Here is a 56,766-nt window from a genome sequence, read left to right as displayed (position 1 = left end):
TTGCTATCGGCGCCGATGCGGCGCATCGGCTGCCGGATGAGGTGCGGACTGTCGATCACGGCGAGCTGCTCTACGACGAGAACGGGCTGCCCCGGTGATCATCGACACCTCCGCACTGATCGCTATCCTGCGCGGCGAGCCCGACGCCGCCGAGTTCGCGGACGCGATCGAGGCTGCGACCTCACGCCGGATGTCGGCGGCGAGCTTTCTCGAGGCGGCGGTCGTGATGGACAGCGCGCGCGATCCGGTGGTCAGTCGCCGGTTCGACGAGCTGGTGGCGGCTGCGGAGATCAGCATCGAGCCCGTGACCGAGGCGCAGGCGAGGATCGCGCGCGCGGCGTACCGCGATTTCGGCAAGGGGAGTGGCCACCCGGCCGCGCTGAACCTCGGTGACTGCTTCGCCTACGCGCTCGCCCATGAAGCCGACGAACCCCTGCTCTTCAAGGGCAAGGACTTCATCCACACCGATCTCAGGTCGGTGCTGCCGGGCTGAGCTCAGCCGGTGGAGGGGAGGGTGGTGGGGTCGAGGCCTAGTTCTTCGTAGGCGACGATCTCGATTTCGCGGGCCATGGCTTCGCGGAAGGCGGCGACGAGGGCCTGGCCGGCCAGCGGGATGATGTTTTCCAGGGTGCGCTGGATTTCGGGCCAGCCGTCGGCGGGGAGGCCGGCGTCGGCGAACTGGCGCCAGACGGTGGAGCGGAAGAGCTCTACGTAGGTCTTGGCGACGGCGTCGGCCTGGGCGAAGAGTTTGGGGAGCATCGCGAAGATGGCGTCCAGGGGGACGCCGAGTTTGATCACTTCGAGGCCGGTGCGGAGCAGGTCGGGGTTGGGGATCCGCAGCCGGTCGTTGTCGAGGCGCTCGGCGATGCCGAGTTCGACCAGCTTCGCGATGATGGCCGGGTCGTGCGGGATGCCGGCGCGCTCGGCGAGCTGGAGTTCGTCGAGCTCTTCGGGTTCGGACGGCGTCCAGGGGTTGACGAGGGTCTCGAAGACGCCGAGCGCCATCGCGCCGTCCGGCAGCTCGCTCATCATCCGCTCGACGGCGGCCAGCGTGTAGCCCTTGCCGAGCAGCTCCTGGACGAGCGTGAGCCGGGCCACATGGTCCTGGCCGTAGTACCCGGTGCGACCGGCCAGCCGCGGCGGCGGGATCAATCCACGCCCGGCATAGGCCCGCACATTACGCACCGTCATGCCCACCTTGGCGGCGAGCTGGTCGACGGTGAGCTCCTCGTCTGGTTCCACCCTTGACAGTCTTCCAGATGACACGTTACATAGGGTATGTAACATCTGCCATGGCGCATACTTAATGTCCCGAAGGAGCGGCAAATGGCGATCCCGCTAGCCACCACTGGTACGGCGTCGTTCGATCAGATCGCGATCGTCACCGGGGTGGTGGGGTTGCTGTACGTCGCGCTGGCCGTCTTCCTCTGGCGAGAGCGGACGGGGCGCGTCACACTCGTCGGCAGGCTCGCGGACACCATCGGGCGACTGGACGGAGTCCCCCGATGGGCCGCGCTGTCGCCCTACCTGCACGTCGTCTCGCTGCTGTCTTGCGCGTTCGGCGTCTGGTGGGACATCGCCGTCCACATCGACAAGGGCCGCGACACCGGCCCGTTCGGGACGCCGGCCCACTACCCGATCTTCTTCGGCATCCTCGGCGTGATCGTGACCGGCGTGCTGCCGATCGCGCTCGCGGGCAAGCCGCTGCCGGCCCGCACGATCAAGCTGACCAAGAGCTGGCGGATCCCGTGCAGCGCGGCGCTGATCCTGGTCTGCGGCACGTTCGCGCTGGTCGGCTTCCCGCTCGACGACACCTGGCACCGGCTCTTCGGTGAGGACGTCACGCTCTGGGGCCCGACCCACCTGCTGATGATCGGCGGCGTGGTCTTCTCGATCTTCGCCCGCCTGCTCGCCGTCGCCGAGGTCGAGCAGTTGCTCGGGACGAACAAGCGCCGCCTGTTCCAGGAGATCGCGTCGGTCGGCGCCCTGCTGATCGCGTGGGACCTGTTCAGCACCGAGTTCAACTACGGCGTTCCGCAGTTCCCGCTGATCCTGCACCCGCTGCTGATCGCGTTCGGCGCGGCGATGGCGTTCACGATCCTCCGCGCCCGCCGTGGGCCCGGTGTCACGTTCGGCGCGCTCGCGATCTACCTCGCCGTCCGCGGCGGGATCGCCTGGGCGGTCGACCAGCCGCTCGGCGAGATCCTCGGCCACTTCCCGCTGCTGATCGTCGAGGCGATCCTGGTCGAGGCCGTCGCCCTTGCCCTCGGCAACAAGAACCGCTTCCGGCTCGGTCTGGTCGCCGGCGCCCTGATCGGGACCGTCGGCGTCACCGCGGAGTACGCCTGGAGCCAGGTCTGGATGCCGATCGCCTGGCCGTCGTCGATCCTGCCGTCCGCGCTCGGCTTCGGCCTGTTCGTCGGCGCCGGCGCCGGGCTCGTCGGGGCCTGGCTGGCCACCCGGTACGCCGAGGTCGCGGGCGAGCCGCGATCGACCGACGTCCGCAGTACGCGGCCCCTGGCGATCCGGCGGACTCATCAGTACGGCGCGATCGGGCTGGTCGCCGTCGTCGGGATCATCTTCTTCTGCGTGCCGCGATCGGCCGAGCCGGGCGTGACCGCGACGGTCTCCCTCGAGCGGGTCGCCACCGGCGCCGAGCCGACGGCGTACGTGACCGTCAAGCTGGACCCGGCGACCGCCGCGGACGACGCGCGCTGGTTCGAGGCGCTCGCCTGGCAGGGCGGCGGCCGGATCCTGCACCCGATGGAGAAGCTTGCCGACGGCACCTACCGGTCCACCGGCGCGCTGCCGATGTACGGCAAGTGGAAGTCGATGATCCGGCTGCACACCGGGCAGCGCGACATGGTCGCGATGTGGGTGTACGCGCCGGAGGACGCCGCGATCGAGAAGCCCGCGATCCAGGTCTCGGACGGGCAGACCGTCGAGTTCGTCAACGAACAGCAGACGTTGCGGCGCGAAGAGCGCACCGACGTGCCACGATGGATGTGGAACGGCGGCTATGCCCTGCTGGGTGTGGTCGGTCTGCTGGAGATCGCCGGCATCGCCTGGCTGGTCGGCCGCGGCGCCCGGGGTGGGCGCCTCCGCGCCGCCCATCTGGCCGCCGGCGAACGGGAACGGGAGACTGCGTGACAATTCAGGCTGAGCGGTCGGGGGTCACCACCACCGACGGCATCCATCTGAACGTCGAGACCACCGGACCGGCCACCGCACCGGTCACGGTCCTCCTCGTCCACGGCTGGACCTGCTCCACCGACTCCTGGCACAACCAGGTCGCGGAGCTACCCCGCATCCTCGGGGCGACCGCCGTCCGCGTCGTGACGTACGACCACCGCGGGCACGGTCGCTCGGACGCCGCCCCCGTCGGCTCACTGCGAATCGAGCAGCTCGCCGACGACCTGGTCACCGTGCTGGACGACGCCGTCGGCGACGGGCCGGTCGTGTACGCCGGCCACTCCATGGGCGGGATGACGCTGATGGAGCTGGCCGACAAGCGGCCGGACCTGTTCGGCTCGCGGATCAAAGCGGCCGTGCTCGTCAGCACCTCGTCCGGTCAGGCCGCGCGCGGCGCCTTCGGCATCCCGCCGCGCTTCGAGCCGGCCGCCGTCCGCGTCGCCCCCCGAATCGCGCGGGTCGTAGGCACCCGGGTGGACCGGAGAGTGGAACGCCTCGCAGCCAAGGCCGCAGCCACAACCACGGCAGTTGCCGCGAGGCGGCGGGCTCAGGCCGCCGCTCTGCTCCAGCGGCCTGCTTTGCGGCAGGTGGTGTTCGGGAAGAAGGCCGACCCCGCCGAGATCGACGTCTTCCTGCGGGGGCTCGCGTTGTTGCCGGGGCTTTCGTACAGCGGGTTCTTCGAGGCGATCCTGCAACACGACCGGGCGCACGCCCTGAAGGTGCTGGATCAGATCCCGGTGGAGATCATGCACGGGACGCGGGACCGGCTGCTGCCGCCGCGGCATGCGAACCGGATCGCCGCCGAACTGCCGAGTGCCAGGCTGTGGATGTACCCCGGCGCCGGGCACATGCTGCCGCAGGAGCGGCCGCGGGACGTGACGCATCGGCTGGCGTCGCTGGCGCGCAAGGTGGCTTGAGGGATCAGTCTCATTTCGCTCCGCGGGGTGAGCTGACCGCATAACCTCACAGGCATGCAGCTGCTCTCAGACGTCGTCGTGGTGGACCTGACCCGGGCTCTGGCCGGGCCGCACGCGGGCATGATGCTCGGGGATCTGGGCGCCCGGGTGATCAAGGTCGAGACCCCGGACGGCGGCGACGACAGCCGCGGCTGGGGGCCGCCGTTCGTCGAGGGGGAGTCGACGTACTTCCTGTCCGCGAACCGGAACAAGGAGTCCGTCACCGCGGACCTGAAATCCGCCGAGGGCAAGGAGTTCCTGACCGAACTCGTGCAGCGGGCCGACATCCTGCTGGAGAACTTCCGCCCCGGCGTGCTGGACCGGCTGGGCTTCTCGGTCGAGCGGCTGCACGAGCTGAACCCGGGGCTGATCGTCGTCTCGATCACCGGGTTCGGGCACGACGGGCCGGAGGGCGGCCGGGCCGGGTACGACCAGATCGCGCAGGGCGAGGGTGGTCTGATGAGCGTCACCGGGGAGAGCGAGCCGACGAAGGTCGGTGTCCCGATCGCGGATCTGCTGGCCGGGATGTACGCCGCGTACGGCGCGCTGGCCGCGTTGCACGAGCGGTCGGTGACCGGCAAGGGCCGGGTGGTGCGGACGAGTCTGCTGGCCGCGATGGTCGGCGTCCACGCGTTCCACGGGACGAAGTGGACGGTCGCCGGGCAGGTGCCCGGGCGGATCGGCAACCACCACGCGCAGATCGCGCCCTACGGGATGTTCGCGACGGCGGACGACAGCGTGCAGGTCGCGGTCGGCAGCGAAGGGCAGTGGCGGACGTTCGCGCCGATCGTCGGGCTCGACCCGGCGGACCCGCGGTTCGCGACCAACGCGGATCGGGTCGGCAACCGCGCTGAGCTGATCGCCGCGATCGAGGCCGCGTTCGCGCAGGCCCCGGCCGACAAGTGGCTGGAAACCCTGGCCGGGCAAGGGATTCCGGCCGGTAAGGTGCGCGATCTCCAGCAGGTCTACGAATGGGAGCAGACCCGCTCCCAAGGTCTGCTGATCGATGTCGAGCACCCGGCCCTGGGCTCGATCCAGCTCCCCGGCCCGCCGCTGCGGTTCGACGACCTCCCGTACGCCGGCGCCCGCGAGACCAACGTCCCGCCACCGCGGCTGGGTGAGCACAACGACGCGGTCCGGGAGTGGCTGGCCGAGTAGGCGGTCCGCCCCCTTGACGACGTGCCCGGACCGGTCTAGCGTCCGGGAAATCGATTGCTCGCGGGAGGTGCAATGGGCGGCGCCCTGGTCCGGATGGTCGGGATCGGCAAGCGGTACGGCGGTGTCCAGGCGTGCCGGGCGATCGACTTCACGCTCGGCGCGGGGGAGGTGCACGCGCTGCTCGGCGAGAACGGCGCCGGTAAGTCGACCCTGATGCGGATCCTGTCCGGTGACGTCACCGACTACGACGGGCAGATCGAGATCGACGGGACGCCGGTCGGGTTCAGCGGCCCGCCCGACGCGCAGGCGGCCGGGATTGCGATGATCCACCAGGAGCTCGATCTCGTCCCGGGCCTGTCGGTCGCGGACAACATCTTCCTCGGCCGCGAGCTGCGGACGCCGTTGCGGACGGTCGATCGCCGCCGGATGGAGGGCTCGGCGCGCGCACTGCTCGCGCGCAGCGGTGTGCGGCTCGACCCGCGGCGTCCGGTCGGCGAGCTGCGGGTCGGGGAGCAGCAGCTCGTCACGATCGCGAAGGCGATCTCGCTCGACGCCCGCGTGCTGATCATGGACGAGCCGACCTCGGCGCTCACCACGGCCGAGGTCGAGCGCCTCTTCGACGTCATCCGCGAGCTCCGCCGGGCCGGCGTCGGCATCGTCTACATCTCGCACCGGATGGAGGAGATCGCCCAGATCGCCGACCGGGCGACCGTGCTGCGCAACGGCGAGGTCGTGACCAGCTTCGATCCGCGCGCCCTCAGCACGGCGGAGGTCGTCGAGGCGATGGTCGGCCGCCCGGTGCAGACGATGTTCACGACGGCCGAGACCGACACCGGCGCCGAGGTGCTGCGCGTGGAGAGCCTCAAGCTGACGGCGCGCCGGCCGCGGCCCGGGCGCCGCGACCCGGACGGGATCTCGCTGACCGTTCGCGCCGGGGAGATCGTCGGCCTGGCCGGCCTGCTCGGCGCGGGCCGGACGGAACTGCTCGAGACCTTGTACGGCGTGGCGCCGCGCGGAGCTGTAGAGGGACGGATCTTCCTGCAGGGTAAGGAGATCCGGCCGCGCAGCCCGCGCCAAGCACTTGCCCACGGCATCGGATTGGTGCCGGAGGATCGGCGGACGTCGGGGCTCGTGCTGTTCCATTCGATCCTGGCTAACACGGTGGTTTCGAGTCTCCCGGCGTACGGGCGGCTGGGCGTGATCGCGCGGCGGCAGGAGCGGGCGGCGTCCGTCGGGATGGCGGAACGGATGCGGCTCAAGTTCGGCCGGCTGCAGGACGAGGTCGGCACGTTGTCCGGTGGGAATCAGCAGAAGGTCGTCTTCGGCCGGATGCTGCTGACCGAGCCGCGGTTGTTGCTGCTGGACGAACCGACGCGGGGTGTCGACGTCGGGGCGAAGGCGGAGATCTACCGGTTACTGGGCGAGCTCGCCGGGCAGGGGCTCGGCGTCCTGCTCGCATCGTCGGAGTTGCCGGAACTGGTCGGGGTGTGCGACCGCGTCGTCGTACTGCGGGACGGGCGGGACGTGGCGTCGTTCAGTACGGCGAACTCCGGCGAAGGTGAGCTGTTGGCCGCGGCGATGGGAGAACTGCAGTGACCAAGAACTCCGTCGTCGCGACGCTGTTCCGGTTCCAGAGTGTGTTCGGGCTGCTGGCGGTGGTCGTCGCGGCGATCATCTTCTCGCCGCGGAAGAACGGCGCCATCCTGTTCGTCAGCGCGGACAACCTGGCCAATGTCGTCCGCGCGGTCTCCGAGATCGGGATCATCGCGGTCGGGATGACGTTCGTGATCCTGATCGGCGGGATCGACCTGTCGGTCGGCGCGATGCTCGGCCTGGCGGCGGTCGGGTCGGCGGTGCTGATGGTGGAAAGCGATTGGGGGTTCCTGCCGTCGGTCCTGCTGGTGCTCGTGATCGGGCTGGTCTTCGGCGCGCTGCAGGGGGCCGCGACGGCGATGATCGGCATCCAGTCGTTCATCGTGACGCTGGCCGGGTTGCAGATCGCCCGCGGCCTGGCCCGGATCTGGTCCGACGGCCAGGGCGTCGCGATCGCGTACGGCGACGGGCCGAACGAGGCGCCGGCGTCGTTCGCGCTGCTCGGCGAGCGGACGTTCGGCGGGCTGGTGCCGATCCCGGTGCTGATCTTCGCGGTGGTCGCGGTCGCGGCGATCGTGTTCCTGCGGGTCAGCGCGTTCTCCCGGCATCTGTACGCGGTCGGCGGGAACGAGAAGGCGGCGCGGCTGTCCGGCGTGCCGGTGGTCCGGGTGAAGGTCGCGGTGTTCGCGATCTGCGGGCTGCTCGCGGCGCTGGCCGGCATCGTGCACGCCGTCCAGCTCAACCAGGGCAGCCCGAACGACGGCATCGGCTACGAGCTGGACGCGATCGCCGCGGTGGTGATCGGCGGGACCAGCCTGGCCGGCGGGCGCGGCTCGGTCGCCGGGACGGTGGCCGGCGCGCTGCTGCTCGGCGTCCTGAACAACATCCTTGCCCTGAACAACATCGACTCGAACATCCAGCTCCTGATCAAGGGGCTGGTGATCGTTGCGGCGGCCGCGCTGCAACGGCTCCGCCCCGCTTCGTGAGGAAGGGTTTCCCATGCGCTCTGTGAAGATCCCGCTGGCTTGTGCCGCGGTCGCCGCGGTGGTTCTCGCGGGTTGCGGCACCACCAGTGAGCGGACCGGCGGCAGCCCGTCGGACGGCGCCGCCAAGTCCTGCAAAGGGGCCGACGGCAAGTACACGATCGGGATGAGTCAGGCGAACGTCGCCGAGCCGTACCGGCAGCGGATGGACGACGACATTCGCGCGGCGGCCAAGGAGGTGCCGCAGTTCGACGTGAAGTTCGCGGACGCCGCGCAGGACAACGCCAAACAGGTCGCGGACGTCGAGAACTACATCACCCAGCAGATCGACCTGCTGATCATCAGCCCGAACGAGGCCAAACCGCTGACCGCCGTCGTCAAGAAGGCCTTCGACAAGGGCATCCCGGTGATCGTCCTGGACCGCAAGGTCGAAGGGGACGCCTACACCGGGTTCATCGGCGGCGACAACGTCCAGATCGGCTCCGAGGCCGGTAAGTACGTCGCCGAGCAGCTCCTCCCGGACGGCGGCAACATCGTCGAGCTCAAGGGGCTGGCCGGCGCCACTCCGCAGGCCGAACGCCACCAGGGTTTCGCCGACGCCATCAAGGCCAACCCCAAGCTCAAGATCATCGCCGCGGCCGACGGCGATTGGCTCCGCGAGAAGGGCCAGTCCCAGATGGACGCCCTGCTCAAGGCGAACCCCGCGATCGACGTCGTCTATGCCCACAACGACCCGATGGCCGAAGGCGCCTATCTGGCCGCCAAGGCCGCCGGCCGGGAGAAGTCGATCAAGTTCATCGGTATCGACGCCCTCCCGATCCCGTCCGGCGGGATCAAAGCCGTCGAACAGGGCCGGCTCAGCGCCACCTTCACCTACCCCACCAACGGCAAGGAAGCCGTCGCCGCCGCCCGGAAGCTGCTGATCGACTGCGCCGCCGTCCCCAAGTCCCAGGTCCTGCCCACCCGCCTGATCGACAAGTCCAACGCCGCGCAGACCTACGCCCGGGAAAACCCGGCCGGCTGACCCCTTTCATGCACTTTACGAACGGAACTCCGGCGGCTTACCAGTGACATGAGAGGATCACCCGCGTGACTGCCTTGCCGAGTGTTTCGTACTCCATCACCGTTCGCCTCGAGGTGCCCGCGGGCGGCTCGACGGTGAGCAAGCTGACGACCGCGGTCGAGCAGGCCGGCGGCCTCGTGACGGCGCTCGACGTGACCGCGTCCGGCCACGAGCGGCTGCGGATCGACGTCACCTGCGCCGCCGCCGACACCGAGCACGCGGGCCGCCTGGTCGAGGCGATGCGCGCCGTCCCGGGCGTCGAGATCGGCCGGGTCTCGGACCGGACCTTCCTGATGCACCTCGGCGGCAAGATCTCGATGGAGGCCAAGCACCCGATCCGCAACCGCGACGACCTGTCGATGATCTACACCCCGGGCGTGGCCCGGGTCTGCCTGGCGATCGCCGCCAACCCCGACGACGCGCGCCGGCTGACCATCAAGCGGAACACGGTCGCCGTGGTCACCGACGGCTCGGCCGTGCTCGGCCTGGGCAACATCGGGCCGAAGGCCGCCCTGCCGGTGATGGAGGGCAAGGCCGCGCTGTTCAAGCGGTTCGCCGGGATCGACGCCTGGCCGCTCTGCCTCGACACCCAGGACCCGGACGCCATCGTCGAGATCGTCAAGGCGATCGCGCCGGGCTTCGCCGGGATCAACCTGGAGGACATCTCCGCGCCGCGCTGTTTCGAGATCGAGGCCCGGCTGCGCGAGGAGCTCGACATCCCGGTCTTCCACGACGACCAGCACGGGACGGCGGTCGTCGTCCTCGGCGCGCTGTACAACGCGCTGCGCGTGGTCGGCAAGGACATCAGCGCGGTGAAGGTGGTGCTGTCCGGCGCGGGCGCGGCCGGGACGGCGATCCTCAAGCTGCTGATCGCGGCCGGGGTGAAGGACACCTGCGTCGCCGATATCGGCGGCGTCATCCACAGCGGGCGCGAGGGCCTGTCGCCGGAGCTGCGCTGGATCGCGGAGAACACCAACGCCGCGCAGTACAGCGGCGACCTGAAGGGCGCGCTGGCCGGGGCCGACGTGTTCATCGGCGTCTCCGCGCCGAACATCCTGACCGGCGCCGACATCGCCACCATGAACGAGAACTCGATCGTCTTCGCGCTGGCCAACCCGACGCCCGAGGTCGACCCGGCCGCGGCCGGTGAGCACGCCGCCGTCGTCGCGACCGGCCGCAGCGACTACCCGAACCAGATCAACAACGTGCTGGTCTTCCCGGGCGTCTTCCGCGGTCTGCTCGACGCGCAGTCCTCGAAGGTCTCGATCGAGATGGAGCTGGCCGCTGCGAAGGCGCTGGCCGGCGTCGTCACCGACGAGGAGCTGAACGCGACGTACATCGTGCCGAGCGTCTTCCACCCCGAGGTGCACACGCGCGTGGCGCACGCCGTCCGGGACGCCGCCGGCGGCAAGGCGCCCGCGAGCGAGGTCTTCCCGGACGACTCGCCTGCGCTCTGATGACCGCCACAGCCAGTTCGGTGTGGGTGTGGCGGGCCGCCTTCGCGGTGGCCTGCGCACTGCAGTTGTACGGCGTTTACTCACCGGGATCGCCGGGGCCGGAGGAGCTGTTCCCGGGGATCGACAAGATCGCGCACTTCGGGTTGTTCGCCGCGGTCGCGTTCACCGGGCTGAAGGTCGGCGTACCGGCGCGGTGGCTGCTGGTCGCGCTGGTGGCCAACACGGTCGCCAGTGAGCTGGTCCAGCACTACCTGCTGCCGCACCGCGACGGCGACGTCTTCGACGCGCTGGCCGACCTGATCGGGGTTGCTGTGGGGGCCTGGGCGGGGTGGGCCGTGGTGCGCCGGTCGGCGGGCACGACATGATGGGGGTATGACGGTCTCGACCCTCACCGGCTCGCTCCTGGTGGCGACCCCGTTGCTCGACGAGCCGCCCTTCCGCCGGTCGGTGATCCTGCTCCTCGATCACGACGACGACGGCGCGCTCGGCGTGGTGATCAACCGCGCGGCCGACCTCGCCGTCGACCGCGTCCTGCCGGACTGGTCGACCGCGGTCGACGAGCCGGGCGTGTTGTTCATGGGCGGCCCGGTCGGCACCGACAGCGCGCTCGCCGTCGCCGAGGTGATCGAATCCGCCGACCCGCCGGGCTGGCGGGAGTGCTTCGGCCGGATCGGGCTGGTCGACCTCGACGTCCCGCCCGCGCTGCTCGAAGGCGCGATCCAGCGGATGCGGATCTTCGCCGGGTACGCCGGCTGGTCGTCCGGCCAGCTGGAGGGCGAGATCACCGAGGGCGCCTGGTACGTCGTCGAGTCCGAACCCGAGGACGTCTTCGGTCACGACCCGGACACCCTCTGGCGCCGCGTCCTGCGCCGCCAGGGCGACCAGCTCGCCTACCTGGCCACCTACCCCGACGACCCCACCCACAACTGACGGCGGGGCCGCTCGGCGGCTACTGACCGTCGCCGTCCCCGTCACCCGGGTTCATCGACTCCCAGATCTCCTTGCACTCCGGGCAGACCGGGAACTTCTGCGGATCCCGGCTCGGCACCCACACCTTCCCGCACAGGGCCACCACCGGCGTCCCCATCACCATCGCCTCGGTCAGCTTGTCCTTCGGCACATAGTGCGAGAACCGCTCGTGGTCCCCGCCCTCCAAAGGCTGCGTCCGCTCGTCGACGACCGTATCGGCGCCCGGGCTCAACTGCGTGCTCATCCCCCGAGTGTATGTCGCCGCAGCGGTTCCCGGGGGCGGCGAATCTGTTCTGTCGGTGATGTCGGGTAACGTTCCTGCACGGCTTACTTGTCGTCGATCGGGGGAGTGCCGCCTGTGGAAATGCACGTGCCTGGCGGGTCGGGCGTGCTTCCTCCGGCCTATCCGGACCGGGCTGCGTGGGGTACCGCGAGCAAGCTGCGGGCCTGGCAGGCGGAGGCGCTGTCGCTGTACCTGGAGCGCAACCCGCGGGATTTTCTGGCCGTCGCGACACCTGGCGCCGGTAAGACGACGTTCGCGCTGACGGTGGCGGCGGAGCTGCTGCACCGGCGGCAGATCGAGCGGATCACGGTGGTCACCCCGACCGAGCACCTGAAGGTGCAGTGGGCGGAGGCGGCCGACCGGGCCGGGATCGCGATCGATCCGGCGTTCGCCGGGCGCCGGGGCAAGACGAACAAGGACTTCACCGGCGTCGCGGTGACGTACGCCGGGGTCGCGGTGAATCCGCTCGCGTTCCGGGTCCGGACGGAGCGGTTCAAGACGCTGGTGATCCTCGACGAGGTGCACCACGGCGGTGACGCGCTGAGCTGGGGTGACGGGGTGCGGGAGGCGTTCGAGCCGGCCGCGCGCCGATTGTGCCTGACCGGGACGCCGTTCCGCAGCGACGACAACCCGATCCCGTTCGTGACCTACGAGCACGGCGCGGACGGGCACGCCCGGAGCAAGGCCGACTACACGTACGGTTACGGGCACGCGCTGCGTGACCACGTCGTCCGGCCGGTCATCTTCATGTCGTACTCCGGTGAGATGCGCTGGCGGACGAAGGCCGGTGACGAGGTGGCCGCGCGGCTCGGCGAGCCGCTGACCAAGGACCTCACGGCCCAGGCGCTGCGGACGGCGCTGGATCCGACCGGCGAGTGGATGGGCGCCGTCCTGAACGCCGCCGACAAGCGCCTGACCGAGGTGCGCCGGCACATGCCGGACGCCGGTGGCCTGGTCATCTCCGGTGATCAGAACACGGCCCGCGCGTACGCGAAGACGCTGCGCGAGATCACCGGGCAGGCGCCGACCGTCGTCCTGTCGGACGAGAAGGCCGCGAGCAAGAAGATCGCGAAGTTCTCCGACGACGACTCGCGCTGGATGGTCGCCGTCCGGATGGTGTCCGAGGGCGTCGACGTCCCGCGGCTGGCGGTCGGGGTGTACGCGACGCCGACGTCCACGCCGCTGTTCTTCGCGCAGGCGGTCGGCCGGTTCGTCCGGGCCCGCAAACGTGGGGAGACGGCGTCGGTGTTCGTGCCGTCGGTGACGCGGCTGCTCGGGTTCGCCGCCGAGATGGAGGTCGAGCGCGACCACGTCCTCGGGCGGAAGAACAACAACGAGGACGGCGATATCTTCGCCCTCGAGGACGACCTGCTGAAGAAGGCGAACGAGGCCGAAGGCGCGAGTGACGAGCTGGACGCGAAGTTCGAGGCCCTCGGGTCGGATGCGAGTTTCGACCGGGTCGTGTTCGACGGCGGTGACTACGGCACCGGCGGTGACAACGCCTCCGAGGAGGAGCTCGACTTCCTCGGCCTGCCCGGTCTGCTCGAGCCCGACCAGGTCCGCGAGTTGCTCCGCGAGCGGCAGGCGAAGTCGATCGCCGCGCAGAAGCGCAATTCCAAACGCGCCGAAGGCCGCGAGGACCCGACCCCCACCGAGCTGGCCACACACGAGCAGATCGCCCTTCTGCGCCGCGAGCTGAACGGCCTGGTCGCCGCCTGGCACCACCGCACCGGCCAGCCGCACGGCGTCATCCACACCGACCTCCGCCGCAAACTCGGCGGCCCCGCCGCCGCCCAAGCCTCCTCCGTCCAGCTCAAGGAACGCATCGACCTGATCCGCGACTGGGCCACCCAACGCAAGGCGTAACAGGCGCCGCAGCCGGCAGGCCGAACACCCCATCCAGATTCTGGATGGGGTGTTTTTGCGTGCGGTGAGCTGTTGACGTGGCTGACCGGGTGTTGCAACATGCGAGGACCGTGTTGCAAGAAATTGGCAATGTCTTGAAAAAAGTAGAGTGCACGGTGCTGTCCGTCTGTCCGCCCTCTGACGGAGGAGCCCTTTATGCAAGGGAAAGCAAGGCCTGTCCGCCGGGTGCTGGTGGGGTTGCTGGTGGCGGCGGTGGTTGCGGTGGGGCTGGTGCCCGCGGCGACTGCGGCTGTTACGGCGAACCTCGCGAAGACCCTGTCCGCGAGTAGCTCGGTGGGGGGATACCCCGCCAACAACGCCGGTGACGGCAACCAGAACACGTACTGGGAGAGCAGCAACAACGCGTTCCCGCAGTGGATCCAGGCCGACCTTGGCGCCACCACGGACGTCAACCAGGTGACGCTGAAACTGCCGGCCGGATGGGGCGCGCGCACCCAGACGCTGACCGTTCAGGGCAGCGCGAACGGCACCTCGTTCAACACCGTCGTCAGCAGTACGGCGTACTCGTTCAGCGGGAGTAACGTCGTCACGATCGACTTCAGTGCCACCTCGGCGCGCTACGTGCGCCTGACGTTCACGGCCAACACGGGGTGGCCGGCCGCGCAACTGTCGGAGTTCGACCTGGCCGGGCCTGGTGGCGGGCCGGTCGAACCGCCGACCGGGACCGACCTCGCCTCCGGGAAGGCGATCGAGGCGTCGTCCTCGGTGCACTCGTTCGTCGCGACCAACGCGAACGACGGCAACACCGGCACCTACTGGGAGTCGAACGGCTTCCCAGCCACGCTGACCGTCAAACTCGGCTCGAACGCCGACCTCAGCTCGGTCGTGGTCAAACTGAACCCGGACCCGATCTGGGGTCCGCGGACGCAGAACATCGAGGTGCTCGCCCGCGAGCAGGCGTCGAGCGCGTTCACCTCGATCAAGGCCCGCGCCGACTACCAGTTCAACCCGAACAGCGGTCAGAACACCGTCACGATCCCGGTCACCGGCCGGTACGCCGACGTCCGGCTGCAGGTCTTCTCGAACACCGGCGCCCCTGGCGGCCAGGTCGCTGAGCTGCAGGTCTTCGGCCAAGCCGCCCCGAACCCCGACCTGGTCGTCACTGCGGTCGACTGGTCACCGGCGAGCCCGTCCGAGACCACGCCGATCACGCTCTCGGCGACGGTCAAGAACAACGGCACCGCCGCCGCCCCGGCCAGCAGCCTGAACTTCGTCGTCGGCGGCACGGTGGCCGGTACGGCGTCCGTCGGCGCGCTCGCCGCCGGCGCCTCGGCCACGGTCACTGCGAACGTCGGCACCCGGGCCCAAGGCAGCTACACGGTCGCGGCCGTCGCCGACTCCGGCAACACCGTCACCGAGCAGAACGAGAACAACAACACCCTCCAAGCGACCACTCAGCTCCAGGTCGCCCAGGCTCCCGGGCCGGACCTCCAGGTCACCGGCATCACGTCGAACCCGGCCAACCCGGCGCCCGGTCAGGCGGTCTCGTTCACGGTCACCGTCAACAACCGCGGTACCTCGGCCGCCGCGGCCAGCACCACCCGGCTGACCGTCGCAAGCACCACCCTGAACGGCGCCACCGGCACGATCGCCGCCGGCGCCTCCGCGACCGTCGCCATCTCCGGCACCTGGACCGCCACCAACGGCGGCGCCAACCTGGTCGCCACCGCGGACGCCGCGAACGCGGTGGCCGAGACCAACGAGAACAACAACACCTTCACCCGGGCGATCGTGGTCGGCCGCGGCGCCGCCGTGCCGTACACGTCGTACGAGGCGGAGGCCGCCGCGCACAACGGCACCGTGCTGACCACCGACGCCCTGCGCACCTTCGGTCACACGAACTTCGCCACCGAGTCCTCCGGCCGCTCGTCGGTCCGGCTGAACTCGACCGGCCAGTACGTCGAATTCACCTCGACCGTGCCGACCAACTCGATCGTCGTCCGCAACTCGATCCCGGACTCCGCGAACGGGCAGGGGCTCGAGGCGACGATCAGCCTGTACGTCAACGGAACCTTCAAGCAGAAACTCAACCTCAGCTCGCGATTCAGCTGGCTGTACGGCAACAGCGACGGTCCAGAGTCGCTGACGAATACCCCGGGCGGTGACGCGCGCCGGCTCTTCGACGAGTCGAACGCGCTGCTCAACCAGTCCTACCCAGCCGGCACCAAGTTCAAGTTGCAGCGCGACGCCGGCGACAGCGCGTCGTTCTACATCATCGACTCGATCGACCTCGAGCAGGTCGCCCCGGCGCTCAGCCAGCCGGCCGGTTGTACGTCGATCACCCAGTACGGCGCGATCGCGGGTGACGGGATCGACGACGCCGACGCCATCCAGCGCGCGGTCACCGACGACCAGAACGGCGTCATCAGCTGCGTCTGGATCCCGGCCGGCCAGTGGCGGCAGGAGAAGAAGATCCTCACCGACGACCCGCTGAACCGGGGTCAGTTCAACCAGGTCGGGATCAGCAACACCACGATCCGCGGCGCGGGGATGTGGTACTCGCAGCTGTACTCGACGATCGAGCCGCAGAACGCCGGCGGGATCAACCACCCGCACGAAGGCAACTTCGGTTTCGACATCGACAAGAACGTGCAGCTGTCGGATATCGCGATCTTCGGCTCCGGCCGGATCCGCGGCGGCGACGGCAACGCCGAGGGCGGTGTCGCGCTGAACGGCCGGTTCGGCACCGGCACCAAGATCAGCAACGTCTGGATCGAGCACGCGAACGTCGGGGCCTGGGTCGGTCGCGACTACGACAACATCCCCGAGCTGTGGGGCCCGGCCGACGGGCTGGAGTTCTCCGGGATGCGGATCCGCAACACCTATGCCGACGGCATCAACTTCGCCAACGGCAGCCGCAACTCCAAGGTGTTCAACTCGTCGTTCCGGACCACCGGCGACGACGCGCTGGCGGTCTGGGCGAGCAAGTACGTCAAGGACCAGTCGGTCGACATCGGCCACGACAACCAGTTCACCAACAACACCGTGCAACTGCCCTGGCGCGCCAACGGCATCGCGATCTACGGTGGCTACGGCAACAAGATCGAGAACAACCTGATCTACGACACGATGAACTACCCCGGCATCATGCTGGCCACCGATCACGATCCGCTGCCGTTCTCCGGGACGACGCTGATCGCGAACAACGGCCTGTACCGCTGCGGCGGGGCGTTCTGGAACGAGGACCAGGAGTTCGGCGCGATCACGCTGTTCCCGTCGAACCTGCCGATCCCCGGTGTCACGATCCGCGACACCGAGATCCACGACTCGACGTACGACGGGATCCAGTTCAAGACCGGCGGCGGTGAGATGCCGAACGTCCAGCTCACCAACATCCGGATCGACAAGTCGAACAACGGCTCGGGCATCCTCGCGATGGGCGGCGCCCGCGGGAACGCCGTCCTGACCAACGTGGTCGTCACGAACTCTCGCGACGGCGACATCTTCAAGGAACCGGGTTCGTCCTTCACCTTCACCGGGCAGTAGCCCCGCCCCGGTGATCCGCGCCCCCGCACCCAGCCACCTGGGTGCGGGGGCGCACCCCTTGAAGCGATCCGCCAGACTTGAGCCTGTGAAGCGGTTGGTGCGAGTGCTGCGGCGAATCTTCGTCGTCCTGGTGGTGATCTGGCTCGTGCTCACCGGAGCCTCCCTGACCTACAACTTCGCCACCCGTGAGCGGGCCGAGCCGCCGCCCGGGCTGAAGTTCGTCCGGACGGCGGATCTGCAGACCAGGTACGACTCCTGGGGGACGACGGGGACGCCGATCGTGCTCGTGCACGGCTCCGCCGAAGCGGTCGAGACGTGGTCGAGGCTGGTGCCGCTGCTGGCTGCGAAGCACCGCGTCTACGCCTACGACATCACCGGCTACGGCTACAGCGAGCGCAAGGCGCCGTACACGATCGAGCATCTCACCGCTCAGCTGCTCGGCTTCCTGGACGCGATGAAACTCGGTGGCCCTGGGCAACCGAAACCGATCCTGGTCGGTCATTCGCTCGGCGCCGGGGTGATCGCCGCGGCCGCCCTCGAACAACCCGCCAAGATCGCCGGCCTGATGTTCCTGGACGGCGACGCCCTCCCGCTCCCCGGCGGCGGCCCGCCCGAGCAGCTCGTCCGCACCCTGATCGTCGAGCCGTACCGAACCACCGCGCTTCGCCTCGTCCTCGGCTCGGACAGCCTGATCCGCCGCATCTACGACGACGCCTGCGCCCGCAAGTGCGCCCAGCTCACCCACGACGAAGTCCGGCAATGGACTCGCCCCTACCGCATCCCCGGCGCCGAACAAGCCCTCTGGCAGATGTTCAACGGCACCGGCATCCCCGCTGTCAGCCCTGACCGCCTCGCCACCCTCAAGACCCTGCCGCTCGAGACCTCCGTCGTTTTCGGTGCCCTCGACAACCAAGGCGGCTCCGCAGAACAAACCGCAACCCGGATCGGCGCGCCCGCACCCACGATCATTCCCGATGCCGGGCACCTCACCCTGATCTCGCATCCCGCCGAGGTGGCCGCCGCGATCGACGCGCTCGTCACCCGCGTGCAACAGGCTGCCGCACGGGGCTGAGCCCTTGCCCGCGCCCGTCGGCGGCGCGTACAGTCCGGCGAAACGTGAAGTTTGCTCACCTTCGCCCCGGGGGTCGCTATGTCGTTGAGTCGTCGTCATGTGCTGGCCGGAGCTGTCGCCGCGCCGTTCGCTGCTGGGCTGACCGCCGGGCCGGCGGCCGCGGCGAGTGGGCTGCGGGTCGGCGTCGGGCTCGGCGACGTCACCGGGCCGGCCGCCGAGAACGGCATGATGGGCTACTCGATGCCGCAGCAGCAGACCGCCGGCATCCACCTGCGGACGCGGGCGCGCGCGTACGTCGTCGACGACGGAACCCGCCGGATCGCGTTCGTGACCGCCGAGCTCGGCGCGATCTTCCAGTCGGTCCACCAAGGCGTCCTCCGCGAGCTGGCCCGCAAGTACGGCGGCCTGTACACCGAGCAGAACGTGCTGCTCAACGCCACGCACACGCACGCCGCGTGCGGCGGCGACTCGCATTACGCGGCCTACGACCTGGCCATCCTGGGGTTCCAGCAGCAGGTGTACGACGCCGTGGTCAGCGGGATCGTCGACGCGATCGACCGGGCGCACGCGAACCTCGCGCCGGGCTCGATCACGCTCGGGCGGACCGAGCTGACCGGAGCGAGCGTGAACCGGTCCCGGGTCGCCTTCGACCGCAACCCGGACAAGGCGCACTTCCCGGCCGCCATCGACCCGGCGGTGACCGTGCTGCGGTTCCGCCAGGGCGCCCGGGACGTCGGCGCCATCACCTGGTTCGCCACCCACGCCACGTCGATGAGCAACGGCAATCGCCTGATCAGCAGTGACAACAAGGGGTACGCCGCCTATGCGTGGGAGCACGATCACGCCGGCGTCCGCTATCTCGACGGCGCGCCCGGGTTCGTCGCCGCGTTCGCGCAGACGAACAGCGGCGACATGTCACCGAACCTGAACCTGCAACCCGGTACTCCGGAGACCGAGGTCGAGAACACCCGGACGATCGGCGACCTGCAGTTCCAGGCCGGCCGGCAGGCCTTCGCCGCCGCGGACGAAGTTGTTGCCGGCGGCATCGACTATCGGATGTGCTACGTCAACCTGGCCGATGTCGCGGTCGACGGCCGCTACACGCCGAGCGGCCGGCCGCAGCGCACCTGTACGGCGGCGATCGGCGTCTCGATGCTGGCCGGGAGCACCGAGGACGGGCCCGGGCTGCCGTTGCCCGAAGGGGTGAAGAATCCGTTCATCGAGTGGCTCGGCGGGGCGGACGCCCCGATCCCGCAGGCGCTCGCGGACGCGCACGCGCCGAAGGTGATCGCCGTGCCGTTCGGCGCGATGAAGCCGTACCCCTGGGTGCCGGAGGTGCTGCCGTTGCAGCTCGTCCGGATCGGCCAGTTGTACCTGGTGGCCGTACCGGCCGAGGTCACGATCGTCGCCGGTCTGCGCTTGCGCCGGACGGTCGCCGCCGAGCTCGGCGTCCCGGTCGATCAGGTGCTGATCCAGGGTTATGCCAACGCGTACAGCCAGTACGTGACGACGCCGGAGGAGTACGACTCGCAGCAGTACGAAGGCGCGTCGACGCTGTTCGGGCGCTACACGTTGCCGGCGTACCAGCAGGAGTTCGCGAAACTCGCGGCGGCGATGAAGTCGGGCGCCGGTGTTCCACACGGGCCGACGCCGCGCGATCTGCGCGGCAAGCTGGTCAACTTCCAGCCTGGCGTCGTCGCCGACGGGCCGCCGCTGCTGAAGAAGTTCGGTGACGTGCTGACCGCGCCGAAGCCGGCCTATCAGCGTGGTCAGCAGGTCACGGCCGGATTCGTGACCGGCCACCCGAAGAACGATCTCCGGCGGGACGGAACCTTCTTCGAGATCCAGCGCGCGGTGGACGGCGGCTGGGTCCGGTACGCCGACGACGGGGACTGGGCGACCAAGTTCCACTGGACCCGGACGTTCGGGGCGGAGTCCCGCGCCGACATCGTCTGGGACGTTCCGGCGGACACTCCGCCCGGCAAGTACCGGATCGTGCACCATGGCGCCTGGAAGCAGTTGCTGACCGGCAAGATCACCGGGTTCACCTGCGTCAGCAGCCCGTTCCTGATCACGGCTTAGCTCAGCGTTTGGGTGCCGATGACGTCGAGAAGGCGGAGGGCCTGGTCGGACTCCGAGCCGGGCTCGGCGGTGTAGAGGATCACGCGCTGGTCGCGGTCGGGGACGAGCAGGACTTCGCAGATGACGTCGATCCGGCCGACGGCGGGGTGCAGGACGGTCTGGCAGAGGGATTGCTGGCGGGCCACCTCGTGCCGGGACCAGATATCGGCGAACTCGGGGCTGCCGGCCTGCAGGTCGGCGATGAGTTGGGCCAGGGCAGGGTCGTCCGGGTAGGTGCCGGCCGCGGCCCGCAGGTCGGCGGCGGCCTCGCGGGCGAACTCGCGGGTCGCGTCGCGGCCGAAGCGGTCGGCCTGGTCGCCGTGCAGGAAGCGCTGGCGGAGCAGATTGCGGTCGCGCGGCGGCAGGGCGGAGAAGTCGGTGAGCAGGGCGGCGGCCTGGCGGTTCCAGGCCAGAACGTCGTACTTCGCGTCGAGGACGATCGCGGGGACGTCGAGGCGGTCCATCATCCGCAGGACGCCGTCCCGGACGGTCGAGGGCGGACCAGGGGGCGGGCCAGGTTGCTCGCCGGCCAGGCGGAAGAGATGGGCGCGTTCGTCGTCGTTCAGCCGGAGGGCGCGGGCGAGGCCGGTCAGGACCGGGCGGGAGGGGTGTGGGCCGCGGCCCTGTTCGAGGCGCGTGTAGTAGTCGGTCGACATGGTCGCGAGGCTCGCGACCTCCTCGCGGCGCAGGCCCGGCGTCCGGCGCCGCAGCCCGGCGGGGAGGCCGACGTCGGCGGGCGTCAGCCGCTCCCGGCGTACGCGGAGGAAGTCGGCCAGTTGTGCGCGATCCACCGTTCCATGGTTGCAGTGCGGGGGAGCGGTAACCAGGGACTGCCGGTCCCAGGGTCGGCTCGCTCTGCCACGGCCGTCTGCGGGCCGACAACCTGGACGGCATGACGAAGATTGCGCTGGTGACGGGCGCCAACAAGGGCATTGGCAAGGAGATCGCTCGGCAGCTGGTGGGCGCCGGGTACGAGGTGCTGCTCGGGTCGCGGGATCTCGCGCGGGGCGAGGCGGCCGCGAAGGAGGTCGGTGCGACGGCGATCCAGCTGGCGGTGACCGATCCGGAGTCCGTCGAGCAGGCGGCAGCCGCGATCGCGGCGGAGTACGGGCGGCTGGACGTGCTGGTGAACAACGCGGCGATCATCCCGGCGGGCGACGCAGGGGTCGTGGACATTGCCCCTGGCGTCCTACGGGACGGGTTCGAGACCAATGTGGTCGGGCTGGTCGGGGTGACCCAAGCGATGCTGCCGCTGCTGCGGAAGGCGCCGCAGGCCCGGGTGGTGAACATGTCGACCGAGCTGGCGTCGTTCACGAGCGTCGGCGACCCGGCGTCCCGGATGTCGACGGTCCGGACACTCGGCTACAACTCGACCAAGGCGGCGGTGAACATGGTCACCGTGATGCTCGCCAACGAGCTCCGCGGCAGCGGCATCCTGGTCAACGCCGCCGACCCCGGCAACTGCGCCACCGACATGGGCGGCTGGGACGCCGGTCGCACGGCGGCTCAGGGCGCAGCCGTAGCCGTCCGGTTGGCCACGCTCGCTGCGGACGGGCCAACCGGTGAGGTGTACGCCGAAGCCGGCCGACTCCCCTGGTAGCGGAGTTAGAACAGGACCCCGGACCAGGCGAGCGCCTGCTTGAGGAGCTGGCCGCGGCCGCCTTCGAGGTCGCCCAGGAGGGACGGCGAGAGCGCCTCCTCCGGGGTCAGCCAGGTGAGCTCCAGCGCGTCCTGGCGCGGGTTGCACTCGCCGGTGACCGGGACGACGTACACCAGCGCGACGGCGTGCTGGCGCGGGTCGTGCATCGGCGTCAGACCCGGGAGCGGGAAGTACTCCGCGACCGTGAACGGGACCGGGCTGACCGGGAGCCGCGGGAACGCGGCCGGGCCGAGGTCCTTCTCGATGTTGCGCTGGAGCGCGTCGCGGATCGACTCGCCGTGGAAGACGCGCCCGGAGACCAGCGTCCGGACGATCTGGTTGGTCTGGGCCGAGCCCCGCAGCAGGACACCCACGTGCTCGATGTGCCCGCGCTCGTCGACGCGGGCCGGAACGGCCTCGACGTACAGGATCGGGACCCGCGAACGGGTCTCCTGCAGAGCCAGGTCGGACAGCCAGCCAGGGTTCGGGTCAGGCGTGCGCACAGAAGTCACAAGGCACATCTTTGCTTACGGCCGAAATGCCTCTCGGTAGCGGGTTGGACTCAGACCGAAATGGGCCCGGAAGCGCCGGGTCGCGTGACTCGGATCGGGCCAGCCGACGAGCGCGCCGATCGAGCCGATCGGCAGCTCGGTCTCGATCAGCAGACCGGCTGCGCGCTCGGCCCGGAGCCGGTTCAGGAAGGCCATCGGAGGGACGCCGGCCGTCCGCCCGAAGAGCCGGACCAGCGAGCCGGGGGCGAGGTTGACCGCGGCCGCGAGCCGGCCGAGCGTCCAGCCCGCGGTGAGATCCGCCTCCAGCAACCGCATCGCATGCTGGACGGCGGGATGCTGCGCCGTCCGCGACGTCGCGCCTGACAGCAGCCCGAACACATCCGCCCCGAGATAGGCATTGCGGACGACGAGCCCGGAGCATTCCGAGTACCCGTGCCACTGACCGGGCCGCAGGACGACGACCTCCCCGACCTCCAGCGGGCGTGCTCCGTCCGCCGAGACGTGGACGCCGGCGCCCGCGACCACGATCGCGATCTCGAAGAACGCATGGCTGTGCGGAGCGACGTCCGCGGACAGCTCGATCAGCTCCTCGGCGACCGGCAGCCGGGCGTCGGGGAAGACCTCGCTGGTCAGGATCTTGTGCATTTCAGTCAACCACCGGTCAAGGATCGTCTGGCCGCCGTCGAGCCCCGGCGACAAAGGTGGAACTGCCTGCTGCCAACGGATTTCGAGGAGTGGCCCGATGACCACCACCGACCCTACGCCCGCCGCGACCGTCGACGAAGCGGCCATTTCGGCCTACCGCCGCGACGGCGTCGTCCGGGTCCGGAACGTGCTCACCACCGCGGAGGCCGCCCGGTTCCGGGACGCCGCGAGCGAGGCGAGCGGGATCGCGACCGACTACGCCGGCGGCTCGGCGATCTTCAACCAGTACGTCAACGTCTGGCGCGATCACGACGTCCTCCGCGAGCTGACCCTGCACCCCAACCTCGCGCGGGTCGCGACCGCGCTGGCCGGAGTCCCGCTGCGGGTCTGGCACGACCAGCTCCTGATCAAACCAGCGAACAACGGCGCGGCGACCGAGTTCCACCAGGATGCGCCGTATTGGCCGCACAGCAGCTCGCGGCACTCGCTGTCGGCCTGGGTCGCGCTGGTCGACGTACCGGTCGAGAAGGGCTGTATGACGTTCATCCCGGGCTCGCACCGGCATCAGGGACTGCGCGCCCAGGACCTCGCCGACCGGGACGACCTCTTCCGGGTCGCCCCTGACCTGCGCTGGGAGGAGCGGCTGACGATCCCGCTCCAGGCCGGCGACTGCACCTTCCACAACGCCCACCTGGCCCACTCCGCGACGCCGAATGTGACCGACGATCCGCGGATCGCGCACGTCACGATCTACATCGACGCCGCGACGACGTACACCGGCGGCGGCCACGTGGTCACCGACGGGCTCGGTCTGGAGCCCGGTGCAACGTTGAACCACCCGCACTTCCCCGCGGTTGGACATGACATAAGGTGAGGATTCGTGCCGCTCCTCACCGACATCCGACCGTTGCGGGAGTCCGCCGACTTCCGCCGGTTGTGGATCGGCTCGACGGTGTCGCAGCTCGGTCAGCAGATGACCGCGGTGACGGTGTCGATCCAGGTGTACGCGCTGACGCATTCGACGTTCGCGGTCGGTCTGGTCGGGCTCTGTTCGCTGGTGCCGCTGGTCGTCTTCGGCCTCTACGGCGGCGCGATGGCCGACGCGATCGACCGGCGGCTGCTCGCGCTGTACTCGTCGGCGGGGCTGTGGCTGCTCTCGATGGTCCTGGTCCTGCAGTCCCAGCTCGGCTGGAACCAGACCTGGGTGCTGTACGCCGTGGTCGCCTGCCAGTCGGCCTGTTTCGCGGTGAACAACCCGGCCCGGTCGGCGATCATCCCGCGGCTGATCCGGCCTGAGCTGCTGCCGGCGGCGAACACCTTGAGTACGGCGGCGTTCAACCTCGGCTTCACCGCCGGCCCGTTGCTCGGGGCGGCGGTGATCGCCTGGCACGGGTTCGCGGCGGCATACCTGGTCGACGTCCTGACCTTCACCGCGGCGCTCTACGCGCTGTTCCGGCTGCCGTCGGTGCCGCCGACCGGATTGGTCCGGCGGGCCGGGATCCGCTCGGTGCTGGAGGGGTTCACGTTCCTGCGGGCCGCGCCGGCGCTGCTGGCGACGTTCGTGGCCGACATCCTGGCGATGGTGTTCGCGCAGCCGCGGGCGCTGTTCCCGGCGGTGGCGGGCGCGTTCTTCGCGGGCGGTGTGAAGACGGTCGGTCTGCTGCAGGCCGCGCCGGCGATCGGGGCGCTGCTCGGCGTCCTGTTCTCCGGCTGGGTGACGCGCGTCCGCCGGCAAGGGATCGCGATCTTCGTCGCAATCACCGTGTACGCCGCCGCGGTCGGCCTGTTCGGCCTGGCGCGCACGATCTGGCTGGGCGTGGCGCTCCTCGCGTTGTCGGGCGCGGCCGACATGGTCAGCTCGGCGTACCGGAACACCGTGCTGCAGTCGGCGGCGCCGGACGCGATGCGCGGGCGGCTCCAGGGGGTCTTCATCGTGGTCGTCGCCGGCGGCCCGCGCCTCGGTGACTTCGTCGCCGGTACGACGGCGTCACTCACGACCCCGACGTTCGCCCTGCTGGCCGGTGCGGGCGTCTGCATCATCGGCCTGCTCATCCTGCTGGCCCGCAACCGGCCGTTCCGGGCCTACGACTCCGACGTCCGGGCGCTGAGTTAGCCGCCGGTCACCAGCTTGCCGAGGACCTTCGGCCAGGAGGCGGCGTCCGGGTCGATCCGCTGCATCTCCTTGTCGCCGACGGTGACGAGTTTGCGGTCACCGACCGGCCGCTCCAGCTGGACCGCGGTCAGCGAGACGTTGTCGGACGGTGGGCACGGCGTGTCGGCGTCGATCAGGACGGTGATCTTGTCGTCGGCCTCGGTCACCCGCAGGTCCATCGCGCACTCCAGCGACGTCCCGATCAGCAGGTTCTTGTCGTCGTACTTCGGCCCGTTCTGCATCCAGCGCAGGTACGACGGGTGCTTCTTCTGCACCAGCTGGTACGCCGGGACCGGCTGCGGGTTCTTCTCGAACGCCGGCCCGGTGCCGTCACCGATGAAGGTGCCGTAGAGCATCGTGATACACGGGTCCTTGGCGGCCTTGCCGTGGATCGCGCCGAACGCGCGGGCCGCGGTGTAGCAGCCGTTCGCCTCCCGGTTGAGCGCGACGTTGAACCCGACCAGGGCCAGCGCGCCGACGACCAGCAGCCCTGCGAGCATCCGCCGCGAGCGCAGCTGCTGCGGCCCGAGCTCCCGGGACTCGTCGTCCTCCGGGAACTGCCGGAACAGGTTCAGCACCGTCTTCGTCCACTGCGGGTTGATCAGCGTCGGGACGGCGTAGAGCAGCAACAGCCCCACGATGACGGCGATGGCGGGGAGGAGCGCCCAGTAATTTCGCACGGCAGCAAGATACGGGGCCGACGGCTCGCACGGTGAAAGCGCGTTACCCCTCCGGTCCTCACCGATTACCGGATACGCTTCGGGAGTGCCCGCTGAGACCTCACAGACGCTCGACCGGGGGCTGACAGTCCTCGAGCTGCTCGCGGACGCGCCGGACGGACTCTCGATCACCGAGCTGGCCGCCGCCCTGAACGTCAGCCGGACGGTCGTCTACCGGCTCGTCAACACGCTGGAGCTGCACCGCTTGGTCCGTCGGGACAGTGAGGGCCGGGCGCGCCTCGGCCTAGCCGTCCTGCACTACAGCCGGCGCGTCCAGCCGACGCTGCGTGACGCAGCGCTACCGGTGCTGCGCTCACTGGCCGAAGACACCGGCGCGACGGCGCATCTGACCGTCGCCGACGGTGACGAAGCGCTGGCGATCGCCGTCATCGAGCCCAGCTGGACGGACTTCCACGTCTCGTACCGGATGGGCTCGCGGCACGCTCTCGACCAGGGCGCCGCCGGGAAGGCGATCCTGGCCGGGCGCCGCAAACCCGACCCCGCCGGCCGCCCGTTCGTGGTCACCTCCGGCGAGCTCCAGGCCGGCGCCCAGGGCGTCTCCTCGCCGGTGCTCGGCGTCCCGGGCGTCGAGGCCTCGATCGGCGTCGTCGTCCTCGGCAAACTCGACCGCGACTTCGTCGGCCCCCGCGTGGCCCGCGCCGCGGTGGAAGTCGCCAAACGCCTCGCCTAGTTCTTGGTCGCGGCCTCGACCAGGGGCAGCACGCGATGCGGGATCTGCTCGGCCAGCGCGATGACGGTTGACGCGCGCTGGATGCCGCGGACGATGACGACCTGGTCGATCACGCGCTGCAGGTCGGCGTTCGAGCGGGCCACGATCCGGCACCAGAGATCCTCGGCGCCGGTGATGGTGTGCACCTCGAGGACTTCGGGGATCCGGGCCAGCGCGGCGGCGACCGTGGTGTGGCCCGAGCCCTGCTCGATCTGCAGGGTCGCGAAGGCCGTCACCGGGTAGCCGATCGCGGTGGTGTCGATATCGGGGCCCCAGCCGCGGACGACGCCGTCGCGCTGCAACCGGTCCAGCCGGGCCTGGACGGTCCCGCGGGCGACGCCGAGCCGCCGGGAGGCCTCCAGGACACCGACCCGCGGCTCGGCGGCGAACAGCTCCAGGATCCGGGCGTCCAGGGGATCGACGGACATCTCGCCTCCGGTGATGGTCAGACTGACCAAATAGTCCAGCAGAGTGCCGCCAATACTAGACAGGTTGAGCAGTAAAACAGGGAACTGTTGCGCAAGATGCATGCCGCCTACCAGGCTCGGCCTACCGATCCGAACCTGGAGGAGCCACCGATGACCAGCACCGACCTCACCCCCGCAGAGCTCGACGCCGATCTCGACCTCGACCAGCTCAAGCAGCTCGTCGGCCTGGTGCCGTACGACGAGAGCACCGACCCGTTCCCGGTCACCGCGATGGACGCCGTGGTGTTCGTCGTCGGCAACGCGACGCAGACCGCGAAGTACTACCAGCTCGCCTTCGGGATGGACCTGGTCGCCTACTCCGGGCCGGAACACGGCAACAAGGACCACAAGGCGTTCGTGCTCAAGGCCGGATCGGGCCGGTTCGTGATCACCGGCGGCGTCACGCCGGACAGCCCGCTGAACGACCACCACCGCAAACACGGCGACGGCGTCTCCGACATCGCGCTCGAGGTGCCGGACGTCGACAAGTGCATCGCGCACGCCCGCGCCCAGGGCGCCACCGTGCTGGAGGAGCCGAACGACGTCACCGACGAGCACGGCACCGTCCGCCGGGCCGCGATCGCGGCGTACGGCGACACCCGGCACACGCTGATCGACCGCAGCAAGTACCACGGCCCGTACCTGCCCGGCTTCGTCGCGGCGCAGACCCAGGTGATCCGGCCGGAGGGGCACCCGAAGCGGCTGTTCCAGGCCATCGACCACGTGGTCGGCAACGTCGAGCTCGGCCTGATGGACGAGTGGGTCGCCTTCTACAACAAGGTGATGGGTTTCGTGAACATGGCCGAGTTCGTCGGCGACGACATCGCCACCGACTACTCGGCGCTGATGAGCAAGGTGGTGGCCAACGGCAACCACCGGGTCAAGTTCCCGCTGAACGAGCCGGCCATCGCGAAGAAGAAGTCGCAGATCGACGAGTTCCTGGAGTTCTACGACGGCGCCGGCGCCCAGCACATCGCGCTGGCCACCAACGACATCCTGCGCACCGTCGACATCATGCGGGCGAACGGCGTCGAGTTCCTGAACACGCCCGACTCGTACTACGAGGACCCGGAGCTGCGGGAGCGGATCGGGCACGTCCGGGTGCCGATCGAGGAGCTGCAGTCGCGCAAGATCCTGGTCGACCGCGACGAGGACGGCTACCTGCTGCAGATCTTCATGAAGCCGCTCGGCGACCGGCCGACGGTCTTCTACGAGCTGATCGAGCGGCACGGCTCGCTCGGTTTCGGCAAGGGCAACTTCAAGGCGCTGTTCGAGGCGATCGAGCGCGAGCAGGAGCGCCGGGGCAACCTCTGAGCACTTGCCCGCGGCAACCGGACACGGCGTGTCGCCGTCCGATTACCGGAATGACTGTTAAGGCAACGGTTGTTGGCGTAGTGTCCCCCCTGAGCGCGCGTCGGGGCGCGTGCTCAGGAAGGGTTTCGTCATGAAGACACTGGGCATTCTGCTCAGCACCGCGGGCCTGGCCGGGGTGGGCGCGATCGCCCTCGCCGCGGCACCGGCCCAGGCGGCCGAGACCGCCGCCTGTTCAGGTGCGAGATCCGTCGCGTCGGCGGCGATGTTGCGCGACAACCGACCGCCCAGTTGGGGCACTGTCCGCGTCATGCGCGACAACTGCTCGAACTACTGGGCCGAGATCAGAATGAGTAACAAGCTGCCGGCCAACGCGAAGGCGAACGCCTTCCTGGTCCAGCACGGCGGGTCGAACGACGGCCGCGTGCTGAGCTGTGACAGCAGCGGCGGCAACGGCGCGGTGATCCAGGGGCAGAGCACCTGCCGGACGCCGAAGATCCGCGCCACCAGCAACGGGATCACCTTCCACGCGATCGGCCGGGAGTACCACAACTACGGCGGTGGCTACGAGGAGATCTCGGAGAACGCGACCTCCCGCGCCCGCTGAGCGCGCCGTTCCGGACACCCGTCGCAACCCCTCCGACATTAGGCTCACGAGTATGAGTGCGGTCGTCGAAGAACTGCGGCGGGTGTTGCCGGCGGAGGCGCTGGTGACGGACCCGGACCGGATGGAGAGTTACCGCTACGACCGGGCGATGTTCTGCCCGGCCGGGGTGCCTGTTGCCGTCGTCCTGGCGCGTGAGACCGCGCAGGTCCAGGCGGCGATGCGGGTGGCGGCCGCGGCGGGTGTGCCTGTGGTGCCGCAGGGCGCGCGGTCCGGCCTGTCCGGCGCCGCGAACGCGCTCGAGGGCTGCATCGTGATCTCGCTGGAGAAGATGGACCGCGTACTCGCCATCGAGCCCGTCGACCGGTACGTCGTCACCCAGCCCGGCGTCTACAACGCCGTCCTCTCGCGCGCCGTCGCCGAACACGGCCTGTTCTACCCGCCGGATCCGTCGAGCTGGGAATTCTGCTCGATCGGAGGCAACCTCTCCACCAACTCGGGTGGTTTGTGTTGTGTGAAGTACGGCGTCACGACGGACTACGTACTCGGCCTGGAGGTCGTCCTCGCCGACGGCCGCATCCTGCGCACCGGCCGGAAGACGGTGAAGGGCGTCGCCGGGTACGACCTGACCAAGCTGATCGTCGGCAGCGAGGGCACCCTCGGCATCATCACCGAGGCGACGCTGGCGCTGCGCCCGCAGGCGGCCCGCCCGCGGACGATGGCGGCCCTGTTCGGCTCCGGCGTCGCGGCCGGCGAGGCGATCGTCGAGATCATCCGCAGCGGCGTCTCGCTGAGCCTGCTCGAGATCATGGACCGGACGACGATCACCGCGGTCAACTCCTACAAGCGGATGGACCTGCCGACCGAGGCGGCCGCGATGCTGATCGCCCAGTCGGACGCCGGTGGCGAGGCCGGCGCGGCCGATGTCGCCGCGGTCGCGAAGCTCTGCCGTGAGTACGGCGCGATCGAGTGCATCGAGGCCGAGGATCCGGCCGAGGGCGAGCTGCTGCTGGAGGCCCGGCGCGCGGCGCTGACCGCGCTGGAGCAGCTCGGCACCACGATGATCGACGACGTCTGCGTCCCGCGGTCGCGGTTGGCCGACTTCATCGGCGCGATCGAGGTGCTGGCCCGGGAGCTGGACATCACGGTCGGCGTCCTCGGCCATGCCGGTGACGGCAACATGCACCCGACCGTGGTCTTCGACCCGGCCGATCCGGGCCAGGCCGAACGGGCCCAGCTCGCCTTCGACCGGATCATGGAGATCGGGCTCGAGCTGGGCGGCACGATCACCGGTGAGCACGGCGTCGGCGTCCTGAAGCGGAGCTGGCTGGAGGCGGAGATCGGGCCGGTCGCGGTCGACGTGCACCGCGCGATCAAGGCCGCGCTGGACCCGGGAAATCTGCTGAATCCCGGCAAAGTCGTGGCGGGTGGGGTGCTGTGACCCAACCGCAATGGAACTGTCGAGGCCAAACGACCTTGGCGGTCGTCGAATGTGACGTCCGGCCAGCACTATGGAAGGCAGTTGTCTGAATCCGTCGGGGGAATCGATGAGGCAGGGTAGGAGGCGCCCTATGGGACTGCGGCGTCTGCTCGCTCCTGCCGTCGCGGCCGCGACCGCGCTGGCCGTGCTGTCCGGCTGCGCGAACGGCGGCGGCCTCCGGGTCGAGGGCGCCGAGCCGGCCGTCGAGCCGAGTGTGACGCGTCCGGCCACGCCGACGCCGGCGAGCAGCTCGAGCCCCGGCGTCCGGAAGAGCCCGGCGCAGACCGTGCCGCTGGCTCAGGTCAGGACAAAGTTGCTGGCCGACAAGGCGCTCGACGCCTGGTCGCGGGACATTCTCGTGAATTGCACCGTGATTGTGCGTTGCCTCAGCCAGGGTCCGTCCGTTGATGTAATGCACAGTGGTGTTCCTCAGCAGGTCGTCTACATCCACACCCTGGACAAGTTCGTGTTCGGCGCCTTCCTGATCGCGCTGGACGCGCCTGGTCCGCGGCGGATCTGGAGTATGAAGGTCGATCAGCCGACGATCCGGGCCAGCCGGCAAGGCGACCTGGTGGTCGAGTGGAAGGTCTTCACGTTGGACGACCGACCCTGCTGCCCCTCGGGGAGCAAGGCGGAGGTCTACCGTTGGAACGGCCGACAGATGGTCAGGCTGAGCTCGACGGACCAAAAGGGAGACTGAAGTTCGGTGGTACCGGAAGAACCGGCAGCGCGCATTCTCATGGTCGAGGACGACGCGGTGATCCGTGAGGCGACCCAATTGACCCTCGAGCGCCACGGCTACGACGTGACCACGGCCGATGACGGCCTGGAAGCGATCGAGCGTTTCGAGAAGGTCCAGCCCGATGTGGTGATGCTCGACATCATGCTCCCCGGCCTGGACGGCATCTCGGTGTGCCGCCGGATCCGCGAGACGAGCACGGTCCCGATCGTGATGGTCTCCGCGCGCGGTGACGCGCTGGACGTCGTCCTCGGGCTGGAGGCCGGCGCCGACGACTACGTGACCAAGCCGTTCGACACCCAGGTGCTGGTCGCCCGGCTGCGGGCGGTGCTGCGGCGCGCGGTCGCCGATCCGGAGCGGCCGGCCCCGGCCACCGGCTCCGGCGTGGAGTCCTTCGGCGATCTGGAGCTGGATCGCGAGGCCCTCGAGGTCCGGCGCGGCGGCCAGACCGTCCAGCTGACGCCGACCGAGCTGAAGCTGCTGATCGAGTTCGCGAACAACCCGGGCGTCGTGCTCAGCCGGTCCACCCTGCTGCAACGCGTCTGGGACTACGAATGGGGTGGTGACGGCCGCCTGGTCGACGTCCACCTGCAGCGCCTGCGGACCAAGATCGGCGCGGACCGCATCGAGACCGTCCGCGGCTTCGGGTACAAGCTCCGGGCCTAGAGTGTCCGCCGCCCGGCGTCAGCACGCCATCTCCGGCGCCCAGGCGGGCGCCTCGCTGCGTTGTCGGAAGCGCACGATGAACACCGCATCGAGCGCTTCCTCCGCCTTGCGATCCACCCACCTGACCACCGGAGCTGACGCACTGCCACCGAGCGGAGGACACTTGTGGGGCTGAGGGGGAAACTCGGCCTCATCTTCCTGCTGGTCTCGGCGCTCGCCATCCTGGTGCTGTGCGTGGCGGTCTACACGCAGGCCCAGTCGGCGCGGCTGGATCGGACGCGGAGTTTCGCGGACGAGCGGATCCGGGTCGCGGCGCAGAGCTACGACCGCAGCGGCGTCCCGGTCTTCGACGCGAAGCTGAACGACCCGGAGCTGCCGCCGCAGCTCCGGTCGGCGGTGCTGGAGGGTAAGCGCGCGACGTTCAAGACCGGATCGCCGAACGCGAAGATGTGGGCCGCGGTCGGCGTCAAGGACGGCAACATCCTGTCGATCGTGCAGGACTACGAGAGCACCGACGACTCGATGCGCGCGCTGCAGCAGGCGTTGCTGGTCGGCGGGCTCGGCACGGTCGGGCTGGTCGCGCTGGTCAGCGTCATCCTGGCCGGCGGGCTGTCCAAACGGATCGTCGCGGTCGCGGGGACGGCGCGGCAGATTGCCGCCGGTGATCTCGACGCGTCCGCGACCGAAGCCGTCGGCAAGGGCAAGGACGAGGTCTCTGCGCTGGCTGCCGCGCTGGACACGATGGCCAGCTCGCTGCGCGGTCAGCTGGAGGCCGAGCGGCGTTTCACCGCGGATGTCGCGCACGATCTGCGGACGCCGGTCACCGGGCTGACCACCGCCGCCGAGCTGCTGCCGCCTGGCCGGCCGAGTGAGCTCGTCCGGGACCGGGCGAAGGTGCTGCGCCGCCTCGTCGAGGACCTGCTGGAGATCGCCCGGTTCGACTCCGGCGTCGAGCAGGCCGATCTGGAGCTGGTCGGCCTGGGCGCGTTCGTCGGCTCGGCGGTGGCCCGGCTGCGGATGCAGCAGGCGCTCGCGCCGGACGACGTCGTCGTCGAGCTGAACGGCAAGGACGAGACCGTCTCGACCGACTCCCGCCGGATCGAGCGGATCCTGGCCAACCTGATCGTCAACGGCCTGCGGCACGGCCGGCCGCCGATCGAGGTGACGGTCAACGGCCGGGTCGTCGAGGTCGTTGACCACGGCAACGGCTACCCCGAGGAACTGATTGCCGAGGGCCCACGCCGGTTCCGCTCCGGGATGGCCGAGCGCGGCGTCGGCCACGGTCTGGGTCTGACGATCGCCGCCGGGCATGCGAAAGTCCTCGGCGCGGAGCTGACCTTCGGCACGGCGCCGAGCGGCGGCGCAATGGCCCGTCTGGTGCTGCCGGCGCTTGAGACAGAGCTGTAACACAACCTCTTGCCGAGTCAGGGCGTCTCTTCTTGCGGAAGGCTCACCGAGGGCCTGAAGAAAGCAACGAGGGGAACCAGAATCATGTTGAACCGTGCGCAGTTCGTCCGCCGTACCGCCGCCACCGTCGCGGGTGTCGCACTCGCCGCCACCGGCTTCGGTGTCGCCGGCGCGCTGCAGGCCAACGCCGCCGTCACACAGCCGGTCGCCGCTCCGGTCGCCGTCAAGACGATCACGATCAAGTCGGACAAGGCCACCGCGAAGGCCTGGGCCAAGGTGTCCTTCAGCGGCAAGACCACGGGTATCGCCAAGAACACCGTCGTTCAGGTGCAGCGCTTCGAGAACGGCAAGTGGGTCAACTTCCCGGCCACCACCAAGGTGACCGCGAAGTCCACCTACTCCGTCTGGGTGCAGAGCGGCCGCGTCGGCGTCAACAAGTTCCGCGTCCTCTCGGCCAAGACCGCCAGCGCCGCGGTGAACGTCACGATCACCAAGTGATCCGCCAAGCGGCGCTCGACTCTCCAGGGGAAGAGTCGAGCGCCGCTTGTTGTTTCTAACGGGTTCCGTAGACGTTGAACTCCGCCGCGGAGCCGAAGATCGCGCCGTTCAGCGAACTCGTGCCGACGAACTTCACGTACCGTCCGGCCTTGGCGGTGAAGTCGATCCGCTGGACGGCGGTCGAGTTCGGGAACTGGCCGGTGGCGACCGGCGTGCCCCAGTTCTGGCCGTCGGGGCTGACGTAGAGCTCGTAGCCCTTGAACATGCCGTTGGTGCCGGACTGGCGCGGCAGGTAGCTGAATCCGTTGACCTGGTACGCCGTGCCGAGGTCGAGTGTGACGTGGTGCGGGAACGTGGCCGGCGTGCCCTGGGACCAGGCGGAATGCCAGATGGTGCTGGGGTTTCCGTCCAGTGCTTCGGTCGCGGCACCGCCGGTGGCGGTGTCCTGGCTGCTGACGTCAGCGACCTTGATCCGGGACTGCGGCACGATTCCCGGCGGTAGTACGGTCGCTTCCGCGGTGCTGGTCGCCTGACCACCCGTTGCCGTCAGCACATACTTCCCCTCCGGCGTTCCGGCTGGGGGAGTGACGTCCCAGGTGGTCTGCACAGTTGCGCCGGCGGCGACCGAGACATGCGTTGCCGGTGAGCTGGCAGCCACGGTCCATCCGGCCGGGCCGGTCAGCCCGAGCGTGATGTTGCTCGCCGCAACGACGTCGTTGTTGGTGAACGTCGTCGTGACGGTGTTCGCCTCGCCGGAGACCAGCCCGTTGGTCCCGGTCACCGCGACCGAGGTGCAGTCGGCGGGTTCGGAGGCCGGACCGAGATCGGTGACCGCGAAGTTGTCGATGACGAAGTCGGCCTGATCGCCACCGGCGGACAGTTTGCGCAGCCCGACCCAGTTGTCGCCGCCGCAACCGGCGACGAACGTCTGCTCGAACTTCGCCTTCGTCCGCTGCTCGCCGATCGGAGTGGCGTTCACCTCGACCGAATCCGGCCGGTCGACGCCGCGGACCCATGCGTACTGACCGGCCCGGCCGCTCGCGTAGTCGAAGCTGACCTGGTACTTGTGCCCGGTCTGGAAGTTCACCGTCCACGGCGCCGTCCGGTAGACCAGCCCTGCGTTCTCCTCGTGCGACTTGAGCGACCACTCGCCGCCGAGTACATCGTCGACCAGCTTGCCGTTCCAGCCGGCCTGCGTGTACGGCGCGTGCTTGCGCGCCAGAACGGTCCGCGGATCGGTGACGCCACCGGCGTCGCCCTTGAGGAACGGGCCCCAGCCCTGATCGACGTTCTCGAAATCGTCGACGAGACCAGCAGCCGGTTTGGTCGTCTCGATCACCCGGGCGTCATCGATCCGGACTTTCGCGTCACCAGCGGCGGCGCCGATGCTGAGCTCAGCCGTGGATCCCTTGGCGGTGAAGACGACCCGGGCGCGCTGGTAGTTGGCGCCGTGCTTGTCGTCGGCGGCCACCTGGTTCTTCGCGGTGGACCGGTTGACGGTGTTCCGGACGCCGTCCGCGGTGATCGTGGTCGGGCGGGTCTTACCGGGCTCGACCTCGATCCAGGCCGAGGCGCTGTAGGTCTTGCCGCGGGTCAGGCCGGTGATCCGCTGCCGGAGTCCGGATGCGCGGGTGCCGAGTGCGGCGACATGCTGGCCGTTGGCCAGGGTGTCGATCGTGGCGCCGCCGGTCGCGTTCCACGCGGTCAGGTTGCCGGCGTTGAAGCCGGGGTCCTGCAGGTGGCTGCCGTCACCCCAGTTCGCCGCCTTCGGCTTCGGGGCCGCGATCGGGTAGAGCACGTAGGGCTGTCCGGCCACCGCGTCGAGCGTGACCGCGCCCCGGCGTACCGGAACCGTTCCGACCTGGACGCGGCCGGTGTCGGTCAGCTTGTAGACGCCGAACTTCGGGGCGTACGCCAGCGTGCTCGGAACCTTCCAGGTCGTGCTGCCACCGGCTGGGTTGTAGTGGTAGAGCTTCTTGTTGCCGTCCCAGGGGAGCAGGTACTTGTCGCCGTCGAGCACCTTGGCGTCGCCGACGTACAGGGCACGCTTGCCGCTCTCGACCGCGCCGCGGACGCCGCCGGTGAAGGTGATCTCGCCGTCGTTCCAGTCGACGATCTTCTGCTGCTGCGCGAACTTGGTGGGCAGGTTCTGCTTCCAGATGTTCGCGTAGAACTTGTTCCAGTCGACCTCGCCGGTCCAGCCCTCGAACTCGACCAGGCCGGCCTGGCCCAGGATCGGGTCGTTGTTCCAGACGTCCTTCTCGTGGTTGCGGACGAACCGGATGATCTTCGAGTTCAGGCCCTTGTTGGTCGCGCCGCCGTAATCGAGATCGGTGGCCCAGTGCGACCAGAGCGACGTCCGCTCGTGCCGATCTGCCCATTCGGTCGAGATCTGCCAGCCCTGCTCGGCGAGCTGCCGGGTCAGGCCGTCGGCGAGCCAGCCGGACTGGTAGTACACGTCGATGTAGAGCTGCTTGAGGTTTTCATCGGTCTCGTCGCGCAGCTGCTGGAAGCGGTTCACAATGTTGCCCGAGGCAAGATCCGGCCGCTGCTTGATGTAGTAGCTCTGGTTGAGCCAGTTCCAGCCCTTCGCGGTCTTGTCGACCAGATCCTCGCTGAAGGCGTTCGCCTCCGGGTAGGACTCGGTCGCGTTCACGTGGACGCCGAAGCTGGTGTTCCAGCTTTTGCCCTTGGCGAGCAGCTTGTTCAGGTCGGTCAACCCGCCGGCGCGCTGGTTGTAGTTGCCGCCGTAGTCGGGGTGCGCGGAGTCGTGACCCTCCGAGCCGTAGCCCTTCAGGATCGCCATCTGGCCGAGGTTGTCGGTCGCCAGCGAGATCCGCTTGACGTCGTCCAGCGTGCGCAGGAACGGATGCGTCGCCTGGCTGGCGAAGTTGAACGGGATATGCGTGATGACCCGGTTCTTGACCTCGTCGCCGCCCTGCGGCTCGGTCATGATCGAGCGGAACGCGACCGCGCCGTCCTGCCAGTCGACCGTCCGGTCCTGGTTCGCGTCCGGCGTCACGACGACCTTTGCCCAGGGCAACGGCTCGGTGTACGGCGCGGTGTCGGCGCGGTGCGTCCATTGACCGCTCCAGACGCCGACCCGGGTGCTGCCGTCGGCGCCCTTCCGCGCGCGGTGCCAGAACCGGGCGCCGTCGTCCACGGACTGCCCGGAGGGTTTGTCGTAGACCGAGTTCGACTCGATCCCGGCGGCGAGCCCGCTGGTGTTCACGAACGCGTACGCCGCGCCGACGGCGGCCGGGTCGGCCGGGGTGGCGGCCGTGACCGGCGTGACCTTGTCGGCGGTCCGCGTCGAGTCCGGGTCGAGGGTGGTGAAGGCGGTCGTCGCGCCGGTGTCCGTGCTCGCCACCGAGACCAGGTCGTGGTCCGGGATGTCGATCGTGTGCACGCGGCTGGTCTCGGTGTCCCGGACGGCGTCGATCCGGAACGTCGTCACCCGGCCGGTCAGGCTCAGGCTGGCATCCAGCTCGACCCCGGGCAGCGCGTCGAACGCGAGCCGGTACGACGCCGTCCCGCCGCGGACGGTCGGCGTCGCCGCGAGGTGCGCGACCCGCGCCGTCCCGTCGATGGTCACCGACGACAACGGCTCGGCCCGGCCCGCGAGGGCCTGGCCGGACGCGTTGTCGACGTACTTGATCACCCGCGGGAAATCGGCTCCCACGGTGACCGTCAGCTCCCGGGACCGCAGCGTCAGGTCGCCGGCCGCCTGCGCGCCCACGGGCACGATCAGGACCCCGGCGACGAGCGCTCCGGTCAGCACTCCACACCCCACTGAACGTTTCATGCCGACGAAGTTCGCACGTAACCGCAAACTCGTCAAGAGAAACGAACAGTTATGAACAGGATTACTCGTCGATTGTCAGGCCGGGAGGACCCGCCCGCTGACCGCGCCGAGGTCGAGCGAGCCCGCCGCAGCGGTGATGACGACCTCGTCGCCGTCCTGCAGGAACGTGTAGTCCTGGCCGCCGACGGTGATCGGCTCGCGACCGGCCTTGGTCAGCTCGATCAGCGAGCCGAGCTGGTCGGGCTCCGTCCCGCTGACCGTGCCCGAGGCGTACAGATCGCCCGTGCGGATCGAGGCGCCGTTCACGGTCATGTGCGCGAGCATCTGGGCCGGCGACCAGTAGATGTCCCGGTACGGCGGTGTGCTCACCAGTTCGCCGTTGATGCGGACCTCGAAGGTGATGTCGTAGTTCACCAGGTCGCTACCGGCCAGGTAGGGCAGGACGGCCGGGGTCTGCGTCGGCAGCGGGACGGCGGCCGCCTCCAGCGCGTCGAGGGCGACCACCCACGGTGAGATCGAGGTTGCGAACGACTTGCCGAGGAACGGGCCGAGCGGCACGTACTCCCAGCCCTGGATGTCGCGCGCCGACCAGTCGTTGACCAGGACGACGCCGTACACGTGTTCGCGGAAGTCGTCGACCGAGACCGGCTTGCCGAGCGCGGACGGCGTCCCGACGACGTAACCGAGCTCGACCTCGATGTCGAGGCGCTGGCTCGGTCCGTACGTCGGCGCCAGGGCGTCCGGAGCCTTGCGCTGACCCGAGGGACGGGCGATATCGGTGCCGCTGGCAACGACTGTGCCGGCCCGGCCGTGGTAGCCGACCGGGAGGTGTTTCCAGTTCGGCAGCAGGGGTTCGGCGTCCGGGCGGAAGAGGCGGCCCAGGTTGGTCGCGTGCTGCTCGGAGGCGTAGAAGTCGACGTAGTCGGCGACCTCGAAGGGGAGCTGCATCGTGACAGCGCTCTGCGGGATCAGGTGCGCCTCGACGCCGCCGGTGCGGACCAGCTCGATCAGCCAGGCGCGGGTCGAGCTCCAGGCCGGCCGGCCGAGGGCGAGGAACGCGTTCAGCGTCGGGGCGGCGAACACGGCCGCGTGGTCGAGCCCGGCGGCCGTCGCGAGAGGGCTGAGGTCGATGACCTGGTCGCCCAGCGCCGCTCCGACGCGCGGGGCGTCGTCGTCGTGCTGGAAGACGCCCAGGGGGAGGTTGTCGGGGCCGAAGGTCACAGGTTCTCCATCAAGTTCAAGGCGGCCAGGTCGTGCCGCGGTTCGTCGATGCTGCAGGAGCCGAACGAGGTGAACCAGCGACGGGTGCCCTCCGCCTGCTGGTCGGTCAGTGCACGGGCGCGGTCGGCGAGCTGTGCGCCGTCCTGCAGGGTGAGCAGGTCGACCAGTTCGGAGTGGGCGGCGCCGTCCAGGGAGGCTCGGGTGGCGAGCAGGACGTTCAGGAAGCCGTGGTGCTCGAAGCCGGTCGCCGGGTCGGTGTGCCGGACGGCGTTGTGCAGGCCGGCTGTGCATTTGAACGGGACTTCGCGATCCAGGCAGGCCGTGATGAAGGCGGCGACCTGGTTGGGGGTCGGGAAGAGGTGTGCGTCGAGGCCGCCGGTACGGAGTTTGGCGGCGTACCCGGCCTCGGCGACCGCGTCGAGCGCCTGCTCCCAGGCGCCGTCCAGCCCGGTCTCGACGTACACGGCCTGGTCGTCGAGGCAGTCTTCGGCCGCGCGGACGACGCGCAGCGCGTTCCGCGCCAGGTCGCCCTCGTCGCGGAGCCGGACCTCGACCGCGGCCAGCTCGAGCGCGGGGGAGCGCTCGGCCCAGCGGACCGCGGGCTCGATCCCGCCGGCGCCGCCGGTGATCACCACTGCGACGCGCAGCGGAGCAGCGGTGGTCTCGGCGACCTTGGGCAGCTCCTCGTCGGTGCAGACGAAAGCGCCCACCAGCTCGGCGTACGGCGCACTGTGGTGGTCGTGATGCGCGGGGACGGCCGCGGTCAGCGGCAGGTCGCCGGGCGGGAACATCGCCGCATCGTCGACCAGGCGCCGGTACAGGGCAGAGACGGTTGACATGGCCCCGAGCCTAACGGATGCTTTCGGTAAGCGGACGGAAGCGTCCGGTTATCGTACAACGGGAGTGGAGCAGATGACGTTCTACCGGCAGGTCGGGCAGGTGCCGCCGAAGCGGCACACGCAGTTCCGGAACCCGGACGGCGCCTTGTACTACGAGGAGCTGATGGGCGAGGAGGGTTTCTCGTCGGACTCGTCGCTGCTCTACCACGCCGGCGTCCCGTCCGCGATCGTCGACTCCCAGATCTGGGAGCTGCCGGATCTCGCGACCGTTCCGAACCACCCGTTGACCCCGCGGCACCTCAAACTCCACAGCCTGTTCACCGATTCGTCCGAGCTGAACGTCGTGGAACATCGGCGGCTGGTGCTGGGGAACGGCGACGTCCGGATCTCGTACGTCGTGGCCGAGCAGGCGTCGCCGTACTACCGGAACGCCATCGGGGACGAGTGCGTGTACGTCGAGAAGGGCTCGGCGACCGTGGAGACGGTGTTCGGCGTGCTGACCGCCGTCGAGGGTGACTACGTGGTGATCCCACGGGCGACGACGCACCGCTGGCTACCCGGGCCGGACGGCGTCCACGCCTATTGCATCGAGGCCAACTCGCATATCGCGCCGCCGAAGCGGTACCTGTCCCGCTACGGGCAGTTCCTCGAGCACGCGCCGTACTGCGAGCGGGATCTGCACGGCCCGACCGAGGCCTTCGTGGTCGAGGGCGAGGACGTCGAGGTGCTGGTGAAGCACCGCGGGCACGGGCCGAGCGGGATCGTCGGCAGCCGGATGACCTACGCGACGCACCCGTTCGACGTGATCGGCTGGGACGGCTGTCTCTACCCGTACACGTTCAATGTCAGCGACTACGAGCCGATCACCGGCCGGATCCACCAGCCGCCGCCCGTGCACCAGGTCTTCGAGGGCTACAACTTCGTCATCTGCAACTTCGTGCCCCGCAAGGTCGACTACCACCCGCTGTCCGTCCCGGTGCCGTACTACCACTCGAACGTCGACTCCGACGAGGTGATGTTCTACTGCGGCGGCGACTACGAGGCGCGCAAGGGCTCCGGGATCGGCCTCGGCTCGATCTCCCTGCACCCCGGCGGCTACGCGCACGGCCCGCAGCCGTCCGCGATCGAGGCCTCTCTCGGCGCCGAACGCTTCGAGGAGCTCGCCGTCATGGTCGACACGTTCCGGCCGCTGGAGCTGGGTGAGGGCGGTTCGGCGGTGGATGACGGCGTCTACGCCTGGACGTGGGCAGGTCGTCGGCTCGGCTCCTGATCAGTCCCATTCCCAGCGCAGACCGACCAGACCAGGGGCGATGTCGCGGTCGACGACGTGGACGCCGTGTGTGGTCCCGACCCACACCTCGCGGAGCCCCTGGTCGGGTGCGTTCTCCCGGCGGCGGCTGTAGCGGAAGCAGCGGGCGGGCAGCGCCTCGGGCGCGAACTGCACCTGTAGCAAGTAGTCGCCGGTCTCCGCTGGGAACGCGCGGTGGTAGTGGTCCGCACAAGGCCCAGGTGTGAACCGCAGTTCGTACTCGATGACAGCGGTGTCGCCCAGGCCCAGTACGCGGTCGAAGATCAGCTCGGCGACCAGAAACTTCCCGGCCGCGTCGGTGCGGGCCCGCCCGATCCGGCAGTTGCGAACCGGGTGGATCGTCGGCAGACCGCCGTCGCCGTCGTCGTTGTGGTAGACGACGACGCTGCGCGAAACCTTGTCCGCGGTGGCCCGGACGACCGCCCGGGTGGTCAGCGTGGTGACGGTCCGGTCCGGGCCCAGCACGAACAGATCGTGCATGCTCACCCGCTGCAGGATGTTGTGCACCGGGGTGTCGATGTCCTCGAGCAGCCCTTCGAGACCGGAGGCGTCCGACCAGACCTCGGTCATCTCCATCGTGCCCGGCTGGTGATCCAGCCAGCGCCCGCGCGGACGCCGGGGCCCGAGCTGGGCGGTGAGCGCATCCGCGGGCAGACCGAGGATGCCTTCGAGTGAGCCGACGGCGAGGAGCGAAGCGGGGCGCTCCGGCCGGCTCCGGCCGCGGCGCCAGTAGGCCAGCGTGGTTTGGCTGATCATGATGCCCTGCTCCGCGAGCCGGGTCTGGATCTCGTCCAGCCGTAGACCACTGGCCTCGATCGCCAGGTGCAACGCGGCCGAGAACGGCCCGGTCCGGAGCACCTGGGCCAGTTCGCCGCCGATGATCGGCTTTGCCATAGGGGAGAGTATCCGCCCCCGGCCGCCTGTTGTTGATGCCTGACGCACAGAAAGGGACGGCCGGGGGGTACCGGCCGTCCCACCAGCTGCCTGTGGTCAGGAGACCGACAGCGTCACGTCGTCGACCACGAAACTGGTCTGGAGGTTCTGGTCCTCGACGCCGTTGAACTTCAGCGTGGCCGTCTGCCCCGCGAACTGCTTCACGTCGAACACCTTCTCGACGTATCCGCCGGCCTTGTTCAGGTTCGAGTACGTCGCGAGCGTCGTGCTACCCAGCGTCACGGTCAGCTTGTCGTACGCCACGTTCTCGGTTTCCGCGGTGTCGATGTGCAGCCAGAAGCGGAGCGTCACCGTCGCGCAGCCGGATGGGATGGTCACCGACTGGGACGCGTAGTCGGTGTGCGGCGCACCCTGGCCGCCGAGCCACGCGTACCGGCTGCCGCCGTGCGCGGCCTGCTGGGCCCAGGAGCCGATGACGTACGCGTTCGCGGACCACGGCGTACTGCCGTTCTCGAAGCCGGAGTTGCCGACCACCTGCGCTGCGGTGCAGCCGCCGGTGCCGCCGATCGTCCAGGTGAAGGTCGCCTGTCCGGTCTTACCGGCCGCGTCGGTGGCGGTCACCGTCACGTTGTAGCTGTTCTGCGTGGTCGGGGAGCCGGTGATCTTGCCGGTGGCCGAGTCGAGGGACAACCCGGCCGGCAGCCCGGAGGCGCTCCAGGTGTACGGCGACGTCCCGCCCGAGGCCTGTAGCTGGAGGTTCGCCGTACCGCCGACCGCCGTGGACTGGTTGCCCGGGTTCGTCACCGACGGGCCGGTAGGGGTGTCGCCGCCGATGAACGCCGTGTAGAGCAGGACGTTCGGCGAGCCGCTGTTGATGCCGGTCAGCTTGCCGGTGCTGCCGTTGTTGACGAGCGCGTCGCGGACCTGCTGCGGGGTGGCGCTCGGGTTCGAGCCCAGGTACAGGGCGGCCGCTCCGGCGACGTGCGGCGATGCCATCGACGTACCGGTCATCGTCGCCGTGCCGGTGTTGCTGCTGTACGACGCGGAGATGATGTTGGTGCCGGGCGCCCAGATGTCCAGGCAGGAGCCGTAGCTGGACGGGCCGGTGCCGGTGTAGCGGGCGTCCGAGATGGTGCTGTTGCCGACGGTGATGGCTGCCGGGACTCGCTGCGGGCTGTAGTAGCAGGCGTCGTCGTTGTTGTTACCCGCGGCCTGCACGAACTGGACACCGGAGGCGATGATCGCCTTGACCGCGTTGTCCAGCGCGTCGCTGGTGCACCGGCTGCGGCAGCCGACGCTGTAGTTGACCACGGCGGGCTTGACCGCGTTCGACTTGATCCAGTTCATCCCGGCGAGGATGTCGTCGTCCTGGCCGTTGCCCTGGCAGTCGAGGATCCGCACGGCGACGACGTTGGCCTTCTTGGCGACGCCGTACGTCGTACCGACGGCGGAGCCGGCGACGTGGGTGCCGTGGCCCTGGCAGTCGGCGGGGTTGCTGTCGCCGTCGACGTAGTCGATGCCCTGCTTCACCCGGCCGCTGAAGTCCTGGTGGTTCGCGTTGATACCGGTGTCGAGGACGTAGACCGTCGCACCCTGACCTGCGTTGGCCGGGTAGCTGAACGACTTGTTCAGCGGCAGGTCGCGCTGGTCGATCCGGTCGTCACCCCAGTTCGGCGGGTTGGGCTGGGTGTCGGCGACGGTCCGGGTCTGGACTTGCTGGACGTAGGCCACCGACGGGTCCGCCGCCAGCCGGCGGGCCTGGGCGGCGGTCATCTGCGCCGAGTAGCCGCCGAACACCTGGTCGTAGACGTATCCGACGGAACCGCCGAACTTGCCGCTCAGGCCGTCGGCGCGGGTCCGGAGGGCAGGCGCCCGGACCTTGCCCGCCGGTGCGTCCTTCAATGCGACGAGGTACTTGCCGGCCACTGCAGCCGGGCTGGCCGCGTCGCGGACGACGCCCTCGGCGGCCTGGGCGGTGGGCGCCGCCATGGCGACTAGACCGATCGTGACGAATGCTGCGCCGAACACATTCGCTGTTCGCTTCCTCATGCCTGGTTCTCCTCTGACGGGCGGGTCATGTGAGAGCAGGAGGCTATGGACGGCCGGTCGGCGGGCGACAGGTCTGTGAACACCTCCCGGCCAACTGCTGTTCCAATACTGTTTTTTGACCCCACCTCTTTTGCGGGGCGAACCGGCGGGATGGGATTCTTACCGGATGAGTGAGGACGGGTTCGTCGTCGGGGTGGACCGGCAGGCGGTGATGCGGCGGCGTGAGGTGGTCAGCACGGTGCTGCGGCGCGGCGCCTGGGCGACGCTGGTGATCGGCGCCATCGGCATCCTCGGCGCGGTCTACGTGCTGATCACGATGCGCTACTCCGGCCTCTGGCCGTTCGCCCTGCTGCTCATCCTCGCGATGCTGCCCCTCGTCATCAGCACCGTCCTCGCCCTCCGCCTGGACACCGAGCGGCAGCGCTGGTACGCCGCCTTCCCGCTGCAGGACGTCGCGATGCGGATGACCGACCGCGGCCTCGAGCTGGCCTGCGACGGCGCCGGCTACCCGGTCATGCTGCCCTGGGCCACCGTCCAGGGCTTCCAGCAGAAGAAGCTCTTCGGCCAGTACATGCTCGAGCTCTCCCTCGCCCCCGGCGTCGGCGCCACCACCGCCGGCGTCCGCGGCCTCGACCAGCCCGCCGTCCGCGCCGTCGTCAAACCCAGCCCCCTCCTGCACCCCATCGGCATGTTCCTGGTCAAAGCCCTCGACCAGCCCGTCCACGTCATCGACCAGGCCCTCAAGCACTACTCGAACGGCAACGCCGGCGTCCGCAACTAGCAGGGCAGCGCGCGGAATTTGTAGCCCTTGGCGGCCAGTTTGGTCATGGCCCGGTCGAGGGCGGTGACGGTTTGGAGGCGGTTGCCGCCGCCGTCGTGCATCAGGACGATGGCGCCCGGGTAGGCGCCGGCCAGGATGCGGTGCTCGATCTGGGCGGCGCCGGGTTTCTTCCAGTCGAAGGTGTCGACGTCCCAGAGGACCTGGCGCTGCTGGACGGCCTTGGCGGCGGCTTCGACGGCCGGGTTGGTGTCGCGGAAGGGCGGGCGGAAGCATTTGGAGGGCACGCCCGAGGTGATCTCCTGACGCATCTTCGCGGCGGGCAGCCGGGTCAGCATCGGGTGGTCCCAGGTGTGGTTGCCGACATGGTGGCCGGCGGCGCGGGTCTGCTCGACCAGGTCGGGGCGTTTGGCGGCCTCGGCCCCGAGGACGAAGAAGGTCGCCTGGGCGTGGTGTTTGCGCAGGATCTTCAGGACCTTCGGCGTCCAGCCTGGGTGCGGGCCGTCGTCGAAGGTCAGGTAGAGCACCTTGCCGTTGTCGGTCAGGTTCCAGTCGTCGGCCGGTTTCGCGGCCGGCTTGCCCTGGCGTTTCGTCCCGGACGTCGTCGGCGGCGCCGCGATCGGCGCCTTGCTGAGCGGGCCGTGCGCGACCGTGCGGACGGCGGGCGACGACGTGCTGAGGTCGGAGTCGGAAGGCTGGGCGGCCTGAGCGAGAACGGCACCGCAGAGGAGGGCGGCGACCAACGGCACTAGCTTGCCGGGCGGCTTGGTCATGGACGGCATCCTCTCGCGCAGCGGGGTCCGGGTGCACATCGGCTACCGGGCGTGTCGCACGTAAGGTGGCGAGGGCCAGACCCAACGACGCGTGAGGCAGCTGAATGAACGACAACGGGCGGACGACGATGAGCAGGCGGACGGCGATCGGCGGTGCGGCGGCGCTGGCCGCGGCGGGGTTCAGCGCGGCCCCGGCGCATGCGGGCGGCGGGCACGGGCACGGCAAGACCGTGCGGCTGAGCGTGCTTGGCACGACCGACCTGCACGGCAACGTCTTCAACTGGGACTACTTCAAGAACGCCGAGTACGACGACGCCGCGCACAACGACATCGGCCTGGCGAAGATCTCCACCCTCGTCACCGCGTTCCGCGAGCGGGTCGCCAAGGACCGGCACGCGCCGCGGCCGCTGCTGGTCGACGCGGGTGACACCATCCAGGGCACGCCGCTGGCCTACTACTTCGCGAAGATCGAGCCCATCACCGGCGGTCACACGCATCCGATGGCCGCCGCGATGAACAAGATCGGGTACGACGCCGCCGCGCTCGGCAACCACGAGTTCAACTACGGCCTGGACATCCTGCGCCGGTTCCAGCGGCAGCTGAAGTTCCCGCTGCTCGGCGCCAACGCCCAGGACTGGACGACGGGGCTGCCGGTCTTCCCGCCGTACGTGCTGAAGCGGGTGCACGTGCCCGGCCGGGCGCCGATCACGGTCGGCATCCTCGGTCTGACCAACCCGGGGATCGCGATCTGGGACAAGGCGACGGTCGAGAACAAGATCAAGTTCGGCGGCATCGTCGAGCTGGCCAAGCTCTGGGTGCCGCGGGTCCGCAAGGCGGGCGCGGACGTCGTGATCGTCTCCGCACACTCGGGGATGGACCTGTCGTCGTCGTACGGCGACACGCTGCCGGTGCCCGAGAACGCGTCCGTCCTGATGGCCGAGACCGTGCCCGGGATCGACGCCGTCCTGGTCGGGCACGCGCACCAGGAGATCCCGGAGCGGATCGTGACGAACAAGGTGACCGGTGAGCAGGTGCTGCTGACCGAGCCGCTCAAGTGGGGGATGCGGCTGTCGGTGATCGACCTGGATCTCAAGCACTCGCGTGGGCGCTGGAAGGTGGTCGGCCGGCACAGCCAGGTGCTGAACGCGAACACCGTCGCGGCCGACCCGAAGGTCGTGCAGGTGCTGCAGAAGGACCACGACACCGTCGTCGGCTACGTGAACTCGAAGATCGGGACGTGCAAGGAGGCGATGTCCGCGGCGACCGCGCCGTGGGAGGACACCGCCGCGCTCGATTTCATCAACTTCGTCCAGGGCGACGCGGTCGCGAAGGCGCTCGCCGGGACGCCGCAGGCGGAGCTGCCGGTGCTGTCGATCGCGGCGCCGTTCAACCGGGCGGCGGCGATCCCGGCCGGGGACGTGTCGGTCCGCGACGTGGCCGGGCTGTACATCTTCGACAACACGCTGGTCGCGGTGACGATGACGGGTGCGCAGGTCAAGGCGTACCTGGAGTTTTCCGCGCAGTACTTCAAGGCGGTCAGCGGGACGGGACCGTTCCCGTCGTCCGCGGTCACCAACGCGCCGACGCCGACCGCGCCGAACGGGACGCCGGACTACAACTACGACGTGATGGGCGGGCTGACCAAGCCGCTGACGTACCAGATCGATCTGGCCAAGCCGGTCGGGGCGCGGATCGTGGAGCTGGCGCACGGCGGGGTCGCGGTGGCCGACGACCAGCAGTTCGTCCTTGCCGTGAACAACTATCGGCAGTCGGGCGGCGGCAACTTCCCGCACGTGTCGAAGGCGCCGGTCGTCTACAACCGGCAGGTCGAGATCCGGCAGTTGATGATCGACTACGTGACGGCGACCGGTGAGGTCGACCCGGCCGCGTTCCACACCGGCGACTGGGCGCTGGTCTCCGGTGGTGCCCCGATCGTCGTGAATCCTTGAGGTAAGAAGCCGTCCGCCCCGGACATGTACGGGGTATGACGCACTTGCTGACGAGGGCCCGGGTGGGGCCGGGGGAGGCCGACCGAGTGATCGAGCCTCCCGCCGGCCCGCGCCTGGCCCGTTTCGAGGACCTCTTCACCTGCCACCACGACGACGTACTGCGGTACTTCGTCCGGCGGCTCGACATCCGCGCGGATGCGGCCGACCTGGTGGCCGAGACGTTCCTGATCGCCTGGCGCCGGCTGGACGAGGTCCCCGCCGGCCAGATCCTCCCGTGGCTGTACGGCGTCGCGCGCCGCGTCCTCAGCAACCACCGGCGCGGCGAAACCCGCCGGCACGGCCTGGCCGACCGCCTCCGCGACGACCTGCGCACCACCCCGGTCGCCGCCGAGCCCGCCGCCGTCGAGACCCAGCACGCCGCCGACGTCTTCCGCCAGCTCTCCGACCCCGACCGCGAACTCCTCGCCCTGGTCGCCTGGGAAGGCCTCGACACCACCCAACTCGCAGCCACCCTCGGCTGCTCCCGCAACGCGGCCATGGTCCGCCTCCACCGAGCCCGCCGCCGCCTCGACCACCTCCTGACCCAAACCCCCCGAGGAGCCCACTCATGACCACCTCCCTGGACCTCCTCCAAACCCTCGACCCCACCCGCGCCGACGACCCCGCGGCGTCCGTCCGCCCGGAAACCCGCCGGGAGTTGTTGCGGGCGATCGCGGCCACCCCACTCCCTGAAGTACGAGAGATGAGTGATGGTGTGGTGGTGCCGTTGCGGCGGCGGGCTGTGGTGCGGCGGTTGGTGCCTGCTTTGGTTGCGGCTGCTGTTGTGGCGGCGGTTTCGGTGAGCTTGGTGCGGGTGCCGGAGGGGAATGATCGGCCGGCGGCTTTGGGGCCGGCGTTGGCGTTTGCTACGGAGGGGCCGGTGATCAAGGTGCGGGTGCTTGATCCGGAGGCTGATGCGGCGCGGTACAACGCGGAGTTGAAGGCGCAGGGGTTGAACGTGACGTTGCGGTTGTCGCCGGTGTCGCCGTCGGTTGTGGGCGAGGCGATCGCGGCATCGATCGAGCCGGGGCCCCGGGAGGACGAGATCGGGTTCGGGAAGTACCCGGCCGGCTGCCAGGGGACGGCGTGCTCGCCGGAGTTCTCGATTCCGGTCGGCTACAGCGGTAAGGCCGACCTGTACATCGGCCGCGCCGCCAAGCCGGGGGAGGGTTACTCCGGCGCGGGTGAGGCGGACGGTCCGGGTGAGGCGCTCGAAGGCGTCGAGTTCGAGAACCAGACCGTCGCCTACGTGCTGCGCAAACTCGGCGAGCGCGGGATGACCGCGGAGTACCGGGTCGGCGAGCAGTCCGAGGCGAAGGACACCGTCCCCGACAACTGGCGGGTCGAGGACGTCGCCCTGCTCTCGGCCAAGCGCGCAGTCCTGTTCGTGAAGCCCTAGCCGTAGGCGAGTTGGGAGTTCCGCTTGCCGACCAGGAACCAGAGCAGGCTCCCGATGAACGGCGCGCAGATGATGAAGATGATCCAGACCAGCTTCATCCCCGCGCTCGCCGCGGAGAACAAGGCGCTGAAGAAGGCGCCGACGACGAGGAGCACGTAGGCGACGAGGGCGGCGATCAGTACGGCGCCGCCCACGAAGCCCCAGGTCTGGTCGGTGGTGCTTGCCACGAGAGTGATCATGGGACCAGCCTGGCGCGGCCCGGCCCGCCAGGCATCGGCCGACCAGGCCAATCTGCGCTAGTACGAAAGTGTTAGCCCCCGGGCCGTCGGTCGGTAGGGCTACGGTGGGGACATGCGGTTGGCCTGGTGGGACGGGAAGCGGCGGACGCTCGTCTTCGACGTCCTGTTCGCCGGGCTCGTCGCGAGCGGGCTCGTCCTCGAAATCGCGAACAACCGCGAGCTGCGCTGGTACACGTTCGCGCTCGTGGCCGTCCCGTTCACCGCGATGATCGTGCGCCGGCGCTTCCCGCTGCTGTTCATGGCGAGTACGCCGATCGCCCAGTGGTGGCCCAGCGTCCAGGTGACGATCGCGGCGTACACCGTTGCCAGCCGCAAGGGTCTGCACTGGCAGACCGCGGTCTCGTTCCTCTACGGCAGCGCGGTGATCGTCGTCTGGCCGGGCAAGCAGGAGACGACGGTCGGCTCCAGCGTCGGGTACGTCGTCTTCTTCGTGCTCGTCCCGACGCTGCTCGGGCTCTGGGTCTACCAGCGCCGCGCGCTCCTCGTCGCGCTCCGGGACCGCGCCGAACAGGCCGAACGCGAGCGGGATCTGCGCGCCGAGCGGGTCGTCGTCGCCGAGCGCCGCCGGATCGCCCGCGAGATGCACGACGTCGTGGCGCACCGGGTCAGCGCGATCGCCCTGCAGTCCGGCGCGCTGACGATGACCGCGCCCGACAAACAGACCGAAGAAGTCGCGGAGGTGATCCGCAAGACCAGCACGGCGGCGCTCACCGAGCTCCGCGACATCCTCCAGGTCCTGCGGGACGACCTGCCCGGTGAGCCGGGCCATGTCGCCCCCGCCCTGGATGCCGTCCCGGTCCTCGTCGCGGACGCCGTCGGCACCGGGCTCAAGGTCGATTTGCAGCTGCCCGACCCGATCCCCGACGTCGACCCGGCGGCTGGGCGCGCGGCGTACCGGGTCGTGCAGGAGGCCCTGACGAACGCGACCAAACACGCGCCCGGAGTGGTGGTGACGGTCCGGATCACCGCCGACGAGCAGGAGCTCGTCGTCGAGGTGACCAACCCGCGGGGCGTGCTGCACGCGGAGGTGCCCGGCTCGGGCTACGGCCTGATGGGTATGCGGGAGCGCGTCAGCCTGGCCGGCGGCACGCTGCAGACCGGCTGGAGCGACGACGGGGTGTTCAGAGTCCGCGCGGTACTCCCGACGAAGGCGACGGAATGATCAAGGTACTTCTGCTCGACGACGAGGGTCTCGTCCGGAACGGCATCCGCCTGATCCTGCAGGCCGGCGGCAGCGCCGAAGTGGTTGCCGAGGACACCAATGGCGCGCAGGTCGTCGAGCTGGTCGAGAAGTACCGCCCGGACGTCGTCCTGACCGATATCCAGATGCCCGGGGTGAACGGGATCGAGGTGACCCGCCGGGTGGTCGCGTTACCCGACGCGCCGCCGGTCGTCGTCCTGACCACCTTCGACCTGGACGAGTACGTCTACGAGGCCTTGCAGGCCGGGGCGACCGGCTTCCTGCTGAAGGACATCGCGCCGCGGGCCCTCGTCGAGGCGGTCGAGCAGGCCGCCCGCGGCGACGCGATGCTGTCCCCGCGGATCACCAAACGGCTGATCAGCGCCTACACCGCGCATCCCGCGCCCGGCCCGGCCGCCTCCGGCGACGACCCGTTGCACGTGCTCACCCCGCGCGAGCGCGAGGTCGCGATCCAGGTTGCCGAGGGGCTCAGCAACAGCGAGGTCGCCGCCGAGCTCGGGCTCAGCGAGTCCACGGTCAAGGTGCACATCACCCACATCATGGCCAAACTCGCGCTGCCCAACCGGACCAAGCTGGCCCTGCTGGTGCACGATCTCGGCCTCGCCTAAGACCTTGGGATGACGCTCGGTCCCGCCCGTGGTCCGATGTCCGGGAGTCGCAAGGCCCTTAGTTTCAAGGCATGCTGAAAAGATCCGTCGCCGTAACCGTTGCTCTGGCCAGCTTGACTGCCGGCCTCACCACACCCGCGCACGCCGCGCCGACGCCGGGCGCGGCCGGGATCGGCGACCGGGTCTGGCCGGAGCTGGGCAACGGCGGGTACGACGTCCTCGACCAGCGCCTCGACCTGCGGTTCCCGAGAGGTCTCGCCTCCTACACCGGCACCAGCACGCTGACCGCCCGCGCCACACAGACCCTGAGCAGCTTCGACCTCGATCTGCTCGGCCCGACGGTGACCGGCGTCCAGGTGAACGGCGTCCGCGCCGCCTGGAAGACCACCCCACAAGGCGAGCTGGTCGTCACCCCGGCCGAGCCGCTCCGCAAACAGCTCCGGTTCACCGTCCGCGTCGACGTCCGCAACAAGTTGCCCGAGGCCTCGGTGAACGACCCGTTCCCACCCGGCCTGCAGCGGTACAAGGGCTGGATCCAGACGGCGAGCCAGCCGTCCGGCGCCCGCCGGATCCTTGCCGTCGCCGACCACCCGGCCCAGAAGGCCCCGGCCACCTTTTCCGTCACCGCGCCGTCCGAGCTGAACTCGATTGCCAACGGCAAGCTCCTGAGCGTCCGCAAGTCCGGCGCCTCGACCACCCGCGTGTTCCGGGAGACCCAGAAGATCGCGCCCGAGCTGATGCAGTTCGGGGTCGGCCCGTTCACCGTCGTCCACAGCACCGGTCCGCACGGTCTCCCACTCCGGTACGCCGTACCGACCGCGCAGCTCGCCGACATCAAGCCGCAGTTGAGCTCGTTCGATCGGTCGGTGCGGTTCCTCGAGCAGCGCCTCGGCCGGTATCCGGGCTCGATGGCCGGCTCGTACGTCTCGGCGCTCGGCGGCGAGCTGGAGACGCAGGGCCTGACCCTGATGGCCGCCGACTCGATGACCAAGGAGGGTTTCGAGAACAACGGCACCGAGGCGGTCGTCCTGCACGAAGTGGCCCACGAATGGTTCGGCAACTCGGTCTCGCCGCGCGACTGGTCCGACCTGTGGCTGAACGAGGGCCACGCGGTGTACTACGAGCGCGTCTTCGCCGCCCAGAAGTGGGGGACCGACCTGGCCAAGAGTCTGCGGGGCACCTACGAGGAGGTCGGGAACGACCTGCTCAAGAACGGCCCGGTCGCCGAACCGGACCCGAAGACGTGGACCGGGCGGGAGGCTGATCTGCGCCCGTACAGCTCCGGCGCCTACCAGGGCGGCGCGCTCGCGCTCTACGCGCTGCGGCAGACGGTCGGACCGAAGACCTTCGAGGCGATCGAGCGCGCCTGGGTCCGCAAGTACGCCAACTCGGCAGCCACGACCGAGGACTACATCAAGCTCGCCTCGACGGTCGCCGGCCGCGATCTCGGCCCGCTGCTGCGCTCGTGGCTTTACGGCACCACGTTCCCCGCGATGCCGGGACATCCGGACTGGAAGGTGGGCCCGAAGTCTTGACGAAGAAAAAGGCTAAGTGATTTAGTCACTTTGTGACTTACTCAGCATCCGAGGCGCCACCCAGCCTGTCCGACCGGTTGACCGAGTCGATTCTCGGCATCATCCGGGACGGCGGGCTGCGGCCCGGCGACGCCATCCCGTCGGCGCGGGAGCTCGCGAAACGGTTCGCGATCACCACGCCGACGGTCCGCGAGGCGCTGCGGAAGCTGGAGGCCACCGGCGCGGTCGAGTTCCGGCACGGTTCCGGGACGTACGTCGGCCCGACGATCAACAACGTGGTGCTGGCAAACCCGCACCGGCCGCCGATCACCAAGGAGTCGGTGCTGCAACTGATCAGCGCCCGGCTCGTGCTCGAACCGGCGATCGCCGCGCAGTCCGCGGTCGCCCGGCAGCCGGAGAATCTCGAACGTCTCGAGGCCGCCGTCACGAACGCGCTCGTCCCGCCGGGCGGGCCGTCGTTCGCGCTGAACTTCCACGTCGAGCTCGCCGCCGCCTCCGGCAATCCCCTGCTGTCGGAGGTGCTGGCGTCCCTGCTCAAGGTGCGGGTGCGTGAACAGCAACAGATTCGGGCGCTGTACGACAACCGGACGCGCGATCACCAGGAGCACCAGGCGATCGTCGAAGCCGTCCGCGACCAGGACGCCGAGCGGGCCGAGCGCCTGACCCGTGAGCACCTGGACAACATCCGCCGTGCGGTCGAGGCCGGTGAGTTCGCATGAGGCTCGCCGAGATGACCACCGACCAGGCCGCCGCAGCAGTTCGGACGGCGCCGCTCGTCATCATCCCCGTCGGCGCCCAGGAGCAACACGGCGGCGGCATGGCGATGTCGACCGACACCGTCCGCGCGATCGGCGTCGCGGACCGGGTGGCCGAGCGGCTGGCCGGACGCGCGGTCGTCGCACCGGCCGTCCCGTACGGCGTCTCCCCGCACCACCTGGCCTTCGCCGGCACCATGTCGTTGGCTCCGGCAACCTTCATGCAGGTGCTGCGGGACCTGATCGCCAGCCTGCGCGCGCACGGCTGGAAGCAGTTCCTGATCGTCACCGGGCACGGCGGCAACAACGCCGCCCTGTCCGTGCTCGCCCAGGAGTACCTCCGCGAAGACCTGACCTTCACGTGGACTCCGCTGACCGAGATCGTCGCCGACCTGATCTCCGGGGTGAGCGAGGTGCACGGTCACGCCGGTGAGGCGGAGACCGCGCAGATGCTGTACCTGGCGCCCGAGCTGGTCCAGGCCGACCGCCTGGAACCGGGCGCCACCACCCTCGACGAACTGTCCGTCCCGGCCCGGCTGGCCCGTCGCGGTCGGGGGCCGCGGCTGTCCGTCGGATTCGACGAGTACCACAAGCGCGGCGTACTGGGTGACCCCCGGACCGCCACCGCCGAGGACGGCCGTCTCCTCATCGAGACCGCCGCCGACCGAATCGCCGCCTTCGCCGACGAGCTGCTCTCGGCCTGACTGTCCCATCCCCTGACTGGACGCGCCTGCGGCGTCTCCAGGCGCGAGCCTGCCCGCTCGCACCCCTGCCCGAGGAGGCACCCCGATGACTGACGCACGCCCGAAGAACCGCGGTACCGAGTGGCGGCGGCGCGGCGCCGCACTGGTGGTGGCAGCCGGCCTGGTGACCGCTGCCACCACGTTGCCCACGGCAACTGCCGCGACGGCCGCCCGGAGCGCGGGCTGCGGCCAGGCCGCGGCGACCGGTGACTACACCGTCCAGAGCGGCGGCCTGACCCGGACGTACCGGCTGCACGTGCCGGACAACTACAAGCCGACCAGGGCCTACCCGCTGATCCTCGTCTTCCACGGCCGCGGCAAGACCGGCGCGCAGACCGAGGCCTTCTCGGATCTCTCCAAGCTCGACGCGGTCGTTGCCTACCCCAACGGCGTCATCGGTGACGAGAACAAGCAGGCCTGGCAGGGCGCGCCGTACTCGGCCGACGGCGTGGACGACGTGAAGTTCACCGCCGACCTGCTCGACCAGCTGGAGAGCAAGTACTGTGTCGACACCCGGACGGTCTACGCGACCGGCAAGTCGAACGGCGCCGGCTTCACCGGCATCCTGGCCTGCAAGCTGGCCGACCGGATCGCCGCGATCGCCCCGGTCGCGGGTGCCTTCTACATCGAGGGCGGCCGCTGCGCGCCGAGCCGGCCGGTGCCCGTGCTCGCCATCCACGGCACCGGCGACACCACGATCCCGTACGGCGGTGACGGTCAGCGCGACCTGCCCGACGTCCAGACCTGGGTCCGGGACTGGGCGGTCCGCGATCACTGCGATCAGGACCCGCGCGTGTCCCAGCAGGGTGACGATGTCCTCAAGTTCACCTACCGGGGCTGCGACGCGGACGTCGTCCATGTCGCCGTCACCGATGGTGGACACAGCTGGCCCGGATCGGACGCCGCGTCCGGTCCCGGCTACGTGTCCCAGACCTTCGAGGCCCACGAACTGATCGGCAACTTCTTCAAGGCGCACAAACTATGACGACGACGACCGACACGAAGGAGCTGCCGCGCCTGGTCCGGGCGATGGCGGTCATCGAGCGGGTCGGCAACGCGTTGCCGCATCCGTTCTGGTTGTTCTGGATCCTGAGCGGGATCCTCGCGGTGGTGAGCGCGATCCTGGCCGCGCTGGACGTGTCGGTCGTCTCGCCGAAGGACGGCAAGACGGTCGCGGTGCAGAACCTGCTCTCCGGGGACGGCCTGCAGATGGCCGTCTCCACCGCGATCTCGAATTTCGCCGAGTTCCCGCCGATGGCGACCATCGTGGTCGTGATCATGGGCGTCGCGCTGGCCGAGCGGACCGGGTTCCTGCAGTCGCTGATGAAGGTCAGCGTCTCCCGGGTGCCGCAGTCGATGGTGGTCTTCGCGGTCGCGTTCGCCGGCACCATGGCGCATGTCGCGTCCGCGGCGGCATACATCATCCTGGTCCCGCTCGGCGGGCTCGCGTTCCGCGCGGTCGGCCGGTCGCCGATCCTCGGCATCGTGGTCGCCTACACCGCGATCGCCTCCGGGTACGACGCCAGCCCGATCCCGACCCCGAACGACGCGATCTTCGCCGGGATCACCGAGGCGGCGGCCAAGACCGTCGACCCGAACGCCTCGATCTCGCCGCTGTCGAACTGGTTCTTCAACATCGCCTCGTCGGTGCTGCTGGCGCTCGTCATCACGCTGGTTGTCCGGCTGGTGCTGAGCAAACGCGACGACCTGGACGCCGATCCGGACGCGCCCGGCGAGGACCCGGACGCGCTCACACTGTCGGCCCGGGAGCGCACCGGCCTGATCCGCGCCGGCGTCGTCTTCGGCGTCACCGCGCTGGCGATCGTCGCCGTCCTGATCCCGCACAACTCACCGCTGCGCGGGGAGAACGGCAGTATCGTCGAGTCGCCGTTCCTGGACGGGATCGCGATGGTCGTCGCCGTCCTGTTCGGGCTGGTCGGCATCACCTACGGCGTTACCGTGAAGGCGATCGAGCGCGGCGGCGACGTGCCGAAGCTGATGGCCGAGGGCATCAAGCAGATGGCGCCGGTGCTGGTGCTGTTCTTCGCGATCGCGCAGTTCCTGGCGTACTTCTCCTGGAGCAAGATCGGCGAGTTGCTGTCGGCCGAGTCCGCGCGGCTGCTCGGCGATCTCGGCGCGCCGACGATCGTCATCTTCCTCGGCATCCTGGTGCTGCTGACGATCATCAACGTGATCGTCACCAGCGGCTCGGCGATGTGGTCGCTGACCGCGCCGATCCTGGTGCCGATGATGCTGCTGCTCGACGTCCCGGCCGAGACCACGCAGGCGCTGTTCCGGATCGCCGACTCGGGGTCGACGGCGATCACGCCGATGAGCCCGTACTTCGTGATGGCGCTCGGGTTCCTGCAGCGCTACCGCAAGGACGCCGGCGTCGGCACGCTGGCGTCCTACACGGTGCCGTTGGCGATCGCGATGACGCTCGCCTGGACGTTGCTCTTCCTGGCCTGGTGGGCGCTCGGTATCCCGCTCGGCCCGGGCGCGCCGGTCAGGTGAGCCCGACCCCGGCGGCGCGGAGCTCGACGAGCGTCTCCTCCGTGCTGCCGGGGGCCACCCCGGCGGTCAGCCCGGTCAGCACCGTCGTCCCGAAACCCTCGCGGTGGGCGTCCAGCGCGGTCGCGCGGACGCAGTAGTCGGTCGCGATCCCGCAGACGTCGACCTCCGTGACGCCCTTGTCCCGCAGCCATTCGGCAAGTCCGCGCCCGCCCTCGTGCGACTTGCCTT

The 56,766-nt window shown here is 69.7% G+C and carries 53 protein-coding genes (2 of these 53 running past the window's edge); 38 read left to right on the top strand and 15 right to left on the bottom strand.

What is annotated here, in order from left to right; all coding sequences use genetic code 11:
* Both HPO96_RS07130 and HPO96_RS07125 read left to right on the top strand, forming a co-directional pair.
* Positions 1-98: the final stretch of a type II toxin-antitoxin system VapB family antitoxin gene (locus tag HPO96_RS07130; RefSeq protein WP_171672028.1), read on the top strand. The gene continues 157 nt to the left of window position 1, outside the view; the window shows 98 of its 255 coding nt (coding positions 158-255); its start codon lies off the left edge, out of view; its stop codon occupies positions 96-98.
* Positions 95-493, top strand: coding sequence for a PIN domain-containing protein (locus HPO96_RS07125; RefSeq protein WP_171672027.1), 399 nt, complete (start codon positions 95-97; stop codon positions 491-493). The genes HPO96_RS07130 and HPO96_RS07125 overlap by 4 nt, the downstream gene beginning before the upstream one ends.
* Before the next feature lie 2 nt (positions 494-495).
* Here the strand turns inward: HPO96_RS07125 and HPO96_RS07120 are convergent, their stop codons facing one another.
* Positions 496-1,242 (bottom strand): MerR family transcriptional regulator, encoded by a 747-nt coding sequence (locus tag HPO96_RS07120; protein ID WP_337796531.1) that lies wholly within the window; start codon positions 1,240-1,242, stop codon positions 496-498.
* Between the two features lie 84 nt (positions 1,243-1,326).
* Between HPO96_RS07120 and HPO96_RS07115 the strand changes: the two genes are divergently transcribed.
* From HPO96_RS07115 to HPO96_RS07075, 9 genes are all read left to right on the top strand, one after another.
* The gene (locus tag HPO96_RS07115) at positions 1,327-3,150 is read left to right on the top strand and encodes a hypothetical protein (protein WP_171672023.1); all 1,824 of its coding nucleotides are present in this window, start codon (positions 1,327-1,329) and stop codon (positions 3,148-3,150) included.
* Positions 3,147-4,109: an alpha/beta fold hydrolase gene (locus tag HPO96_RS07110; RefSeq protein ID WP_337796530.1), complete on the top strand. Its 963-nt coding sequence runs from the start codon at positions 3,147-3,149 to the stop codon at positions 4,107-4,109. The genes HPO96_RS07115 and HPO96_RS07110 overlap by 4 nt, the downstream gene beginning before the upstream one ends.
* Positions 4,110-4,163: 54 nt before the next feature.
* Positions 4,164-5,306: a CaiB/BaiF CoA transferase family protein gene (locus HPO96_RS07105; RefSeq protein ID WP_171672022.1), complete on the top strand. Its 1,143-nt coding sequence runs from the start codon at positions 4,164-4,166 to the stop codon at positions 5,304-5,306.
* Between the two features lie 72 nt (positions 5,307-5,378).
* Positions 5,379-6,902 carry a sugar ABC transporter ATP-binding protein gene (locus HPO96_RS07100; RefSeq protein ID WP_171672020.1) on the top strand — a complete coding sequence of 508 codons (1,524 nt, stop codon included), beginning with the start codon at positions 5,379-5,381 and terminating at the stop codon, positions 6,900-6,902.
* The gene (locus HPO96_RS07095) at positions 6,899-7,885 is read left to right on the top strand and encodes an ABC transporter permease (protein ID WP_171672019.1); all 987 of its coding nucleotides are present in this window, start codon (positions 6,899-6,901) and stop codon (positions 7,883-7,885) included. The genes HPO96_RS07100 and HPO96_RS07095 overlap by 4 nt, the downstream gene beginning before the upstream one ends.
* A gap of 13 nt (positions 7,886-7,898) precedes the next feature.
* Positions 7,899-8,906, top strand: a complete 1,008-nt coding sequence (locus tag HPO96_RS07090; RefSeq protein WP_171672017.1) for a substrate-binding domain-containing protein — start codon at positions 7,899-7,901, stop codon at positions 8,904-8,906.
* A 65-nt stretch (positions 8,907-8,971) separates the two neighbouring features.
* Positions 8,972-10,402 carry an NAD-dependent malic enzyme gene (locus HPO96_RS07085; RefSeq protein ID WP_171672015.1) on the top strand — a complete coding sequence of 477 codons (1,431 nt, stop codon included), beginning with the start codon at positions 8,972-8,974 and terminating at the stop codon, positions 10,400-10,402.
* On the top strand, positions 10,402-10,767 hold the full coding sequence (locus HPO96_RS07080; protein WP_171672013.1) for a VanZ family protein: 366 nt from the start codon (positions 10,402-10,404) through the stop codon (positions 10,765-10,767). The genes HPO96_RS07085 and HPO96_RS07080 overlap by 1 nt, the downstream gene beginning before the upstream one ends.
* Positions 10,768-10,774: 7 nt before the next feature.
* Positions 10,775-11,332, top strand: a complete 558-nt coding sequence (locus HPO96_RS07075; protein ID WP_171672011.1) for a YqgE/AlgH family protein — start codon at positions 10,775-10,777, stop codon at positions 11,330-11,332.
* Between the two features lie 19 nt (positions 11,333-11,351).
* Here the strand turns inward: HPO96_RS07075 and HPO96_RS07070 are convergent, their stop codons facing one another.
* The gene (locus tag HPO96_RS07070) at positions 11,352-11,615 is read right to left on the bottom strand and encodes a DUF3039 domain-containing protein (RefSeq protein WP_171672009.1); all 264 of its coding nucleotides are present in this window, start codon (positions 11,613-11,615) and stop codon (positions 11,352-11,354) included.
* 120 nt (positions 11,616-11,735) lie between these two features.
* On the opposite strand from HPO96_RS07070, the gene HPO96_RS07065 reads away from it, so the two are divergent.
* From HPO96_RS07065 to HPO96_RS07050, 4 genes are all read left to right on the top strand, one after another.
* Positions 11,736-13,520, top strand: a complete 1,785-nt coding sequence (locus HPO96_RS07065; protein ID WP_171672443.1) for a DEAD/DEAH box helicase — start codon at positions 11,736-11,738, stop codon at positions 13,518-13,520.
* A 195-nt stretch (positions 13,521-13,715) separates the two neighbouring features.
* Entirely contained in the window at positions 13,716-17,066 is a 3,351-nt protein-coding gene (locus tag HPO96_RS07060; protein WP_171672007.1) for a CARDB domain-containing protein, read from the top strand.
* An 85-nt stretch (positions 17,067-17,151) separates the two neighbouring features.
* Positions 17,152-18,138, top strand: a complete 987-nt coding sequence (locus HPO96_RS07055; RefSeq protein ID WP_171672006.1) for an alpha/beta fold hydrolase — start codon at positions 17,152-17,154, stop codon at positions 18,136-18,138.
* A gap of 84 nt (positions 18,139-18,222) precedes the next feature.
* On the top strand, positions 18,223-20,220 hold the full coding sequence (locus HPO96_RS07050) for a neutral/alkaline ceramidase (RefSeq protein WP_238354709.1): 1,998 nt from the start codon (positions 18,223-18,225) through the stop codon (positions 20,218-20,220).
* On the opposite strand, the gene HPO96_RS07045 is transcribed toward HPO96_RS07050, so the two are convergent.
* The gene (locus HPO96_RS07045) at positions 20,217-21,050 is read right to left on the bottom strand and encodes an MmyB family transcriptional regulator (protein WP_171672002.1); all 834 of its coding nucleotides are present in this window, start codon (positions 21,048-21,050) and stop codon (positions 20,217-20,219) included. The genes HPO96_RS07050 and HPO96_RS07045 overlap by 4 nt on opposite strands.
* 101 nt (positions 21,051-21,151) lie before the next feature.
* On the opposite strand from HPO96_RS07045, the gene HPO96_RS07040 reads away from it, so the two are divergent.
* Complete coding sequence (locus tag HPO96_RS07040; RefSeq protein ID WP_171672000.1) at positions 21,152-21,859, top strand: SDR family NAD(P)-dependent oxidoreductase; 708 nt, start codon at positions 21,152-21,154, stop codon at positions 21,857-21,859.
* Between the two features lie 5 nt (positions 21,860-21,864).
* On the opposite strand, the gene HPO96_RS07035 is transcribed toward HPO96_RS07040, so the two are convergent.
* The gene (locus HPO96_RS07035; RefSeq protein WP_337796529.1) at positions 21,865-22,410 is read right to left on the bottom strand and encodes an NUDIX hydrolase family protein; all 546 of its coding nucleotides are present in this window, start codon (positions 22,408-22,410) and stop codon (positions 21,865-21,867) included.
* 15 nt (positions 22,411-22,425) lie between these two features.
* Entirely contained in the window at positions 22,426-23,055 is a 630-nt protein-coding gene (locus HPO96_RS07030; RefSeq protein ID WP_171671997.1) for a helix-turn-helix domain-containing protein, read from the bottom strand.
* A gap of 97 nt (positions 23,056-23,152) precedes the next feature.
* On the opposite strand from HPO96_RS07030, the gene HPO96_RS07025 reads away from it, so the two are divergent.
* Positions 23,153-23,929 (top strand): phytanoyl-CoA dioxygenase family protein, encoded by a 777-nt coding sequence (locus tag HPO96_RS07025; protein ID WP_171671995.1) that lies wholly within the window; start codon positions 23,153-23,155, stop codon positions 23,927-23,929.
* A 6-nt stretch (positions 23,930-23,935) separates the two neighbouring features.
* A complete protein-coding gene (locus tag HPO96_RS07020; protein ID WP_171671993.1) occupies positions 23,936-25,168 on the top strand; it encodes an MFS transporter in 1,233 nt (410 codons plus the stop codon).
* Here HPO96_RS07020 and HPO96_RS07015 read toward each other — a convergent pair.
* Positions 25,165-25,887: a hypothetical protein gene (locus tag HPO96_RS07015; protein ID WP_202885522.1), complete on the bottom strand. Its 723-nt coding sequence runs from the start codon at positions 25,885-25,887 to the stop codon at positions 25,165-25,167. The genes HPO96_RS07020 and HPO96_RS07015 overlap by 4 nt on opposite strands.
* Positions 25,888-25,972: 85 nt before the next feature.
* Between HPO96_RS07015 and HPO96_RS07010 the strand changes: the two genes are divergently transcribed.
* Positions 25,973-26,617 carry a helix-turn-helix domain-containing protein gene (locus HPO96_RS07010; protein ID WP_171671991.1) on the top strand — a complete coding sequence of 215 codons (645 nt, stop codon included), beginning with the start codon at positions 25,973-25,975 and terminating at the stop codon, positions 26,615-26,617.
* Here the strand turns inward: HPO96_RS07010 and HPO96_RS07005 are convergent.
* Positions 26,614-27,084, bottom strand: coding sequence for an Lrp/AsnC family transcriptional regulator (locus HPO96_RS07005; protein ID WP_171671990.1), 471 nt, complete (start codon positions 27,082-27,084; stop codon positions 26,614-26,616). The two genes, HPO96_RS07010 and HPO96_RS07005, sit on opposite strands and share 4 nt — an antisense overlap.
* 150 nt (positions 27,085-27,234) lie before the next feature.
* Here HPO96_RS07005 and hppD point away from each other — a divergent pair, with 150 nt between their 5' ends.
* The 7 genes from hppD (at position 27,235) to HPO96_RS06970 (ending at position 33,828) form a co-directional block, all read left to right on the top strand.
* Positions 27,235-28,437 carry a 4-hydroxyphenylpyruvate dioxygenase gene (hppD, locus tag HPO96_RS07000; protein ID WP_171671988.1) on the top strand — a complete coding sequence of 401 codons (1,203 nt, stop codon included), beginning with the start codon at positions 27,235-27,237 and terminating at the stop codon, positions 28,435-28,437.
* A 130-nt stretch (positions 28,438-28,567) separates the two neighbouring features.
* Positions 28,568-29,041, top strand: coding sequence for a hypothetical protein (locus tag HPO96_RS06995; RefSeq protein WP_171671986.1), 474 nt, complete (start codon positions 28,568-28,570; stop codon positions 29,039-29,041).
* A 52-nt stretch (positions 29,042-29,093) separates the two neighbouring features.
* Positions 29,094-30,479, top strand: a complete 1,386-nt coding sequence (locus HPO96_RS06990) for an FAD-binding oxidoreductase (RefSeq protein WP_171671984.1) — start codon at positions 29,094-29,096, stop codon at positions 30,477-30,479.
* A 130-nt stretch (positions 30,480-30,609) separates the two neighbouring features.
* Entirely contained in the window at positions 30,610-31,218 is a 609-nt protein-coding gene (locus HPO96_RS06985) for a hypothetical protein (protein WP_171671982.1), read from the top strand.
* A 39-nt stretch (positions 31,219-31,257) separates the two neighbouring features.
* The gene (cseB, locus tag HPO96_RS06980) at positions 31,258-31,923 is read left to right on the top strand and encodes a two-component system response regulator CseB (protein WP_171671981.1); all 666 of its coding nucleotides are present in this window, start codon (positions 31,258-31,260) and stop codon (positions 31,921-31,923) included.
* 165 nt (positions 31,924-32,088) lie between these two features.
* Positions 32,089-33,330, top strand: a complete 1,242-nt coding sequence (locus tag HPO96_RS06975; protein WP_171671979.1) for an ATP-binding protein — start codon at positions 32,089-32,091, stop codon at positions 33,328-33,330.
* Between the two features lie 84 nt (positions 33,331-33,414).
* The gene (locus HPO96_RS06970) at positions 33,415-33,828 is read left to right on the top strand and encodes a hypothetical protein (RefSeq protein ID WP_171671977.1); all 414 of its coding nucleotides are present in this window, start codon (positions 33,415-33,417) and stop codon (positions 33,826-33,828) included.
* Positions 33,829-33,883: 55 nt separating this feature from the next.
* Here the strand turns inward: HPO96_RS06970 and HPO96_RS06965 are convergent, their stop codons facing one another.
* From HPO96_RS06965 to HPO96_RS38010, 3 genes are all read right to left on the bottom strand, one after another.
* Complete coding sequence (locus tag HPO96_RS06965) at positions 33,884-37,633, bottom strand: endo-alpha-N-acetylgalactosaminidase family protein (RefSeq protein ID WP_171671975.1); 3,750 nt, start codon at positions 37,631-37,633, stop codon at positions 33,884-33,886.
* 75 nt (positions 37,634-37,708) lie between these two features.
* Positions 37,709-38,854, bottom strand: coding sequence for a fumarylacetoacetase (fahA, locus tag HPO96_RS06960; RefSeq protein WP_337796528.1), 1,146 nt, complete (start codon positions 38,852-38,854; stop codon positions 37,709-37,711).
* Entirely contained in the window at positions 38,851-39,693 is an 843-nt protein-coding gene (locus tag HPO96_RS38010) for a hypothetical protein (RefSeq protein ID WP_238354708.1), read from the bottom strand. The genes fahA and HPO96_RS38010 overlap by 4 nt, the downstream gene beginning before the upstream one ends.
* 73 nt (positions 39,694-39,766) lie before the next feature.
* Here HPO96_RS38010 and HPO96_RS06955 point away from each other — a divergent pair, with 73 nt between their 5' ends.
* Positions 39,767-40,963, top strand: a complete 1,197-nt coding sequence (locus HPO96_RS06955; protein ID WP_171671971.1) for a homogentisate 1,2-dioxygenase — start codon at positions 39,767-39,769, stop codon at positions 40,961-40,963.
* Here the strand turns inward: HPO96_RS06955 and HPO96_RS06950 are convergent, their stop codons facing one another.
* Entirely contained in the window at positions 40,964-41,896 is a 933-nt protein-coding gene (locus HPO96_RS06950; protein ID WP_171671970.1) for a hypothetical protein, read from the bottom strand.
* Positions 41,897-41,992: 96 nt separating this feature from the next.
* Complete coding sequence (locus tag HPO96_RS06945; protein ID WP_171671968.1) at positions 41,993-43,945, bottom strand: S8 family peptidase; 1,953 nt, start codon at positions 43,943-43,945, stop codon at positions 41,993-41,995.
* A 166-nt stretch (positions 43,946-44,111) separates the two neighbouring features.
* On the opposite strand from HPO96_RS06945, the gene HPO96_RS06940 reads away from it, so the two are divergent.
* Positions 44,112-44,726, top strand: coding sequence for a hypothetical protein (locus HPO96_RS06940; protein WP_171671966.1), 615 nt, complete (start codon positions 44,112-44,114; stop codon positions 44,724-44,726).
* Here the strand turns inward: HPO96_RS06940 and HPO96_RS06935 are convergent.
* The gene (locus tag HPO96_RS06935; RefSeq protein ID WP_202885521.1) at positions 44,723-45,496 is read right to left on the bottom strand and encodes a polysaccharide deacetylase family protein; all 774 of its coding nucleotides are present in this window, start codon (positions 45,494-45,496) and stop codon (positions 44,723-44,725) included. The genes HPO96_RS06940 and HPO96_RS06935 overlap by 4 nt on opposite strands.
* 104 nt (positions 45,497-45,600) lie before the next feature.
* Between HPO96_RS06935 and HPO96_RS06930 the strand changes: the two genes are divergently transcribed.
* The 3 genes from HPO96_RS06930 to HPO96_RS06920 all read left to right on the top strand — a co-directional run bounded on the left by HPO96_RS06930 (position 45,601) and on the right by HPO96_RS06920 (position 48,883).
* Positions 45,601-47,445, top strand: a complete 1,845-nt coding sequence (locus tag HPO96_RS06930; protein WP_171671964.1) for a bifunctional metallophosphatase/5'-nucleotidase — start codon at positions 45,601-45,603, stop codon at positions 47,443-47,445.
* Between the two features lie 86 nt (positions 47,446-47,531).
* A complete protein-coding gene (locus HPO96_RS06925) occupies positions 47,532-48,056 on the top strand; it encodes an RNA polymerase sigma factor (RefSeq protein ID WP_337796527.1) in 525 nt (174 codons plus the stop codon).
* A complete protein-coding gene (locus HPO96_RS06920; protein ID WP_171671962.1) occupies positions 48,053-48,883 on the top strand; it encodes a hypothetical protein in 831 nt (276 codons plus the stop codon). Before HPO96_RS06925 ends, HPO96_RS06920 begins: the two co-directional genes overlap by 4 nt.
* Here the strand turns inward: HPO96_RS06920 and HPO96_RS06915 are convergent.
* The gene (locus HPO96_RS06915) at positions 48,880-49,122 is read right to left on the bottom strand and encodes a PLD nuclease N-terminal domain-containing protein (protein WP_171671960.1); all 243 of its coding nucleotides are present in this window, start codon (positions 49,120-49,122) and stop codon (positions 48,880-48,882) included. The two genes, HPO96_RS06920 and HPO96_RS06915, sit on opposite strands and share 4 nt — an antisense overlap.
* 112 nt (positions 49,123-49,234) lie before the next feature.
* Here HPO96_RS06915 and HPO96_RS06910 point away from each other — a divergent pair, with 112 nt between their 5' ends.
* From HPO96_RS06910 to HPO96_RS06880, 7 genes are all read left to right on the top strand, one after another.
* Complete coding sequence (locus HPO96_RS06910; protein WP_171671959.1) at positions 49,235-50,344, top strand: sensor histidine kinase; 1,110 nt, start codon at positions 49,235-49,237, stop codon at positions 50,342-50,344.
* The gene (locus HPO96_RS06905; protein ID WP_171671957.1) at positions 50,341-50,991 is read left to right on the top strand and encodes a response regulator; all 651 of its coding nucleotides are present in this window, start codon (positions 50,341-50,343) and stop codon (positions 50,989-50,991) included. Before HPO96_RS06910 ends, HPO96_RS06905 begins: the two co-directional genes overlap by 4 nt.
* A gap of 71 nt (positions 50,992-51,062) precedes the next feature.
* Positions 51,063-52,526, top strand: coding sequence for a M1 family metallopeptidase (locus HPO96_RS06900; RefSeq protein ID WP_171671955.1), 1,464 nt, complete (start codon positions 51,063-51,065; stop codon positions 52,524-52,526).
* A gap of 32 nt (positions 52,527-52,558) precedes the next feature.
* Complete coding sequence (locus tag HPO96_RS06895; RefSeq protein ID WP_337796526.1) at positions 52,559-53,245, top strand: FadR/GntR family transcriptional regulator; 687 nt, start codon at positions 52,559-52,561, stop codon at positions 53,243-53,245.
* The gene (locus HPO96_RS06890) at positions 53,242-53,985 is read left to right on the top strand and encodes a creatininase family protein (RefSeq protein ID WP_171671954.1); all 744 of its coding nucleotides are present in this window, start codon (positions 53,242-53,244) and stop codon (positions 53,983-53,985) included. The genes HPO96_RS06895 and HPO96_RS06890 overlap by 4 nt, the downstream gene beginning before the upstream one ends.
* Positions 53,986-54,070: 85 nt before the next feature.
* Positions 54,071-55,009 (top strand): CE1 family esterase, encoded by a 939-nt coding sequence (locus tag HPO96_RS06885; RefSeq protein ID WP_171671952.1) that lies wholly within the window; start codon positions 54,071-54,073, stop codon positions 55,007-55,009.
* Positions 55,006-56,538 (top strand): AbgT family transporter, encoded by a 1,533-nt coding sequence (locus HPO96_RS06880; protein ID WP_171671950.1) that lies wholly within the window; start codon positions 55,006-55,008, stop codon positions 56,536-56,538. Before HPO96_RS06885 ends, HPO96_RS06880 begins: the two co-directional genes overlap by 4 nt.
* On the opposite strand, the gene HPO96_RS06875 is transcribed toward HPO96_RS06880, so the two are convergent.
* Positions 56,531-56,766, bottom strand: the end of a protein-coding gene (locus HPO96_RS06875) for a nicotinamidase (protein ID WP_171671949.1). 343 nt of this gene lie beyond the right edge of the window; only the last 236 of its 579 coding nucleotides appear in the window; its start codon lies beyond the right edge, outside the window — the gene reads right to left on this strand; it ends in the stop codon at positions 56,531-56,533. The two genes, HPO96_RS06880 and HPO96_RS06875, sit on opposite strands and share 8 nt — an antisense overlap.

It is taken from the genome of Kribbella sandramycini (assembly GCF_013131805.1).
In the GTDB taxonomy this organism is placed as follows: Bacteria; Actinomycetota; Actinomycetes; order Propionibacteriales; family Kribbellaceae; genus Kribbella; species Kribbella sandramycini.
The sequence above is the reverse complement of the archived record's forward strand: the minus strand, read 5'-3'. Positions and strand labels throughout refer to the sequence as shown.

Bases quoted from the DNA above. Each gene is read 5' to 3' on its own strand.
- cseB (WP_171671981.1), top strand. From the start codon at position 31,258: ATGGTCGAGGACGACGCGGTGATCCGTGAGGCGACCCAATTGACCCTC.
- HPO96_RS06905 (WP_171671957.1), top strand. From the start codon at position 50,341: ATGATCAAGGTACTTCTGCTCGACGACGAGGGTCTCGTCCGGAACGGC.
- HPO96_RS06885 (WP_171671952.1), top strand. From the start codon at position 54,071: ATGACTGACGCACGCCCGAAGAACCGCGGTACCGAGTGGCGGCGGCGC.
- HPO96_RS07080 (WP_171672013.1), top strand. From the start codon at position 10,402: ATGACCGCCACAGCCAGTTCGGTGTGGGTGTGGCGGGCCGCCTTCGCG.
- HPO96_RS07075 (WP_171672011.1), top strand. From the start codon at position 10,775: ATGACGGTCTCGACCCTCACCGGCTCGCTCCTGGTGGCGACCCCGTTG.
- HPO96_RS07070 (WP_171672009.1), bottom strand. From the start codon at position 11,615: ATGAGCACGCAGTTGAGCCCGGGCGCCGATACGGTCGTCGACGAGCGG.
- HPO96_RS06950 (WP_171671970.1), bottom strand. From the start codon at position 41,896: ATGGCAAAGCCGATCATCGGCGGCGAACTGGCCCAGGTGCTCCGGACC.
- HPO96_RS07115 (WP_171672023.1), top strand. From the start codon at position 1,327: ATGGCGATCCCGCTAGCCACCACTGGTACGGCGTCGTTCGATCAGATC.
- HPO96_RS06965 (WP_171671975.1), bottom strand. From the start codon at position 37,633: ATGAAACGTTCAGTGGGGTGTGGAGTGCTGACCGGAGCGCTCGTCGCC.
- HPO96_RS06990 (WP_171671984.1), top strand. From the start codon at position 29,094: ATGAGTGCGGTCGTCGAAGAACTGCGGCGGGTGTTGCCGGCGGAGGCG.
- HPO96_RS07030 (WP_171671997.1), bottom strand. From the start codon at position 23,055: ATGCACAAGATCCTGACCAGCGAGGTCTTCCCCGACGCCCGGCTGCCG.
- HPO96_RS06985 (WP_171671982.1), top strand. From the start codon at position 30,610: ATGGGACTGCGGCGTCTGCTCGCTCCTGCCGTCGCGGCCGCGACCGCG.
- HPO96_RS06930 (WP_171671964.1), top strand. From the start codon at position 45,601: ATGAACGACAACGGGCGGACGACGATGAGCAGGCGGACGGCGATCGGC.
- HPO96_RS06940 (WP_171671966.1), top strand. From the start codon at position 44,112: ATGAGTGAGGACGGGTTCGTCGTCGGGGTGGACCGGCAGGCGGTGATG.
- HPO96_RS38010 (WP_238354708.1), bottom strand. From the start codon at position 39,693: ATGTCAACCGTCTCTGCCCTGTACCGGCGCCTGGTCGACGATGCGGCG.
- HPO96_RS07025 (WP_171671995.1), top strand. From the start codon at position 23,153: ATGACCACCACCGACCCTACGCCCGCCGCGACCGTCGACGAAGCGGCC.
- HPO96_RS07090 (WP_171672017.1), top strand. From the start codon at position 7,899: ATGCGCTCTGTGAAGATCCCGCTGGCTTGTGCCGCGGTCGCCGCGGTG.
- HPO96_RS07005 (WP_171671990.1), bottom strand. From the start codon at position 27,084: ATGTCCGTCGATCCCCTGGACGCCCGGATCCTGGAGCTGTTCGCCGCC.
- HPO96_RS07065 (WP_171672443.1), top strand. From the start codon at position 11,736: ATGCACGTGCCTGGCGGGTCGGGCGTGCTTCCTCCGGCCTATCCGGAC.
- HPO96_RS06920 (WP_171671962.1), top strand. From the start codon at position 48,053: ATGACCACCTCCCTGGACCTCCTCCAAACCCTCGACCCCACCCGCGCC.
- HPO96_RS06955 (WP_171671971.1), top strand. From the start codon at position 39,767: ATGACGTTCTACCGGCAGGTCGGGCAGGTGCCGCCGAAGCGGCACACG.
- HPO96_RS07105 (WP_171672022.1), top strand. From the start codon at position 4,164: ATGCAGCTGCTCTCAGACGTCGTCGTGGTGGACCTGACCCGGGCTCTG.
- HPO96_RS06910 (WP_171671959.1), top strand. From the start codon at position 49,235: ATGCGGTTGGCCTGGTGGGACGGGAAGCGGCGGACGCTCGTCTTCGAC.
- HPO96_RS06880 (WP_171671950.1), top strand. From the start codon at position 55,006: ATGACGACGACGACCGACACGAAGGAGCTGCCGCGCCTGGTCCGGGCG.
- HPO96_RS06995 (WP_171671986.1), top strand. From the start codon at position 28,568: ATGAAGACACTGGGCATTCTGCTCAGCACCGCGGGCCTGGCCGGGGTG.
- HPO96_RS06935 (WP_202885521.1), bottom strand. From the start codon at position 45,496: ATGACCAAGCCGCCCGGCAAGCTAGTGCCGTTGGTCGCCGCCCTCCTC.
- HPO96_RS07040 (WP_171672000.1), top strand. From the start codon at position 21,152: ATGACGAAGATTGCGCTGGTGACGGGCGCCAACAAGGGCATTGGCAAG.
- HPO96_RS06890 (WP_171671954.1), top strand. From the start codon at position 53,242: ATGAGGCTCGCCGAGATGACCACCGACCAGGCCGCCGCAGCAGTTCGG.
- HPO96_RS07100 (WP_171672020.1), top strand. From the start codon at position 5,379: ATGGGCGGCGCCCTGGTCCGGATGGTCGGGATCGGCAAGCGGTACGGC.
- HPO96_RS06900 (WP_171671955.1), top strand. From the start codon at position 51,063: ATGCTGAAAAGATCCGTCGCCGTAACCGTTGCTCTGGCCAGCTTGACT.
- HPO96_RS06915 (WP_171671960.1), bottom strand. From the start codon at position 49,122: ATGATCACTCTCGTGGCAAGCACCACCGACCAGACCTGGGGCTTCGTG.
- hppD (WP_171671988.1), top strand. From the start codon at position 27,235: ATGACCAGCACCGACCTCACCCCCGCAGAGCTCGACGCCGATCTCGAC.
- HPO96_RS07060 (WP_171672007.1), top strand. From the start codon at position 13,716: ATGCAAGGGAAAGCAAGGCCTGTCCGCCGGGTGCTGGTGGGGTTGCTG.
- HPO96_RS06945 (WP_171671968.1), bottom strand. From the start codon at position 43,945: ATGAGGAAGCGAACAGCGAATGTGTTCGGCGCAGCATTCGTCACGATC.
- HPO96_RS06970 (WP_171671977.1), top strand. From the start codon at position 33,415: ATGTTGAACCGTGCGCAGTTCGTCCGCCGTACCGCCGCCACCGTCGCG.